The organism is Chitinophaga sp. (assembly GCF_035761305.1).
Taxonomy (GTDB): Bacteria; Bacteroidota; Bacteroidia; order Chitinophagales; family Chitinophagaceae; genus Chitinophaga.
In genome coordinates this window covers 1-57,671 of sequence record NZ_DASTRI010000170.1, presented here as the reverse complement: position 1 = coordinate 57,671, position 57,671 = coordinate 1, and the positions used below count along the sequence as shown (strand labels likewise).

Sequence of the window (57,671 nt, the reverse complement as noted above, 5' to 3'; positions counted from 1 at the left end):
TGGCCGCATCTGTTATAGCGCCGCCATTGAGCTGCAGCGCAGCGCCCAGCGCAATGCCGTCCAGGTCACTTTCTCCATTCTGCACGGTATAGCTGAACGTTAGCGCGCTGCTGCCGGTTCCGCCGGTATACGTTGCCTCTACGGCAGCGCTGCCGATGGTAAGCGGCAATAAAGGCGTGCCGGTCACGGTTACGTTCTCATTAAAGTTAACGGTAAAGCTCAGCACATCACCCGCCTTGTAAGTACCGTTGGCTGGCACATTTACAGTGGCGATGGCCGGACCGGTGGCGTCATGCGTATAAGTGATCGTATTGGAAGCAGCGTTGCCATTGCCGGCAACGTTAGTGGCAACGTTAGCGGGTACACTGAGTGATACCGCTCCATCTGCATTGCCTGTTACCTGCACGGTGTAAGTAGTGTTATCCGAAGTGCTGAAGGCACTGAGTGTTGCATTGGTAGCTGCTATATCTGCCAAGGTAAAGCCGGTAACCTCTTCTTCGAAAGTAATGGTCATGGTCCAGGAGCCATTTAGCACCGGCGTACCGGATAAGGTTACGGTGGGCGAATGGGTATTTACGAACACATTGTTGGTAGGATCAACGTTATTCAGTGCAAGCACCGCGTTGTTGCCTACTCCATCCATGATGGTACCTGCGTTGAGCGCAATATTGCCGCTCACCGAGATACCATCCATATCCATATCTCCGGGCTGCACCGTGTAGGTGAAGCGCAGGCCGGTGGTACCGGAACCGCTGACATAATCCGCCGCTACCACGGTTGAGCCGATGGTAACGGGGATAGACGGTACGGCGGAAGGCGTAACGTTTTCACTGAAATGCACTGTAAAGTCGAGCTGCTGGCCGCCTTTGTAATAGCCGTCAGCAGGAACGGACACGGAAGTAACCACCGGCGCAACGGCATCTACTATCACGCCGCTGGTGCTGCTTACATTATTCAGTGTAAGTACGGCGTTGTTGGTAGCCGCATCTTTGATAGTACCACCGTTAAGGGCGATAGCGGCGCCAACGGTAATGCCGTCGGCATCCAGGTCACCGTTTTGCACGGTGTAGCGGAATAGCAGCGATCCTGTGCCTGACCCGGAAACATAGGTTGCCTGCAAGGTAGTGGTACCGATGGTTACCGGAACGGAAGGGGTACCGGTAACGGTTACATTCTCGTCGAAGTTAACTGTGAAGTTAAGCTCGTCGCCGGCCTTGTAGCCGCCCGAAGCAGGCGCATTCACGGAGGTTATGGACGGCGCTGTACCGTCGTGCGTATAAGTAAGCGTATTGGAAGCGGTGTTGCCGTTGCCGCCAACGTTAATGGCTGCATCAGCAGGTACACTGAGTGATACCGCTCCATCTGCACCACCCGTTACCTGCACAGTGTAGGCAATATTATCTGAAGTGCTGAGGGCGCTGAGTGTTGCATTGGTAGCGGTAATATCTGTTAGTACAAAGCCGGTTACCTTTTCGCTGAAGGTGATGGTCATGGTCCAGGCGCCGTTGGGCACCGGCGTACCGGATAAGGTTACGGTAGGTATTACCGTGTTTACAAACACATTATCGGTGTTGGCCACACTGTTGAGGGTGAGCACCATATCGTTACCGGCTGCATCCTGCAGGGCGCCGCCATTGAGCTGGAGAACGTCCAGGGCAATGCCGTCATCATCGTTATCTCCCGCCACTACGGTATAAGTGAAAACCAGGGCGGTGGATCCGCTGCCGCCGGCAAAAGCCGCCTGCCTAATTGCGCCGCCGATGTTCACACCAAGTGTGGGGGCCCCTGTTACCGTAATATTTTCGCTGGTATGCACCGTGAAGCTTAGTGTTTGACCGGCTTTGTAGTAGCCGTTGGCCGGCACATCCACGGAGGTAACTGTGGGCGCTACACCATCTACCAGTATACCACTATAATGGCTGGCTACGGCGATGGGCGCATTGTTACCGGCCAGGTCACTGATAGTGCCGCCGTTCAATGCGATACTGGCGCCCAGGTCAATACCATCGGCGTCCTCATCACCGGTAGCTACGGTGTAGTTAAATACCAGGGTACGGGCATCGCCGCCGGCGCTGTAAGTAGCCTGGCGGGTTGCAGCACCTATAACAATGGGGAGTGTAGGCGCGCCCGTTACTACAACATCTTCATCGTAGCTGATGGTAAAGCTGATTACCTCCCCTGCCTTATAGTATTTATCGGCGGGCGGGGTGACAGTGATCACCGGCGCTTTGGTATCCCATGTATAACTATACGTATTGGAAGCCATGTTCAGATTGCCGACCGTGTTATGAACCTGGTTGGCCAGTACGGTTACGGAGCCGTTACCGGTCTGCTGACCGGCCGGCGGTGTAATGAGGGCTGTAAAGGTGTTGGCGCCGGTCCTTGTCACACTGCTCAGGGTGGCTCCCAGGGAAACGAAGTGGCTGGCAAGCAGGTTGTCACTGATATCATCATCAAAGGTGATGGTGATGACAAACGGCCCTGTAACGGGTGAAGGCGTAGCAGATGTGATCGTTGGAACAGGCTGTTTGGTGTTCACCAGTACGGCGCTTGTATTACCAATGCTGTTCAGGGTGAGTGTGGCATTATTGTCCACGCCATCTTTGAGCGTACCGCCGTTAAGCGCAATGGCGCTGCCTGCTGCAATACCATCGTTATCGTTATCGCCGGCCTGCACGGTATAACGGAAAAGCAGGGCGTCTGAGCCTGAGCCGGAAACATAGTCAGCTGCTACGGTGCTGCTGCCGATGGTAACGGGGAAGGAAGGCGCGCCGGTTACTGTTACATTCTCATCAAAGTTGACAATGAAGTTCAGCTGATTTCCGATGATATAAGTGCCGGCGGCAGGTACATCCACGGAAGTTACAACGGGTCCAACCGCATCAACTTTCACCAGGCTGGTATTACCGATATTATTAAGTGTGAGGTTAGCGTTGTTGCCGGCCTGGTCTTTTATAGTACCGCCATTCAGCACAACAGGGCTGTTAACGGTAATACCGTCCGGGTCAAGATCACCGGCTGCTACGGTATACCGGAAAAGCACATCGGCGCCGGTGGCCGATACATAGCTTGCTTGAACACTTGTGCTGCCAATGGTAACGTTCAGGTACGGAGTGCCACCGCTGTTGTTTACAGCTATATTTTCGTTATATGTAACGGTAAAGTCCAGCTGCTGGCCGGCGCTGTAGGTGGCGTTAGCCGGCACTGTTACGGAAGCAACAAGCGGCGCGGTCTGGTCAATCACCCAGGTATAGGATTCCGGTGTAAGATCCCGGTTACCGGCCAGGTCTACTGCGCGTACATTGATGGTATGCGATCCTTCAACAAGGCCTGAGAGAGTGACCGGGCTGCCAACGGGCGTATAAGTACTTGGCGGATCCAGCTCCATTTCAAAGGTGGCGGCAGGATCATCGGACGTGAATTGAAAAGAAGCATTACTGCTATTGGTAAGAGCGGGCGGACTTGCTGCGATACCAGTTTGAGGCGCAGTCATGTCTAGTATAATATCGTCGGAATAAGTAGTTATGTTTCCGGCGGCATCTCTCAGCTGCATTGAAACGGATTTCGTTCCATCGGGGCCACTAAGGGTGACTGCCTTCGTAGCAGCGAATGCCTCAAAAGGACTATAGGCGCCGCCCTGCACAGAAAACGCCATTTCCAGCCCGCCACTGCCGCCGGCATCGGTGCCGGTAAGATTCAGGGTAACACCGTAAACATTGGTATAGGTAGCGCCGTTACTGATGGAAACGGAGCCGGTGGGCGCTGTTTTATCAATGAGAATGGTTTGCCCGGCAGTAAAGGGCATGGCGGTAGCCACTGTAGGCGTAATACCTGTGGTGTTCACCATATCCAGCCGGATAACGCCATTACCGCTGCCTGTGTTAACGGTTACCGTGTAGGTGCTGCCCGATCCTGTAACAGCGTCTATACTCATTCCGGTAACGCTGCCGCTGGCAACGGTGACTGCAAAGTTGGAGGCGCTTACACCGGTAGCCGCACCATCGAAGGTAACGAGGAACTGTACGGAGTTAGCATTGGTGGGCGTAGTGGTGACACGGTTAATGCTAGTGAGATGAATGTTGGGAGGCGTAAGCTTGAGCACCTGCCCGCCGCAGGTTCCACCGTTTATATCAGTAAGCGCGCTTCCGTCGTTTACATATAAATTCCCGTTCATCTCCACAATGCCCCATGGGAAACCCGCGACTCCATCTGAAACAAGCCCACTGTAAATTTCTGTTCCTGTGCCGGATGCATTCGGGAATTTTGTTACTTTATAAGTAAGCCCCGACTTGAGCTCAACACCATACAGCGTATTATCGGCGCCGATGGTAAGGCCGGTAAAAAATCTGCCGGTCAGCAAGTCCGTTCTGCCAAAAGTGGGTGTAGACGGGGTTAACTTGATAATTCCCCCTACGCCGCCGTTATAGAAGTTGGTTACATAAATATTGCCGTCGGCATCGGTGTCAATACCCCAGGGATATGTTCCATCGCCGGGATCAACAATGCCATTATACAATACCTGGCCGCCGCCGCTGCCGTCTGCCGCATACCGCGTTACCTGGTAGGTGCTGCCCGGCCCCGCGCTTTGCTCCACGGCCAGGAGGTTATTGTTGTTATCCAGGCAAATCGCCGAATACCTTTTACCCTGTTGTACCATGGTAGCGGTACCTGCTCCCCCCACATGCCTGAGTATCTGGTAACCAATGCCAGCATCGGCGCTTATTACGAATACATCGTTGTTGGTTGAGTTTACCGCAATTCCCCACGGGTCATCCCCGAATTGGGACGCCAGCAAAGTAAGCGGAACAGCGGTGGCGGGGTTGCCGCCAGTCCATTTAAACAACTGATAGCTGCTGCCATTGTATTTGGCAATATAGAGGTTACCGCTATTGTCTTTTGCAAGCGCAGTATAGTAACCGGTGTTTTGAGTCGGGTCCGACTCAACCAGTGTGGGGGTGTACAGCTGCGCCATGGTTTGTACTGCGCTAAATAAACAGCACAGGGGCAACAACAGGGTTCTCACAATTTTAAGAAGCGTAAAAGTGTACTTCATAATCAGGTATTAAATGCAGAGTAAGGGGTTTTGCCAGCCCGATACGCTCTCCTGGTGGATGGCCTCCAGCTCTTTTGCATCGAACCGCATTCCCATACCCTGGTCAAGGATGATTTTATGTATCTTATTTGCGGATGTTGTGATCTTTAGAATATTGGCAGCCGGCAATGCAAAGCCGGAGGATGGGTAGAAATTCCTTTCTCCACGGGGGCCGTTAATGATGCCTTCGCGCAGCCGTTGTTTTACTGCATCCCAGTCGTTTGTACGCGCATAGGGCAGCAGCTCTCTCCACACCAGGCCGGCTTCATATCCCATCAGGGAATAAATATTGGCGGGCTGCTTCGCGATGTTCTCAAATGATTTTACAAACAATTGGTTGGTCTTATTCTCATCTTCCCGCATCCATAGCTGCGCGGAGTATATTTCGAGGTTTACGTTCTTTATATCTTCCAGGATGTCGTCATAGGCCATGGTTTCAAATACCAATAGCGGTATCTTCTTATGGAAGCCGCTCTGCACCCATTGTTCGAGGAAACGGGTGCCCATGTTGCCGCAAAGGATAACATGCACATAGGGGGGCGGCGCTTGGGCAAGCTGCGCAAAGAAGCTGTTCAGCTCCATCCTGTGCGGATCGTTATGATCAAAAGGCAATATCGTTAATTGCAGCTCGCTTCCGCCCGCGTTGAAAACGCCCTGCTGAAAACTGTTGTTCAGGTGATAGCCTGCTTCGTATACGGCGGTGAGAATGTGGCCACCGGCGCCCCATTTACCCTGCGCCCAACGTCCAAGGGCATACTGGGATTGCCATACCTGCTGGGAGGCATAGAATACGTCAGGACTGAGATAAGGGAAGTAAGGCACATACTCTCCCATATCAAAAAAGAAGGCGGGGCGTTTATCGCTCTCTATGAGCGGAACCATACCCGGTACCGCTTTGTAGCTTACCAGCCCGGAAAGAATATCAACGCGGTTAAAAAACAGCAGCTTACGGGCTGCTGTTTCACAGGCGTTTAAACTTCCCATATGCGTGTATTCCTGCACAAATTCGATTGTATTCTGCCGCATGGGATCAAGGCCCATGCCCAGCAACCACCCGGTGAACAGGTGTTGCGAGTAGTAAGGATAGATACCCGAATAAGGTGTCAGGAATCCGATTTTCAGGGAGGTTTTCATTCTCTTATGTTGTTCCTCAACTATATTTTAGTTCCTGGAAGGGAAAATGCCTTCCGTTGCAATCAGCCAGGTCATGGCCAGGTAAGGGTTCTGGATGCTGAAAGGCTGAGAGCCGCCGGCAACGCTGATGGAAACGCCGCCGGTAGTGGTTACGCCACCCAGGGGAGTAGTATTGGCAGCGTCCGGTGCTGCATAGATTTTTACCGGCTGGGCGTTAGGTCCAACGCCAATGTTGGGCGGAGCAGCCAGGCCCACGCCGGAACCGGGTGTGGCGGTGGTGCCGGCGGTAGTGTTCACTGCCACTGCAGCCGCAATAGTGCTGGTTGCGATGTGGTTGTGCGCAGGCATGTTGTTGATCGTAAGCGTAGTGGAAATAGTACCAGCAAGCTGCCCGAGATCGTAGTTGCCTAAACCGGGGGCGTTACCGGTACCAATGGGCGCACGGCCCCTCAGATCGGGCAATGCAAAAGTAGTTTGTCCGTTACCGCCATAAACGGTTCCCAGCAGGGAGAATAACGCGGAATTCTGCGAGATAGACAAGAGCTGCCCATAGCACATCTGGAAACCTCTGATGGCGAAATTGCCGCCGAACAGTAAAAGGGACGCTAAATAAGGATCCATAAGCTTTAAATTGTTTAAGTGATAAGGAGTGGTTTATTGTATTGGACTTGTGAAAACAGTTTGCAGGCGATAAACACCGTAAGGCCGGGCATTACATGACAGTCACTACGGCAATGACAAATAGCCGGTGAGGGTAACGGCATTCCCCATACGAGGGTTATACAGGGCACGTTCATAGAATTCTTTAGGTGCTTCTCTATTTGGTTTACATTAAAGCATTAGTAACTAATGCCAGGTTCTCAAAACAAAAAGGACAAAAGAGGTAATTAAGGTCTTCTCAATAATAGGGCTAAAATTGTGGAACACGGATTTCTACTTACGGCCAAAGATAATTTTTAATATTCAAATATCCTAATGCACTTAATACAAGTACCATCATCGTGTAACACCGGAAAGGCTATACGCAGCGTAGCGCTACGCAATGCCCTATCGCCGCCATGCATAAGCAGCATCAAAATAAGGCTGGAAAACGGACCTGCCGGCCGCGTAGCGGTGGCTGGAGGATAAAAGAAGCGTGTCGTTTTAACAATTCTTTTACCGGATTATGTAGTAACTTTATGATTCATCAAAAAAAAGGAGGTATTCATGCAATCTACAGGATATTCATGGAAACCTTCGGTTAGTATCGCCTAACCGGGTTGCTCCATATAAGAAGACTGTTAAGGCGCCAAGGCTGGCGCCGGAAAGCCACCGGTAAACCGGTGGCTTTTTTTTGCCGGCTGAAAGCGGCCATATGCCGCATCCGGCCGCATATGGAACAGCTGTAACGCAGGCGTGGCGCTCTTAATTACTGCTGATGTTCAGCGCCCGGCAGTACTTTTTGCGGTAATCCTGCGGGGTAAGGCCGGTGATGCGCTTAAACACCTTGCGGAAGGTTTTCAGGTCGTTATACCCCACATTGTTCATAAGGGCGGTGATGTTCTCCCCGCTCCTTTCCAGCGCTTTCTTGGCCGACTCTATTTTTACCCGCTGCAGGTACTCCAGCGGGGTGCTTTGCGTGGCGTGCTTAAAGCGGCGTATGAAATTGCGTTTGCTCATATTGGTGCGCTCCGCAATTTCCTCAATGGATATTTGCAGGTGATAGTGTTCTTCGATATAGGCCTGGGCCTTGCGGATTTCCTCATCCTCATGCTGGTGCTGGCCCATGAACATGGAAAAGTGCGACTGGTTCACGCGGTCCATGTCAATAGAGAACATTTTACTGGCCACAATGCCTACTTCACGGCCGCAGAACTTCTCTACCAGGTACAGCACCAGGTTAAGCGATGAAAAAGCGCCGCCACTGGTATAAATACCTTCTTCATCGGTCACTACCCTGTCGGGCAGGATGGAGATGTTGGGATAGCGGCGCCGCATATCGTCTACCGCTGTCCAGTGGGTAGTGCAGGAGCGGCCGGCCAGCAGGCCTGCTTCGGCCAGGAAATAGCTGCCCAGGCACAGGCTGGCTACTTCTGCGCCGCGGCGGTGCATGGCAATGATCCAGTTCACCAGCCCCCGGTTTTTGTCCAGCGCCGCCTGCGCATCCCCGTAAAAAGCCGGGGCTATTACCAGGTCGGTGCTGTTTACTTCCGATAATGTTCTGTTGCTGATGTATTGCCCGGGAATGTGCATGGAAAGGTTATTGCCCTTGTCGCTCACCAGTGTTACCCTGAATGCCGGCGGGGCGCCTGCCTCCTGTAATATGCGGTTGGTGCCGGAAAAGAGGTCCAGTACGCCGGCAATGGACGACAGCACGGTGTCCTCATATACGAGCAGCGCTATTTCCTTCATGTTTTTCCTTGTTATACGTGGTGTTTACAAATGTAGGTATTTAAACCTTATTGCACACTTATCTTAATAACGGCCTTTTTTACCGGCAACGGGCCACCGGCCTGGATATTAGGCATATGCAGGTCGGTAGGAAAGAACACGGCAAACTGCCCCTGCTGCAGCTTTGAGAAAAAGGCGGGCGGGTTGGCTACCAGCAGGTAGTCGGCATTTTCATCATAGGCTTTGGAAACGGTTTGCTGCTGCAGGTAATCGTGGCCCACCAGCTCTGTGCCGCTGATCATGTACTGTACATCAATGTACCGGCGGTGGGCTTCCATCTGCTCCCCTTCCGCGGGCACGGTATCGTACTCGTTGATCATCACAAAAACATCCGTACCGTCAATCTCGTATTTCCCTTTAGGCAGGGCGGCCAGGCTGGTTTGGGCCAGGTATTCAAAGGCCTTTACAAATTTCGGCCCCAGGCCGTAGTACTGCTGCGCATTTGCAAGTGTGTCTAATATCATATGGTTATTGACTGTTATGCCGGCGCAAAATACTACTTGTGGGGGAAAAGATGTGGGGGTTTATGTAGGGGGGAGTAGTTGCGCAGCAATGGCGCAGCAATAGCCCCCTAGGGAAAACCCCGTTTTTCCGCAGTTGGGGTGCAATGGCGCAGCCATAAAACAGCCTTTAAAAGATGTACGGGGCTATGCGGGAGCATAACAGGAAAATAGCGCCCAGGGCTTTGCCCGGCGTAAACGGTAACTTGTTGGCATAAAAATAGTACGGTATGCCATATTATTATTTTATTAAAAGTTGAATGCAAGTTATTTACTAAATTGACAGCACCTTAAACCCTCTTATGAATACGAATGTTCCGGTTATCCCTGAGTTCCTGGCAGGTGGCGGCGAAATGGGCGCCCGGATCCGTGCATTTGACTGGGCAGCTACGCCGCTGGGCCCTGTAGAAAAATGGCCACAAAGCCTCCGGACCTGCATACGCATTATGCTCACCTCCCGGCAGCCCATATGGATAGGCTGGGGCAAAGAGCTGATAAAATTCTATAACGATCCCTATAAGGCAATTGCAGGGGGCAAGCATCCCCGTGCGCTGGGCAGCCCCGCAGCTGTTGTATGGAAAGACATCTGGAAAGATATTGCGCCCATGCTGCAGCAGGTAATGGAAAAAAACGAAGGCATCTATGCCGAGTCGCAGCTGCTGATCATGGAGCGGAACGGGTATGCAGAAGAAACCTATTACACCTTTTCCTACACGCCCATACCGGGCGATAACGGCGGTACCGCCGGCATGATCTGCTATAACGTGGATGTTACAGACCGTGTTATCAGCGAACGGCAGCTGCGCACCCTTACGCAGCTGGGTAAACGGTTAACCGGCCTGCAATCCGGCCATGCCGTGATACAGCAGCTCATTTGCACGCTGCAGGAGAACCCGCATGATTTTCCATTTGCCCTGTTTTATACCGTTAAGGATAACAAAGCCACCCTGGCGCATACTACAACGCTGGGGGAAAGCGCCGGCATTGTGCCCCGTGAAATAAGCCTGGAGGCGAACAGCGACCTTGGCGCGCTGCTGCAAAAAGCCGCTGTTACCCGGCAGCTGCAGGTGCTGGAAAACCTGCAGGAGCGCATGGGCGCCATGCCTAAAGGCGCCTGGAAAATTGCGCCCGGCAAAGCCATTATACTGCCGGTGGTGCCGGCAACCGCCAAAGAGCCGTACGGTTTCCTGGTAGCGGGCTTTAACCCCTACCGGCTGCTGGATGATAAATACATGAGCTTCTGCAACCTCATTGCCGACCAGGTAGTGTCCAGCTTTGCAGATGTGCATGTACTGGAAGAGGAAAGGAAAAGAGCCGCGGCGCTGGCAGAGCTGGACCGGGTTAAAACCGCCTTTTTCTCCAACATCAGCCACGAGTTCCGTACCCCGCTTACCCTGCTGCTGGGCCCTATAGAGGAAAACCTGAAAAACCCGGGTATTGACGCCGCGTATAAAGCGCAGCTGGATATTGCCTACCGCAATGCCCTGCGCATGCAAAAGCTGGTAAACACGCTGCTGGATTTTTCACGCATAGAGGCGGAACGGATAGAAGGGCACTTCTGCAAGGTGGATATATGCACGCTCACCGCCGACCTGGCCGGCACCTTCCGCCCGGCGATTGAAAAAGCAGGCCTGCAGCTGAACGTTTACTGCGACGAAGTACCGGCAGAAGTGTACGTGGATGTGGACATGTGGGAGAAGATAGTATTAAACCTGGTATCTAACGCTTTCAAATATACGAATAAAGGGCGGATAGATGTGCGGCTGCATATGGAAGACCACCACGTGCTGCTGTCGGTATCAGATACCGGCATTGGCATTGCAGCCGACCAGCTGAACCGGATATTCGACCGCTTTCACCGTATAGAGAACATGCAGGGCCGCAGCCAGGAAGGCACCGGCATAGGCCTGGCCATGGTAAAGGAGCTGGTGAAGCTGCACCAGGGCAATATTACAGTAACCAGCCGGCAGGGCGCGGGATCTACCTTTACCGTGCGCATACCTACCGGCAAGGCCCATCTTGACGCCAGCCGCATTACCGGCCATTCCCCGGACGCCGCCCCATCCATACAAACCAATGCCTTTTTACAGGAGGCGCTGAAATGGGTGCCCGGGCTGGTGGAAATACCTGCCGGCAACAGCCATGAAGAACAGCCTTCAGAACAGCCCGCTTATACCGTGCTGCTGGCAGATGACAATGCCGATATGCGGGAGTATGTGCAACGGCTGCTTGCCGGGCAGTTTCGCGTAGTTACCGCTGTTAACGGAGAAGAAGCTTTTGACAAAATGCGGCAGTATAAGCCGGATCTTTTGCTGTCGGACATTATGATGCCGAAGCTCGACGGCTTTGCGCTGCTACGGCAGGTGCGCAGCCACCCCGACCTGCAGCATACGCCGGTGATTTTTTTATCGGCCCGCGCAGGGGAAGAGTCAAGGGTAGACGGGCTGGAAGCCGGCGCAGACGACTACCTGGTAAAACCTTTTTCATCGCGCGAGCTGCTGGCGCGCGTGGAAGCCAATATCAGGATCGCCAAAAGCCGCATTGCTTCCGAACAAAACCTGCGCAGCGTAATTATGCAGTCGCCCATACCCACCGTGCTGCTGCGGGGCAATACCTTTAACATTGAAATTGTAAATGAGCGCGGGCTGGAGCTGTGGGGCCGCCCCCATGAAGCCGTGATCAACCGCCCCCTGCTGGAAGCGATGCCGGAAATAGCAGAGCAGGGCTTTGGCAAAATACTGCGGCGGGTATATACCACAGGCGTTCCTTACCGCGGCAACGAAGTGCCGGTTAACCTGCTGCGCCACGGCAGGCCGGAACAGGTATACCTGAACTTTATATATGCGCCCCTGCGCGACGGGCATGGGGCCATTACCGGTATTATAGCCGTAGCTACCGATGTATCTGAACAGGTGGTGGCGCGGCATGGTATTGAACAAAGCGAGCAGGAGCTGCGGGAAATGGCCAATGCTATGCCGCAGCTGGTGTGGGTAGCCAATGCCGGTGGAAAGATAATGTATATTAACAGCCGCTTCTCAGAGTTCGGGGACGAAACCGTGCAACAGCAAAACAGGCGCTGGAGCTGGAAAGCGCTGATACATCCCGAAGACCTGGCGGCAACGGAAAAAGCATGGGCAACCGCTATTGCAACAGGCGCCATATTCCAGCTGGAACACCGCCTGCTGATGAAAGACGGCAGCTACCGCTGGCACCTGAGCCGCAGCATTCCGCAGAAAGACGACAACGGCATTACCAGCAAATGGTTTGGCACCACCACCGACATCCATACCGCGCGGGAATATGCTGCGGTGCTGGAAGAAGAAGTTAAAAAACGCACCCGCGAGCTGGAAGCGCTGAATGTTACCCTGCAGCAATCCAACAACGACCTGCAGCAGTTTGCCCATGTAGCCAGCCATGACCTGAAAGAGCCGGTGCGCAAGATCAAAACCTTTACCAACCGCGTGCTGGATGAATACGGCGACCAGCTGCCGGAACGGGGCAAATTATTTATGGCTAAAGTGCAGCATGCAACAGAAAGGATCTTTTCCATGATAGAAGGCGTGCTTAACTACTCTACCCTTAACGGCGCCGAACAATCCATTGAAAAAGTAGACCTGAATAAAACGCTGGCCAGCATTGAAGAAGACCTGGAAGTAAGCATACAGCAAAAAGGCGCCCGTATTGTACGGGAGCAGCTGCCCACCATAGAGGGAGCCTCCATTCTCATTTACCAGCTATTTTATAATCTTATTAACAATTCGCTGAAGTTTGCGCAAACAAACGCTTTGCCGGTGATCAGCATCACCTGTTCAATACAAAAAGAGCCTAACGGCGACTATGCGGAGATTGTGCTTACCGATAACGGCATAGGATTTGAACAGGAATATGCACGACGGATTTTTGATACCTTTACCCGGCTCAATGCCAAGGATAAATATGAAGGCACAGGCCTTGGACTAGCCCTATGCAAAAAAATAGTTGAACGGCACCATGGGAATATAACTGCCACCGGTGTAAGAAATGAAGGCGCCGTATTTACTATTGTGTTACCCCTTATACAAACCATGCAACATATCTGACGCAAAGGACCATATACGATATTTTAAAACCTACGAGCAATGAAAGCAGCGAGAACCTTTCTGTTAATTGACGACGACAGTGACGACCGGGAATTATTTACCGAGGCGCTGGCGGCTGTAAACCCGGTTGTTGATTGCGACCTGGCCATGGATGGTGAAGAAGCTTTCCTGCAGCTGGCATCCAGGCGCATTAAGGAGCCGGATGTTATTTTCCTGGATATTAACCTGCCGGTAATGAACGGATGGCAGTTCCTGCAAAAGCTTAAAACCTACGACGGCTTAAAACACATACCGGTGATCATGTACTCTACCTCCTCGGAGCAAAGCGACCGGGAAACCGCCAACAGCCTAGGCGCATCATGCTTTTTAACCAAGCCGCACACCTACGGGCATTTAAAGCGCCTGCTGCAACAGATTGCAGTGGCAGCCCAGCAAACCAATCCCGCTACCGCCATTTGCAAAGTGATTGCCAGCTACAGGTCCGAAACCTGGTAGCAGCTGCGGTAAGGTTTCATCCTCTACCCTATGTTTTAATATTTACTCCTGTAGCATTTATTTTCCTGTGTTACCTGTAAACCGTGGGTGGTGAACCAGCTTACAAAATTTTTCCATTGCTGTGGGTTGCTCATGCGCCAGTCTTCAAACTCCTGCTGGTTGCCGTTACCGAGCACCCAGTAGTTATAGGCTTCAAAGTGGCCGGCAGCGCGTACCTGCTGCTGGTAATCGAACAGCACTACCGGTTCTTTCTGCTGGTGGCCCAGCTGTGTGTATGCATCCAGGAACTTTGTGCGTATGTTATGCAGGCTGGCCAGGTTCACTATCTTCTCTCCCGCCACTGCCACCGCTAACGTTGGCTCATATACGCCGGTGCCGTAAGGCAGCTTCAGGGCGTTTTCAAGCTGCGCCGCCAGGGAGGCCGGGCCTTTCTTGGGATCGTAGAAAATGTTAACAGCCGTCTGCTTGCTGAAGCTAACGGTTACGCTGGTATCATCCTTAAACTTAATTTCCGATTTATAGGTGTAATACAGCAGCTTGCTGATCTCCTCCGTGCGTTTGGTGTTGCGTTCCAGGTTGATGAATATCTCCCCATATATCATGGCCCAAACCTCCTCATCCGAGTCAAAGAACAGGCGGGCGGCCCAGTAATAGTTGGATGGAAATTGCGGGTCGGCCTGTATGCCGGCTTCAAAAAAGGCCAGGGCTTTGTTATACTGCTTGAGCCCCAGCTCCATTACTCCCCTTTCGAGATAAAGGGTGCCGGCATTGGGGAACAGCTTCAGGCCTTTTTCGTAGGTGGCAATGGCCTTGCTGCTTTTGCCGGTGAGGTCGTAGCTGTTGCCCAGCATCTGGTACACCCGGTCTGTTGCATCTTTCCGTTTAACCAGCCTTTTAAGTATGGCAATAGCGCTTTCATAATCCTTTTGCTGGTAGTGGGCGTAGGCCATTTCATAGGCAATATCCGGGTCGTCCGGTGCCAGTTTTTGCGCAGTGTCAAGCACCAGCAGGGCTGCTGCAGGACGGCCTTCATCCATCAGGGCGATAGCGGCTTCGCGCTTTTTATTGGCCAGTGCCGTATCTGTTTGGGCGCGGGCGGCAAAGCCGTAAGCAATACAGAAAAAACAAACGAGTATACGCATAGGTACAGGTATTATATTCCGGTTGCAGGTGTGGCGGTTGCGGTAATGTGTGACACGGCTGCAGGTAGCGGTGTTTGTGTAAATGTAATATTTTATGGGTTTTTGATAAGGTTTTGCAGCGCCCGGGGATGCTCCCTCCGCATAACCAGCTGCGCCGCATTGCTGCGTACAAAACTTTCCAGCACCTCAGTAGGCCCGGTTGCGTGGCGCAGCTGCTGCTTATGCTTTATGTTGCCTGCAATGGCTCCCACCGTGCGGATAATGCCAAAGGGAATGCCCCACCAGCCCAGGAGCAGTGTTCGTATCTGCGCGCGCTGTATGGCCTTATCCAGGCAGCCGGGGCAGCCGATGACCACCTGCCTGCGCAGGTGCGTAAGGAAAATAAAGCTCATTACTTCAGCTACCAGCGTGGCGTTTAACGGGCTGTTTACGCTGCCGCAGTGCGGGCAGGGAAGACTGCGTACATCTATTCCTGTACTCATAGGAGATGGTGGTTGTAGGTGTATAGTGATTGTCCCATGCAAATATACAATAAATGAAATATGATACGCCTGGGGTAAATGTCTGATTTGCCCCCTTTATTGTCGCATTACTACCTCATGTACTTTTATCCGGCATTGTAAGTTTGCAATATCATCCTAAAACAATAGCATTATGATCAACAACCAGGCAATTTACCAGGAGTATATGAACACTTACAGGGAGCTGCTGCAGCTGCTGTCTGCCTTTTCACAGGAACAGCTGAACACCCCGCCCGCCGCCGGCAGCTGGACCGCCGCACAGGTAGGCCGGCATTTGCAGAAAGGCGCTATCGCCGATGCGATTGAAGCGCCGGGCGCCCCTACCCTGCGTGCGCCGGATGAAAAGGAAGCCGCTATTAAAAGCGTGTTCCTCGACTTCAGCACCAAATTACAGTCGCCCGATTTTGTTATACCTGAACCGGGCGAATATAACAAACAGCAGCTGCTGCAGGAGATGGAAGCCATGGTGCACCGCACGGGAAAGGCCATCCAGGCACAGGACCTTTCTATGACCTATACCGGGTTTGATTTTCCGCAAATGGGGCAGCTGACAAAGCTGGAATGGGTATGCTTTGCAGTGTCGCATGCGAAGCGGCACATCCGGCAGGTGAAAAGGATTTATGAGGTGGTGGTGAGGAATTAATAATTAAGAATGAAGAATTAATAATTATGGGGAGATGTGTTTTTGAAATTGGTTTATCTCTATTTGCAACAAGGGCAAAACGATAAAAAAGAAATTGCTTTGTCGTTTGCCAAATGGGCGAACAAATTTTACTTTAGGACGAAGATGAAACCCACAGAATTTTTGACTGTTGGCATTTTGACACCATCAACCCATTTGACAAGCGATTTAACAGCAACTTTATTGAAACACTTAAACTTCCGGAGCTTGTTAAGAAGATGTATGTTACTGGTAATTAGGCATTTTAAGCCAAATCAGAACGAGCGTAAATTTTACTCTTATCATACGAACGAGCGTAAAATTTCCGTATTTTCACCCTTATAATAAAAACAAACATAGAACTTACCTCAAACTCCCAGGTTTACTTGATACACCTGCAATTTACCTGAGTGAATATATCATCAAAAACAAAGCAGCTTATTACAAGTGTTTGTGTGGCGTAACCGAAAGCAATGATTGGGAAACCGGTAAAAGTTGGAAAGGAAAAATTGTATCTTAACCAACGATTACTGAGAATATTAGAAGAAGAATAACAGCAGATAACAAGGCTTTCGTAATGGCGGATAAAGTGGTTCGACAATAAACGTTTATCATGCTAGTCTGTTCAGACCGAATCCTAAATGCCACCACATTGCCCATGCTTTAACGTTAGTAGCCATTTTAATCAACCGTACAACAATGACCGTTCAAGCACAGGAAATTCTGACATATAGAAATGAAACCTTTTCGCTGAATGAAGCGCCTTTAAATCCATTCCTGGAAAAGAATAAAGACATCAGGTTTGAGATGTTTACAACTGCTCATTGGAGAGGCTATCAAGGTCATTGGCTTTTGAAAGGCGACCATTTGTATATAACAAATCTTGAAAGTTCAAACTATACTTTTAAAGACCTTTTTAACAGCACAGCACCTGTTTTAGCAGATTGGTATTCAGGAATTCTTAAATTTGGCTTTGGCGATTACCATTACGACCATTGGTGTGGATATTATGATAGCTATGTTTGGCTAAAATTTGAAAACGGGAAAGTTGTTGACAAGAAGATTACAAAGAATTTCAATAGTGAATATCCAATTTCCTTCGGGAAGTACAAAGGAAAGAAATTGGACGATATTCTTCGCGGCAAAATTAAAAGAAACACTTACACAACTATAAGAGATCTTTTCGACTGTGTATTATCATTTATTTCACAAAAAGATTATGCTTATAAAGTTCAAACCGGGCATTTTGAAATTACTCCGGAAGATATAGAATTAGTAAAAGAAACAAGAGAATACGGAATAGCGTATTTTCTCACTCAAAATTTTATTGCCACAAGTACAAAAGTATTTTGGGAGAACTCAAATGATGACGATCGGGCGGAAAAATTATCCGTATTATTAGAAAAAGTTTTCCAATCTGATTTTACAATTCCCTTCACTCTAACAAAACAAACATTTAGCAAAGAAACGGAAATTGCGGAAAATTCGCTCTTACTAAATCCAGATGTCAATTATTTGAATTGGGCCTTAAAGAACGTTGGTTTTTTCACAATAAACCCGTTATTCCTAAACGAAACTTTTAAATTAAAACGCTTAAAGTCATTCAAGACAAACAGGCTTAACAAAACAATTTTTGAATACGAACCTATTATAGAGAACGTTGATTATAAATTTCCGCACGAAACACTAAGATTAAACCAACAAAAATTTGAAAAAGCAAATAGTGTTTTGGTTGACTTTGAAAACAAGCTGCTAATACCCGATTTGACAAGTGAAGAAATGATGTTGCAATATGGGTATTATTTAGATGAAACATACGAACCGCCAATTGCTTATAACAATAATTATGGCAATAGGGATTATTACTATCATTCACGCGATTGGCTAATTGATGCAGCAGGAACAGATGACCCGGAAACTATGAATGATGCTTATTGGAACCTTGACTAAAATCGCCAGCACAGCAGGTATTGACTAACAATATAACAGAAACGATATGACAAAAAACAACTTACCGGAATTGAACAACGTTGGTATCGTTGTAGAAAACCTTGATAACGCAATATCATTTTTCACAGAAATAGGGCTAAAACTTGAAGGACGATCAATGGTTGAAGGCGAATGGTCCGGGCGGGTAACAGGACTTAAAAATCAATCCGTAGAAATTGCGATGATGGTTACACCCGACGGGCATAGCCGGCTTGAACTTTCAAGATTTATAACACCGGCAACTGTTTCAGATCATAGAACAGCGCCCGTTAATTCTTTAGGATACTTAAGAGTTATGTTCAAAGTTGACAATATTGATGAGCTGGTATCCAGGCTTACCAAACAAGGCGCTGAACTTGTTGACGAAATTGTTAACTATCAAGGCATATACCGGCTATGTTACATTCGTGGGGTTGAAGGACTACTAATCGGACTTGCAGAACAGATAAATAACAAATAAGCAGTAAAGCACAGCGCAGTGGCATAAAGATGAAAACGTTAGCTAACAACTGTTTGCAAAAGTTGGGCCGACGTAATAAATTTAAACATTGAAGAAAGTGGTACATTCCACTCCTGATAACCAAATTAAGACGGCAAATAAGCGTAGTTGGCCGCAAAAAGTATTCGGTTCAAAATAAACTCACCAATAAAGTATCGCTGCAAATGGGACTGTACGCTACCGGAAGCTGTTTAAAACCGCGTTGCAGGATAAACCTGGCCGGTAGCGCTTTGATTTTGCCGGGTGTAATAATCCCATACGGCCCTGCCTATATCGGCGATAATGCGGTAATTGACCGCTTCATTTTCCAGGGAGTTGGATATGAATACGGCAACGGCTATATGCTTTCCGCTAGGCAGGGTAATAATGCCTATATCGTTGAATGCCGCGGTAAGGTGCTGTGCGTTGGTACCGGAGGTGCCGGCTTTATGGGCTACCTCCGCCCCTTGCGGCAGCCGGCTTCCCAGGCGGTTGGTTTTACCGGACACCCGCATATATCGTAACAGCAGCTCCTTGCTGCCGGCGGACAAAACGGGCTGCATATAGCACTTTTGCAGCAGCTGCGTGGCGGCTGTGGGGGTTGTCCAGTTACGGTACTGTACATCCCAGGCAGCATGCATCTGCGCTTCATTGGCCGCAATGTTCACCTCCTTTATGCCCAGTGCATGAATGTACCTGTTCACCGCTCCAGGGCCGCCTACCATATTGAACAGCAGGTCGCAGCCGTTATTATCGCTTTCCGATACCGTGTACCTTAATATCTCTTTCAAGGACAGATCAAATTCCGGGGCCGTATGCGCTTCGCGCAGGGGGCTCCAGGTATCTTTCTGCAGGTTTTGCTGCTTAATATGCACCGGTTTATCCAGCTGCAGCGTTCCTTCATCCACCTTATGCAGCACCAGCAGGGCCAGGTGAAACTTGAACACGCTTTGCATGGGATAATGGGCAGCGGCATTAATAGAAAGGGTGTCATTATCCTCCACTGCCCTAACGGAAACACCTATATGCGATTTTTTACCGGCAATAATGGCTTGCAGCTGCTGCCGGAGGGTTGGTTGCTGGGCATGAGCGGCGGTAGTGAGTGTAAGGAGGAGCAGGAGTGGCAGAAGGCGGAGCGGCATGGTGGTGGAGGATGGTGGTTTATAAGCCTATAGCAGTTTTATGGACAAATTTCTTTTCCTTATCTCTTAAAGTCTGATCGGTTTTAATTTTATGCTCCTTTTGCTTTTCAATAAGCTTAAACCAGTAATCGGCCGGGATAATATTATTGGAGTGCAACTCAAGCCTGATGGATATGTAATCTGGAGGCGTTCTGTGCATATTGATCAATTGGCTGAGCATGGTTTCATCAATACTAATATCTTCTGCAAAGGCCTTTCTTTTCAGCTCCAGTATTTCAATGTATTGTTTCAGAAAGTAGCCGAAGTGTTTTTCAATGTCATATTTTTTACTTTCAATATAATCCTGAACCTGGAATTTCAGCTGTAAAAGCTGCAGGGCCAACTTATTTTTATCGTTCATTTTCTCCTGCGCTTTTTTCCGGGCAGCAGCTAGCTGGCTGGCTGCTTCCTTTTTTTGCGCAGGCGTAAGCGTTACCGGATATACCAACGCTTCAGCCAATTCTCCGGAAGTATGTTTTTTAGTATTTGCTTTCATTAATGTATGCTTCATTCAATATATTCTCTCATTAGCAGAAATAATGCATGCCCTTCAAGGAATAGCTGCCGGCCGGCATTCAGCATATGATATTTTTGCATATAGTGCTTAATCAACTGGGTTTTAGGCACCAGTGATATACAGGCATCCATTCCATAATTGGTAATTGCAATACGGCATGCATAAGCAATTAAGCAGCCGGCAACCCTGTCATACACCTTATTGCTGCCAATATTTTCAATTGAGGTAGCAAGCAGCTTAATTTCTACTCTTTTTTCAGCGGGTATATCTACAATTCCCATTACCCCTAAAATATCGTTCTCTTTCTCGATCCGTAATTTATATACCGTTGTTGTTTTTTTAAATGATTTCCAGTTAAAGGAATAGCGCTTTTCACTAAGCACCTTAAAATCTTCATCCTCTGCTATATTAACAATAACCGGTCTTTGCCTTCTGGTGGCCATCTCGATTATTCTCATAGCCAAAGATACAAATCTTTACAATATTTGTAAACTCCCCCCGCAATTATTTGTCTATCATTTTGTTACAATCCCCCGCAACCGGGGCATTTTTATGACCTTATTAAATCATCATTATTGCTCCTCCCCCAACCGCCTTACCGGGATTATACTCCACAGATTGTACAATGCATACCTCCCATAGGCTTGCATGAATGGTTGATTACCAATAAATTTACCTGATCAGCGTGGTTTTGAACCTACTACCCTTCTGGAATGTTGTTTGTTTTAATTATCGTAATATGCATGTGACCAGCGGAAGGGCAAGTGAGAAAGGTCAAATTATTAATAGATAAACACCAGCTATGGGATCTACCGAAAGATCAGAACGTCCGGTTATTACCAAAGGCATCGACAATTTTTTCCTGGATTTTTATAATGTGCTCAAGTTCGTCCTCCGCTTTTTCCGGGAGGTGTTCCGCCCACCATTTGAAGCCAGGGAATTTGTGCGCCAATGCTATTATATAGGGAATAAATCACTGTTGCTGATCACGCTTACGGGATTTATTACCGGGCTGGTATTTACAAAACAATCGCGCCCGTCGCTGGCAGAGTTCGGCGCTACGTCGTGGTTGCCGTCGCTTATTTCCATTGCGGTGATACGTGCGCTGGCCCCCCTGGTAACGGCCCTCATATGTGCAGGTAAGGTAGGTTCCAGCATCGGGGCCGAGCTGGCTTCCATGAAGGTAACCGAGCAGATTGATGCAATGGAGGTGTCGGCCATCAACCCTTTCAAATACCTGGTGGTAACACGCATCATGGCGTCTACCGTATGTGTGCCGCTGCTGATGTGCTATAACGGTATTATAGCCATGATCGGCTCTTATATAGATATTCACCTGAATGAGCAAACCAGCATCACCACCTTTTTCCAGAATGCTTTCCAGAACATTTCGTTCCTGGATTACTGGTCGTCGCTGATAAAAGCGCTGGTGTACGGGTTTACCATCAGCGTGGTGGCGTGCTACCAGGGGTATCATGCCACCCAGGGAACACAGGGTGTGGGCAAGGCCGCCAATGTAAGCGTGGTAATATCCATGTTCCTGATATTTATTGAGGAGATCATTATTGTTCAAGTAATTAACATGCTGCGCTAAATATATGAAGTCATTTACTCCGGATATTCACTGGAATGAAACGGTGATCGCTATACGGGACCTGTATAAATCCTTTGGCGACAACCACGTGCTGCGGGGCGTAAACCTGGACCTGCACCGGGGCGAGAACATTGTAGTGCTGGGCCGCTCAGGCACAGGAAAATCGGTGCTGATAAAGATCATTTCCGGTTTGCTTTACCCCGACTCCGGTACCGTGAATGTGCTAGGCCAGGAGGTGGAGAAGCTGGACCCCGTAGCGCTGCGCGACCTGCGCCTGAAAGTGGGCTTTTGCTTCCAGAACGGGGCTTTGTATGATAGCATGACGGTGGGCGAAAACCTTTCGTTCCCCCTGCGCCGTAACATGCCGCATATGCCTAAAAAAGAACGCGACCGGCGGGTGGCGGTGGTGCTCGAAGCCGTGGGCCTTTCCCACACCATTAACCAGATGCCGGCGGAGCTGTCGGGCGGGCAGCGCAAGCGTATCGGCGTGGGGCGCACCCTGATACTGCGGCCCGAAATCATGCTGTACGACGAGCCCACAGCTGGCCTGGACCCTATTACGTGCACCGACATCAATAACCTCATTAACGAAGTGCAGCAGCGCTTTCATACCAGCGCTATCATTATTACCCACGACCTGGCGTGCGCCAAAGCCACCGGCGACAAGATTGCCGTAATGAAGGAAGGCCGGTTCATTAAACAGGGCAACTTTGATGAAGTTTTCAGCGATAACGATGAATTGATACGGGAGTTCTATGATTATAATTTTATACAATAAAGCTTATGAAACGCCGGCTCCTGCCGGGCTGTTAAAAAGATAAAAAAATAACAGATGAAAGAAACTAGCAGATCAAGAGCCGTTAAGGTAGGTATATTCAGCTTCCTGGGGCTGGTGATTTTTGCCGTGGCTGTGCTTGCGCTGGGCGGACAACGGAAAACATTCATGTCGTCGGTACAGGTGAAAGCCATTTTCAAGGATGTAGGCGGCCTCTCCAAAGGCAACAATGTTTGGTATGCGGGCGTAAAGGTAGGCATGATCAAAAGCATCACCTTCATCCGGCATAACCAGATAGAGGTGCTGATGAATATCGACAAAAGCTCCCGCGAGTTCATTCATAAAGATGTAAAAGCCCGCGTAAGCACAGACGGGCTGGTGGGCAACAAAATTATTGCGCTGAGCGGCGGCACCGGCCGCACCCCGGTTATTGAAGACGGCGACATGATACAGGTGGAAACCAGCATCAGCACGGACGAAATACTGGACACCCTGCAGGTGAACAACAAGAACCTGGTACAAATAACAGGCACCCTGGCAAAGCTGGCGCAACAGATCTCTGAAGGCCATGGCACCATAGGCAAGCTGGTGACCGACAGCACCATATATGTGAACCTGACCAATACCATGTCGAGGCTGGGCAGCAGCGCAGCCAATGCACAGCGCCTCACCAATAATCTGGCCGCCTATACGGCCAAGCTGCAGAACGAAGGCACCCTGGCTAACGAGCTGGTAACGGACACGGTTATATTCCAGCGCCTGCGCAATACCGCCACCGGGTTAGATACCATAGCCCGCCGGGCCAATGACGTAGTGGCCAACCTGCAGCAGGCCAGCAACGACATCAGCGACAAGCTAAACAGCAGCGGCTCGCCGGCAGGCGTATTGCTGAACGACACCAGCGCCGCCCGCGACCTGCAGCTCACCCTCCGCAACCTGGCCGCCAGCACCGGCAAGCTCGATACCAATATGGTAGCCGTGCGCCATAACTTTTTGCTGCGCGGGTTCTTCCGCAGGCAGGAGAAACAGCAGAAAAAAGAGCAGAAAGAGCGCGAGAAACAGCTGGAAAAGGCCCGGAAAGATAGCTTGAAGGCGCTGCAACAGTAGTAATTAATAATGAAGAATGAATAATTAATAGTGAAGGGCAATACTATCATCAATGTATACACGCTGTATGCGCAGCTCAATGCTTACGATCTTTCCTTTCTGTAAAGGTTCATCTTCCCCCACCCCATGTACCGCTGCTACGGCAGCTTCCATATGCACAGGGCATTCCTGTACCCGCGGCGGCGCCACGGTTGCAGCAGGCAGGGGCGTTAACCCCGCGGTTTCAGACTTGGCAGGTTCATAGCGGTAGCCTTTTTGCCGCTTGCCTTCCGGCACAGGATTGCTGCCCGTGGTGCGGGCCAGCCGGTTTACAGCAGCGGCCTGCTGTACAGAAGGCAGGTTAAGCACACACTGCCCGGTACGGATCATGTTTTGCGTGGTTTTGGAGGATGCAGCCAGACCCAGTATACAACGCCATCCCAGCCAAAAGGCAGATGACATGGGCGCCAGGTTGGCGCTGCCGTTTTCATTGAGGGTGCTGATCAAAACTACCGGCGTGCCGAAATACAGGATAGCCGGTTCGCTGCTGATGTGCATAGCGGAACAATTTGTTGATGCTGCAAAACTACCAGCACACCGGCAGGGAGAAAACCCGTTTCTTGCGGAGATATGCTTATCAGAACGGCGGCACTTCTATTTCCTGCAACAGCTGCTCCAGCTGCTGCAGGGATGCCTGCAGATCGCGCGCTACCCGGGCCTTCGCGGTAAGCCCGAACAGGAGTTTGCTGAACAGGCTTTTATGGATGTAATAAGACAGCGTAAAGTGAGTGGTATCAGCAGCTGTAGCCTTCATAACAAAATGCAGGGAGCTTTTCTGCTTTTCCTCCATTTCAACCAGCATAATGCTGTTTTCGGGATTGTAGGTGAAGCTGCTTACATACACTACCTGCGGGCCGGTGGTAAGCTCGTAGCGGTAGCGGTTGCCGATACCGGGAAGGCGGTGATCCAGGTCGTGCGCAGACAGCACATTCTTTTGCCAGCGGTGGCGGAACTCAGGATGGCAGGCAGTATAGAACAGCTGCTTGATATTAACAGGATAGGTTCTGCTCACAGACAGCACCTTTACCTGCTGCTCCAGTTCAGGACAGGCGGGATATTCCGGCGGCAGCTCCTCCTTCAGGCGGCTAAGCTGCGTGTAGTGAAAAGGAATGCTGCCATGCTCCGTTTGCTTGGCGCTGTGGTTCCACTGCATCCAGGCGGCAAAGCCCGCCGGGGGCGCCTGCGGCAGCATGCTGTCTGTAACCAGCCAGTATTCATGCTGCTCAATATCGTTTTTCAGCAGCTGGTGGGCTACAATAATATCCTTGCCTATCAGCTTGCTGAAGTTCTTTACATTATAGCTGGTAAACTCCCCGTAATGGGTAATTACTTTAAGGGACAGGTTAATGGCTGATATGCAGGCTTTGCACTGGCACAGGCGGCGGTATTCATAGGCAACCAGGTGGCGGTGAAAGGCGCAGAACATTTTCTCCACCTGTTTGTACAGGGCTTCCAGCTGCATGGGCGCACCGAACTTATAGAACAGGATGGCATCTCCTTCTATCTCTGAAATTTCGAGTCCTGTTTCATTGGCATTAATCAATATCTCCAGCAGGTCCTGGATAATATAGCGGCTATGTTCAATTTCCGTTTCCGTAACAAACCGGGTAAAGCCGCTGATATCCGGAATAAATAGCAGCCCTTTATTTTCCATTTTTCTTTTAAAGTTAGTATAAATAGAATGCCCGGAAAAGCGGTTTGAAAATACATGTGACCTGATAAAAAAGTAGTGTCTTGAAATGCTGCAACTATTGTTTCACATTTGCAAGGCTGTCAAGTGAAGACTGGATATCTATCAACCGGGCATAAACGGCTCCAAGTTGCAACTGTTCCGCCTTTGCTTTGTCGTTAAGGCCTTTGTACATATAGCCGGCTACCCTTTCGCTTATATTATTCGCGCTATCCTTAAGTAATTTTTGTTCACTTAAAAGTTTTGTCTGCACGTTAATGCTACTGCATCCGCAAGCGAATATTACGAGAAGGCATAAGGTGGTTGAAAATTTCATTTGATGGTTTTTGAAAGTGGGGAAAATCAGCATTTATATTTAATCAAATATAATGCATAAATGCCATCAATTTTTAAACGGAGAACTTTTTTTGTATTTTGGTGCAACAGCATTCATTCCATGCCACACACCAAAAAATCCGGACCTATCATCATTTACAACACCCTGTACGACCAGTACGTTGCGCAGGGATTACCGCTTGATAACCTGAACGAGCATACGCAATTTACCATCCATAGCCTCCGGAACATCCTTGGCCAACGGCTGCCTTTCCGGTCGGAAGTATATAAGCCCAACTTCTTTTCCTTTGTATTTGTAAAAGATGCCCAGGGCCGCTATACTACCGACGAGCTGGAATTTAATACAGTGCCCAACATGATCTACTTCACCAATCCCGGTCACTATAAATCGCACTATTGGGAGCGGCTTGAGGAAGTGTACCTGGTAACGCTGAGCGAAAGCTTCCTCAAAGAGAATGTGCACCCGCGCATTTTTGAGGAGTTCCCCTTTCTGCTGTCGGAAACCGTGCAGCCGCGGGTATTGCGGCCGGAGGTGTATGCGGAGTTTGAGCAGCTGTATTTACAGATAGAGCAGGCTTTCCTGTCCGGCTCTCCCTACAAAAACAGGATCATCGGCAGCCTGTTTGTGGTGATACTGCTGAAAGTAAAGGAATATTTCTGGGAAGATTATAACCCCATTTATGAAGGCAACCGCAGCTCGCAAATTGTAAAAACCTTTAAACGGATGCTGGAACAGCATTACCGCGACCTGCGCAGCGGAAGGGCGGAAAACGTGTTCCGCGTACAGGACTATGCGGCAGCCCAGCACCTGCACCCGAATTACCTGGGCAATGTTATTAAAACCAAAACCGGCAAATCCATCAGTACCTGGATCACGGAGAAAACCATTGCAGAAGCCAAATCACTGCTGCAGCATTCCGACACCCCTATTAAAGAAATAGCCTACCAGCTTGGCTTTGCCGAAAGCACGCATTTCAGTAATTACTTCAAGAAATACACCGCCCTTTCCCCGGTGCTGTACCGGAAGAATGTAAAAGCAGCACCTTAGATATTTGTATCTAATCGTGTAATATTTGCATCTTTCCGGCGTGCGCTTATATGACCTTTGTATTGTGAACAACACAATTGTAAACAATAAAAACAAAGTAATATGAGCACGCTAACCAACAAAATTGCATTAGTAACCGGCGCTTCAAGAGGCATTGGCGCTACCGTTGCCCGCCACCTGGCTGCCGCAGGCGCTAAAGTAGTCATTAACTATGCCGGCGGTAAAGACGCCGCCGACCAGGTGGTGAACAGCATTAAAGCCGCCGGCGGCGACGCCATTGCCGTGCAGGCGGATGTAAGCAACACTGCTGAAGTAAAAAACCTGTTTGATACCGCCATTGCCCATTACGGCCGGCTTGACATACTGGTGAACAACGCGGGCATTATGATCACCAAACTGGTAAAAGACACTACGGATGAAGATTTCAGCCGGCAGTTCGACATTAATGTAAAAGGCGTATTCAACACCCTGCGCGAAGCCGCCACCCGCCTGGCCGACAACGGCAGCATTATTAACTTCTCCTCTACCACCACCCGGGTAATGATGCCTACCTACGCTACCTATGTAGGCACCAAAGCCGCCGTAGAGCAGTTTACCCGCATATTTGCCAAGGAAGTGGGCAGCCGCGGTATTAATGTGAACACCATATCTCCCGGCCCTACCAACACCGAACTTTTTACCAAAGGAAAACCACAGGAATTAATTGACCGGCTGGCCGGCCTGGCTGCCTTTAACCGCATTGGCGAACCGGAAGACATTGCCAAAGTAGTCACCTTCCTGGCCAGCGACGACGCCAAATGGATCAATGCGCAGAACATAGGCGCCAATGGAGGAATGGCGTGAACTAATTAAGAATTAATAATGAAGCATTAATAATTAAAACCGGACTATTATGAACAGCTTAAAAAATAAAGTGGCCTTGATTACAGGATCTGTAAGAGGACTGGGAAAAGCCATCGCAGAAAGATATGCAGCCCTGGGCGCTGACATTGTTATCAATTACTCAAAAGACAAAGCATCTGCCGACGAAGTGCTCAGCAACATTACCGCTATGGGCGTTAAAGTAATAGCCATACAGGCCGATGTAAGCAAGGTGGCCGACCTGGAACGCCTGTTTGCCGAAGCTAAAAAAGCTTTCGGGAAGATAGATATTGTAGTAGCCAATGCCGGTATTGAAATGGTGGAAGTGCCGGTAACGGAATTTACCGAAGAACAGTTCGACAAAGTATTTTCCATCAACACCAAAGGCGCCTACTTTACGCTGCAGCAGGCCGCCCGCAACGTGGAAGACAATGGCCGCATTATTTACATTGCTTCCAGCACCACGGCTTTCCCCGTGCCCGGCATGGCCGTATACGGCGGCAGTAAAACCACCCCCCGTTACCTGGTGGATATTCTTTCCAAAGAGATCGGGCACCGCGGCGTAACAGTAAACTCCATCATTCCCTTTGCAGTAGACCATTCCGGCATTTTCACGGAGCCCGGCAGCTACCCTGCCCTGCGCAAACAGCTGCTGGACAGCTGCCCTATGGGACGGCTGGCGGAAGTGGAAGACGTGGCCAATGTTGCAGAGTTCTTTGCCAGTGACCTGTCGTCTTTTGTAAACGGGCAGCATTTGCTGGTGAATGGCGGCGCTACGAATTAATTACGGCTCCGTAATAAACGGCAGGCGGGCATGCTGGTAGCGGGGCTTCTTTAGCTGCTCCTTGAGCTTTTTAAAGGTTTCGGCAGGCCCCCTGGTGGCAAACAGGTTCACCAGCCAGGGTGGTAAGGAGCCACCGGGGTCTGTTTCCAGCGTATAATCTATGAGCACCGTACCTGGCCTGGCGCCGGGAGTGAGGATCCACTTACCATAGGAGCGGTGCACACGCACAATGTTCTTTTTTTCCGGTACATAGTTGGCCACTGTAGGGCCGTTAATCGTAACTACTTTGGTTTGCGGGTCCTGGGTGGCAATAAGGTGGGCTACAAAATCGCGGTTACTAACGGGCCAGGGCAGGCTTACTTCTGAATAATAATACAGCTCTGACGGACTTACCTGCTTTAGCAGGGTGCTGGATTTGGTGCTGTATACCCACTCCACGCCGGTGTTCACATCCAGTATAACGGTTACCAGCTGGGCCAGGGTAGCCGGCACCGCACAACGTACCCTGATGGCTTTAAAGGGAGAGTTTTCTACATTTTTGGTATAGATTTCAATATCGCTCTCACGGGCTTTCAGGGTCCAGCTGGACTGCCCTTTTACCAGGAGGGATGATAACATTGCCACGCACAGTATCAAGGTTCTTTTGTTCATATGCATAAAGCCAGGTTGATGTAACTATTGCCTTTCGGGGAGTGAAGGTACGGAGTTTTCAGGTCGAAAAAAATTGGGCCAGCCAGGAATAGCCGGCCCTTTTTTCACGCTATTGAACAATGAAAAGCGCATGGGTCGTTGCGCTCAGAGTAAACTCAACGATGGGTGAAGGGTTGGGCAAACTATGCGGATGATGCTTAAAACCAGGTTTATGCATTACCGTGATCTGCCCGTGCAACGCCTTTACCTTCCGCTCAAACAGCAGGGTATTCTCTGCCGGCGGCACTGCTTCATCTGCATCTGCACACAATATGAGTATCGGGTACTTACCCTTCACAATGTCCTTTACCTTATTTACCGGGCTGCCTTTGAACTGCTGCAGCTGCGCAGCGGTAGTAATATGATAATCTGCTTTCATTTGCGGCAGCACGTTGGGATCGGGCTTGTTCTTCCCCAGGCCGCCGGGCCAGCTTTTGAGGTCCAGCACGGGATTATCCACGTACACGCAGGCTACCTTGTCCGGGTTTTCCGCTGCCCAGTTAAACACGTACACGCCTCCCCTGCTCATGCCTTCCATAGCGGCTTTATGCGCCAGGCCGGCCTTGTTTACGAGATGGTAAAAACGGTTCCAGGTTTGTATGGCTTCGCGGTTGCCCAGCAGCTCCGCCACATCGCAGTACACCACGTGAAAGCCACGTTCCAGCAGCGCAATGTCTGTTTGCGGCTCATGGCCCCAGAAGCGGGCGCGCCATATCCAGGGATGGCCTTTGGCGGCATAGCGGGGCTTTACCACCTTGCAGGCATGATCATCCAGCTTAAAATCCGCACAGGCGTAACCGTTAAATGCGCTGATGGTTTTGGGTACGGTAAGCCGGTTGAAAATATCAAAGGCACGATCCTGCCGCACCTGCAGCTGATCGTATAATCTTTTGGCCATAATGCCCAGGCCTTCTGCATTGAGATGTATCTTATCGGGGAACAGCTCCGGCCTGTTCACCAGCAGCGGGTGCATGTCCAGCATTTCCAGCCCTTCCTGCAGGGCTACGTTTTGCATGTGCGGTATCACCTGCTTTACAATTACCGCATCCCAGATACCGGTGGTATCTGTTACAAAAGACACTACAGGGCCCAGCATAATAATGCGCGGGTGCGAGGGCAGCTGCGCAAAGGAGCGTACCAGCGCATGATAATCCGCTTCGTATTCATTCATATGCACACGGTTTACCAGCTTGGCGTCGTTTCCGCCCAGGTCAATGAACACAATATCCGGGTTGCTTTGCAATGCCTGCTTGTACTCCCTGGCGCCGGTGTAGGGATGATTGCCCTTGCTTAACAGGGTGGCGCCGCTTACACCGTAGTTGGTAACAACATATTTGCTGCCCAGCAGTGTTTGCAGCTGCGCCGGAAAAGAATTGCGCTCCCGGTCAGGCACAGTGGCGCCGTAAGTAATGCTGGCGCCGATGCAGGCCACCTTTATTTGGGCAGTGGCGGCTGTGGAAAAGATGCATAAAAGGATGATCAGTGGCTTCATTATCAATAGCGTTGAGGGGCTGCGCCCGCCTTTTACATTTTAAACGTATACGTTTTCCCCGGTTGCGTTTCAAAATCATATAACAGCGTTGGCTTCAGCACCGGCGCCGGCAGCGTTGCCTGTGCCGCCACAAGCGGGCGTGGTGTGGTTTCCGGCTGGTAAAACCCATTGCTGTTATTGCCGGTGGCCGGCTTCAGCATACCATTTGCCTGCAATGCATTGGGCACGCGCAAACGGCAGTTGCCGCCCAACGTGGAGCGTATGGTCACGCTGGTAAGCTGCCCGTTCTTCCACTGCAGGTCTGTTATTTCAAAACCGCCTCTTGCACGGAGGCCGCCTACACGGCCGTTCTTCCAGTCGTCAGGCAGGGCGGGCAGCAGATCTATGGCGCCATCGTGGCTTTGCAGCAGCATTTCAGTAATGCCCGCGGTGCAGCCGAAGTTGCCGTCTATCTGGAAAGGCGGATGCGCGTCGAACAGGTTGGGATAAGTGCCGCCGCCGCTGTTCTCCCTCCCCTGGTTTCTGCCTGCAGGGGTAAGCTGGTTCTTTATCAGCTTCCATGCATGGTTGCCGTCCAGCAGGCGCGCCCACAGGTTCACCTTCCAGCCCATAGACCAGCCGGTGGAAATATCGCCGCGCTGTATCAACGATGTGCGGGCGGCGTCAAACAGCTCCGGCGTGCGGTAAGGCGATACCTGGTTGGCCGGGTACAGGCCAAACAGGTGCGATACATGGCGGTGCTTATCATCGGGATTGTCAAGGTCCTGCAGCCACTCCTGCAGCTGCCCGTACTGCCCTACCTGCATTGGCGGCAGCTTGCCGCGGGCAGCTTTGAGGCGGGCCACCAGCGCGGCATCTGTATGCAACGCGGCGGCGGCGTTGATAGTGTTCGTAAACAGGTCAAACACCAGCTGGTTATCCATGGTAGCGCCCGCGCAGATGGAAATGCCAGGATGCGCTTTGGGCGCGTTTTCCGGCGACATGGAAGGCGTTACCACCAGCCATTGATGCGTGGGCTCAGGCACCAGGAAATCGAGATAAAACTGCGCAGCGCCTCTCAGTGCGGGGTACACGCTTTGCAGGTATTTTTTATCGCCGTTGTACAGGTACTTCTCCCACAGGTGGCGGCTTAGCCAGGCGCCGCCCATGGGCCACATAGCGGAATAAATGCCGTCTACGGGGCCGGTTATACGCCACAGGTCAGTATTATGATGCGCTACCCAGCCGCCGGCGCCGTACATTACGCGGGCGGTTTCCTGCCCGGTTACCGACAGCTCCTTTACCATTTGCACCAGGGGCATATGCATTTCCGGTAGGTTGGTTTCCTCTGCCGGCCAGTAGTTCATTTCCGTATTAATGTTAATGGTGTACTTGCTGCCCCAGGGCGGGTCCATCCTGTTATTCCAGAGGCCCTGCAGGGTGGCGGGCTGGCCGCCGGGCTGCGATGCGCTTATTAACAGGTACCGCCCGAACTGGAAGTACAGGGTTACCAGCTGCGGATCATTGGCCTGTGCAAAATCGCGCAGGCGTACATCCGTAGGGTTCTTTACGGAGTCGGTAGCGCCCAGGTCAAGATGCACGCGATTAAAATATTTTTGATAGGCTGCTACATGCGCGGCACGCAGCGCGCCATAGCGCTTCTGCAATGCTTTGGCCAGGTAATCGCCGGCGCGTTTGGCTTCATTGGCGCTGATGTTGTGGTAGTTCACATAGTTGGTGGCTATGGAAATAAAAAGGGTAACGGCATTGGCGCCGGTAACACGCAGTGTATTATTATCCGCTGCGATAGTGCCGCCTTCATTTTTCAGCTTTACCAGGGAGCGGAATTTTACCTTGCCGGGCACTCCTTCCTTATCGCTGGTTATGCCCGACAGCTGCAGCTCATTGCTGCCTGTTACGGTCACCCCCGATTTATGCTCACTATGCAGCGCAGCCTGGAACGTAATGCTGCCGGGCTTATCGGCCTGCAGGCGCATCACGATCACCTGGTCCGGCACAGTGGCAAATACTTCCCGGGTATAGGTAACGCCGTTTACTTTATAGGTGGTTTTGGCAACAGCGGTTTCCAGGTTCAGCTCGCGGTAATAATCCGTGTACCGGTCATGCCCCGGAAAGGTGAGCTGCAGGTCCCCCACTGTCTGGTACTTCATGCCGTTGTTCTTTTTGGACTGTATGTTTTCGGCTGCCATTTTACTGGCTTCCTTAAACTGCCCGTTGAAAATAAGACGGCGTATTTCCGGCAGGGCGGCAAGCGCAGCGGGGTTGTCGTTGCGGTTAGGGCTGCCGCTCCACACAGTGGACTCATTCAGCTGCAGGGTTTCCACAGCGGGATTGCCGTACACCATGGCAGCCAGCCGCCCATTGCCTACGGGCAGCGCGGCCTCCCACACCTTGCCTGCGGGTGCATTGTACCACAGCCTGAGCGTATTGTTTTGCGCAAAAGCCTGCACAGCCGGCAGGCAGGCTATTACGCAAACGGTTATACTTTTTTTGAGTTTCAAGATCATATACGTGGTTTACTTTTTTAAAGACGATGGAATAGCGGGGCTGTTAACCGCTTTCCCACGTAAAATTTCCGCGGTGGCGCCTGCCAGCTGCAGGTACCAGTCGGCCGGCAGCTGCTCCCCGTCCTGGTTAAGCGACACAAACCTGCCGTCCACCGGCTTTTGCGCGGCTGCCGGTGCTATCTTGAACATGGCGGTGCCTTCATCCACCTCATCGTACATGGCGATATACACCATGCGCACACCGGCTTTGAGCACGTTATACGACTGATGCCAGAAAAAGCGGCCGCCGTTGCGCGGTATCTGGTTAAAAGGCGAGCGGCCGTTACGCAGGTTGTACCAGGAAAACCCGGGAAATATCACCGGCATGTAGTCTATCTTTTGCCGGTCGCAGTAAGCTTTGTCGGGAACCACGGCGGTATCGCAGAATTTGTTGGCCCCCTGCTCGTCCCGGTAGCGGCCTACGGCCCAGGGGCTGATAACATCCAGGCGTTTAAACACGCTTTTCCAGGGTTCGGGCTGGCCCATCCAGGTATTGTTTACGCCGCCCATAATGGTGGCCCGGTATTTTGCGGGCGCTGTTGCATGAAACCATTGCAGCAGGGTATCGGTAGCCGCAGCTGTTGCAAAGGCGGTATGGTCAAAGCCCAGGCCCCAGATGGCTAACAGCGGCCTGCCCTTGTGGTGCAGGTACGATTTGCCGGTGGTAACATGCAGCGAGTCTACCAGGTATTGCCAGTCTTTCATGATCATCTCCTTCCAGCGCGGGCCTGCCCCGGAAATATCGTACATGATACAGTACACGCGCCCGTACTTTTCACTGGCCTGCTGAATGTTGCGCACTACCTGGTTAAAATGCCGGCGGCCGCGCGCGCCGCTTATTTCGCCTACAAAGCGCTGTGCAAATACGCCATCGAGGTTGTGCTGCTGCATCCATTTAAAGTGCAGGTCAACCACCGGGTATTTGTAGGCAGAATACAGCTTTGCGGGCTGCCCGTTTGCATAGTGCATGGTGGTGGCTTCCTGTACGTCGGCAGGGTATTCCCGCATATCGGGCCAGCAATCGAAGGTAGCGTGCGCTGAGTCGGGCTGGTTGTTGCGGAACCAGTGTTTCCAGGCGCCGTTGCCCGAGCCGTCGTTTGGCGTGCCAAACCAGCCCTGGTAACCAAACATCACTTTTTTATCCAGGGTAGTGGCATCTACTGCGCCGGCTGTTACCAGCGGGTACGGGCGTGCCTGCGGGCTGCCGCTAAAAGCTGTATATACCGTAGCAGCCACTATTGCTGTTAATACAAATACTTTCATGTGCTTCCATATTTTTAACCGGGCAACGCTGCTTATTGCGGGCGCTGCGCGGGTGATGCGCCAAAGTTGTAATTGGGTTTGCTGCCCATCCAGTACTGCAGGGTACCGCCCCGTACAATATCGCTGTGCAGCAAATAGCTTTTCGTGTACTCCTTACCGTTTAGCGTAATACGTTGTATGTAAATATTCTCCGGGCTGTTATTTACCGCAATAATGGTAAAGGGCTTGCCGGAGGGCGTTTGTATTACGGCTTTATCTACCGCGGGGCTGCCGATCACATAAGCGCCGGAAGCGGGAAATACCGGGTAGAAGCCCAGGGAGGAGAATACGTTCCAGGCCGACATTTGCCCGCAATCCTCATTACCGATGGTGCCATCGGGCTGGTCGCGGTACATTTCACGCATTATGTAGCGCACCTTTTCAGCAGTTTTCCACTGCTGGCCGGCGTAGGCGTACAGGTAGCTGATATGGTGGCCGGGCTCATTGCCATGGGCATACTGCCCTATAAGGCCGGTAAGATCCTGCAGGGTGCTGCTGCTTTGAATGTCCAGCGTAAAAAAGCTGTCGAGCCGGGCGGCGAACATCTTTTCTCCGCCCAGGAGCTTTATAAGTCCGGGCACATCGCCGGGCACCAGCCAAAGGTATTGCCAGGCATTGCCTTCGGTATAGTCGCGGCTGGGCGCTTTCATGGCGTCAAAATCCGGGCGGCGGCTGCCGTTCTGCAATACGGCGCGGAAAAAGCCGGTACCGGCGTCGTAATATTGATGGTAGTTTTGCGCGCGCTTGCTGAAATACGTGTAGTCGTCCTGTTTATGCATGGCTTTGGCCATGAGGGCGGTGCTGGCATCGCTTATGTCATATTCCAGCGCGCGTGCTACAGAACCGCGGAAACGGTCGCCGGGTATGGGTTTAAAGTTCTTCACGTACATCAGGCCCAGGCTGTCGCCCATGGCAGTGCCTTTTATTGCGTTGTACGCGCGGTTTGCATCAAATCCCTTAATGCCTTTCAGGTAAGCTTCTGCCACTATCTGCATGCTGCTGATGCCTACCATGGTGCCGGTTTCGTTGGCGTTCAGGTGCCAGATGGGCAGCTTACCCTGCTGGTCATAAATAGCCAGCATAGAGTTGATCATGTCTGCCGTGCGTTCCGGCTCAATAATAGTGTACAGCGGGTGAGCGGCACGGTAGGTGTCCCACATGGAAAAGATGGAATAGTTCGTAAAGGCCGTGCTGTTATGCGGTTGCTTGTCGGCCCCGCGGTAGTCGCCGTTATGGTCATTGAAAATAGCCGGGTCTATCATGGTATGATAGAGGGATGTATAAAAAATGCGCTTTTCTTTGTTGTCTTTAGCGGTTACCTGTATTTTGGAAAGCTCCTTATTCCATTTTTCATCTGCATTGCGGGCTACCTGCTGAAAGTTCCAGCCGGGTATTTCCGCATCTATGTTTGCCAGGGCATTATCGGCGCTTACCGGTGAAATGCCTACTTTCATCTGCAGGGTAAAAGGGCTTTCATCAAAGCTCATAATGCCTTTAATGGCATTGCCTTCTCCCCTGCTGCCGGGCTGCAGCCTGTCTTTATCGTATACGCTGAACTGCTTAACGGGCACGGACGTACGGATAGCGAAGTACACGCGCTGGTCTTTTGCCCAGCCCTTTGAATAGCGGTAGCCTTTAAAGGTTTGCGCATCTACCTGCTCAATAAAGGTTGCGGTGGCTTTGTCCTGCGTACCTTCTTCCAGGTCTATTATTACGCGGGCAGTGGCGCTGCCGGGAAAATTATACTGGTGAAAGCCTACGCGCTCCGATGCAGTAAGCGCTGCGGTTACATTATAATCATCCAGCTTTACGAAGTAATAGCCGGGCTTTACCTTTTCTGTTGCATGGGAGTACAGGGAGGCGTAGCCTGCGCGGTGGTTTGCTTCTGTGCCTTTATCGGTTTTGATCTCGCCGGTGTAGGGCATAATGAGTATATCTCCCAGGTCGCCAATGCCCGTGCCGTTCAGGTGCAGGTGCGAAAAGCCAATGAGAATGCTGTCCCCGTAGTTGTACCCCGAGTCCCAGTCCCACCCTTTGAATATATTAGTGGGCCCCACCTGCACAGCGCCAAAGGGCACGCTGGCGCCTACAAACACATGCCCATGGCCGCCGGAGCCAATGTACGGGTTCACGTATTGCGTGAGGGACTGCGACTGCGATTGTGACGGTAAAAGCGGCTGGGACTGTACACGCGATTGCCCATGTGCCGCCCCGGCCATGGCCAGGCAGCAGGCAGCGGTATATAATAAGTGCTTCATCTTTATTCTTTTCGGCATTATCCATCAATATTTACATGCAGCTATATATTAACCTGATCACCTGTTTTAAATCTTTATTGACAATATTGTTTCATTGAAAAGAACCTTCACAAAACAATACCAATCCTTTCCGACGTTTATATAAACGGTTATTTTTCCTCCAGCTCTTCCAGCGTCCAGAACCGGCCGCGGTTGGCGGTTTCGGCGCGCACCTTCTTCACCTTATCCACCGATACCACCGGTGAATAATTACGGTTACGCTCACGGTGCTGCCCAAATGTGTAGCGTATGTAGCTGAGTACGGAGGCTACCCATTCATCATTATTGGAAGCGCCAAAGGGCGCCATAATATCTGCATAGGTTTTGCCGTCAATAGGCCCGGTAAGGCCGTTGAGCAATATCTTCATAAGCTTTACATCGTCGCCGTTCACGCGCCCGGAGCCTACAAAGGGCGGCGCAGCGGTAGCGCCGCTGTTGCCTACTGCAATGCCTTTACCATCCGGCCCATGGCAGGTGGAGCAGAGCTGTTTGTAAATAGTGGCGCCATGCAAAATAAGGTTACGGCTGGCAGCAGGCATGCTGCCCAGGCGGCGGCCGAATAGCTTAGTATTAATATTCACCTCAATGCTGCGGGCAACGCCGTGCATAAACTCCTTATCGGCGCCGTTGCTTACAATAGCGGCTGCCAGGCTTTTTGCTTCGTCCGACTTAGCGGTGGAAAGGGTGTTTACCAGCTGCACCTGCACATCTGCCGAAGGGTCGTGCTGCAGCGCTGCCAGGTGGCTGATCATGTCTGCATCATTTTGCTTTACGTACTGCTCGCTGATCCAAACCGCGGTTTTACGCACCGCTGCGGCGGTGTCGCGCATGGCTTTATATAAAATATCCTTGCCGGCGGCGTTTAAACCTTCCAGCGTCCACAGGGCGTGTATACGTGCCAGTGCGCCGGTGTTTTTGCCAATGGCTGATTGTCCCAGCGCTATCTGCTGCAGGGCGGGTATAAGGGAGCGGTCGTTGCGCACAATGATCTCTCTTTGCGCATTATCGCGCCACCAGCCGTTGGGATGATCGAGCCAGGCAAGCAGCTGCTGGCCGCTATCGTCCAGCATATGCGGTTTGGGACCCGGTTGGTAGCCATCATGCACCACGCGGTAAATGCGGCCGCGGCCAATATGCTTATCCAACCCCTTGTTCAAAATGCGGGGGCGCAGGAAGCTGCCTTCCTTTGTCCAGTTGCTTTCCTGTATAATGCCGTGGTACATATCTACTATGTACAGGCAGCCATCCGGCCCGGTAACGGTGTTCACCGGGCGGAAATTCATATCTGTAGATGCAATAAACTCCTGCTGGTTGTAGGCGTTTACCAGGCTTATTTTGCCGTTGGTATTTATTACTTTGGCGCGGCGTATTAAACGGCCTACCGGCTCGCAAACAAGCAGGTCGCCTTCCAGGTCGGCCGGCAGGGCATTGCCGCGGAAAACAGACTGGCCGCAGCTGGCGGTAAAATGATTGAGCGTGGTATCGGGGCGCAGGCGGCTCATACCGCCCTGCACATCGGGCGTGGCAATGATAGGCCATACTGCCTGAAATGCATCGCTGAACTGATCGCGCGGATTCAGGATGCCGTAAGACGGGTTGATCTGGAAGCCCAGCGCCGGTATTTCCGCACCTGCGCTGGAAAAGAACAGGCGGCCGTAATCATCGTTGCCCACACCCCACTGCCCGCCGGGCGAGTTGGCCAGGGAGTCGGCTACCAGCCGGCCGTCTTTGTACTTATAACGCACAGGGTCGCAGCTTACATAGATCCAGTTATCCAGGTTCCACAGCAGGCCGCTTTTCTGGTGCTCCAGGTTGCGGGTGTCCGGCGTGTCGTTCTTATATACCTGTACCTTTTCATCGGCCTTGCCGTCGCCGTTGGTATCGGCATAGCTGTAAATATTGTATGTGTAGGTTTCGTTTACCAGCAGCTTATGGCCTACGCACAGCAGCATGCGGGGCAGCACCAGGCTGTCGATGAACACGGAGCTTTTATCCATACGCCCGTCACCGTTAGTATCTTCCAGCAACGATACCCGGCATACCGGTTTGTTCTCATCAGTGCCGTTGATGTCCATCATGTAGGTAAGCATTTCTGCTACGTACATGCACGCATTGCCATCCCAGGCAATGGCTACGGGCTCCTGCACCATCGGCTCGCTGGCTACCAGCTGCAGGTGATAGCCGGGCTGCAGGTAAATAGACCGCATGGCGTCTTTTACGGATTTATAGGAAGGATCGGGATGCGGGTTTACAATCACCTTGCCGGTTGCATCATGCTTTAATGCGGGTTGTGACGACCGGCACTGGTAAATAAGCAGGCTGCCCAGCAACAGGCCTGCCGTTATACGCCACTTGTTATGTAATTTGCTCATCTGCGCCTGTTATTTTGCATTAAGGGATAGGATGTACTGCACCATTTTCTTTGCATCGGCCGCCGGCAGCGTGGGGTGCGGCGCCATGGCCACCTGGCCCCATACGCCGGAGCCGCCGTTAAGCACCTTTGTTGACAGCTGCGTTACACTGGCGGCTGTATTAGGATATTTTTTGGCAACATCCATATAGGCCGGGCCTACCAACTTCTGATCTACCTTATGGCAGGCCAGGCAATCTGATTTGGACAGCAGGGCTTTGCCTTCTTCAATGTCCTGCGCGCTGGCTACGGGTTTGGCTGCCGGCTTTGCGGCAGGTTTGGCCTTTGCGGCTTTGGCGGGCGCCTTTTTCGCAGGGCCCTGTTTGGCCCCGGTTTGCTTTGTTTGTTCAACATGGCAATGTGCGCCGCTTACCGCGCGCACCTGGTTTCCTTTACAAACGGCCCAACAAAGCAACCCGGCCAGTAATAAGCATTTAGTCATTGAATATGCAGTTTAATATTTTCTGTTTTTAAAGTCCATGAACTAAATTCCTTAGTTCATGGACTTTTCTACTATACGCCCGGTATGCTTACCAGCTTAGGCTCATTGTAGTTGTAGCGTTTATTTACGTTATCGGCCGTGCGCGCGCCAACCCGCACATAGTAAGTGCGGCTGGCGCCCAGCGTGCCTTTAGTAGTGATGCTTACGGTTTGCCCCAGCAGCGCATTGCCGGCCGTACCGCTATACTTTACCTGGTTGGAGTAGCGGTTATCGTAGCTGGCGTTGCTTACGAACGGCGTGGTAGACACATACAGGAACACATCCGTTACATTGAACTGGTAGGCGGGATTGGCGGTGCCTCTTGTAAAGCGGCATTGCACGGTTACGGTTTTATCCGCGTTCACCACGGGCTCTCCCACCCACTCTACTTTCAGGAACGGATCTACGTTAAACTCTACGCTGGTTACGCCGGAAACATCAACGGTTTTGCTGTTATCCACAATAGGATCGCTGGTAGTTACCAGCGGCACAAAGGCGCCATCCATAGGGTATACCTTATAGGTGCCTTTAAACAGGCGGCTGTTGTTAAAAGTACCATCCGGTTTTACGTTAAAGTATTGCGGTATTACACCTGTACCGTTATTCCAGGTCTGCTCTTCGAGGCGCATGCGTATGCCGGCCGATTCTGTTTGTATGGGCTGGCCGGTGCTGTTATCGATGATACGGCCGGTAAGGGTTTCCGACGGCTCCTCATAATTATCGTTCTTGGCGCAGGCGCTTAGCAGTACTATTGCCAGGCCTGTTATAAAGGTATGTATGGAAAATCGTTTCATGGTTTATTATTTTATGGATGGATGGTAACGCATCACTGGTTCTGCACAAGTTTCGGGTTCTTGGTGATTTCGCCGTTGGGTATCTGCTCATAATACCACATAGGCTGGAAAGTGAACTGCTGGTTACCTTCATACCTTCTTTTATCGAAAATATATTTGCCGTTGGCGGCTACATAAATGGGATTGAGCACCAGCCAAACACGGTTCTGTATTTCAGTGTCGGCTGTACGCCAGCGCTTGATGTCCCACCAGATCTTATTCTCAAAACCCAGTTCCTTGCGCCTTTCATTGCGGATGATGTTAACATCGTTCAGGTCTGCGGGGCTGGCCAGCAGGTTTGCGCCCGCGCGGTCGCGGATGTCGTTGATGCACATAAAGGCATCCTGGCGGTAGTCAACATCATTCTGTCCTGCGCTCAGCAGCTCATAGGCGGCTTCTGCACGGTTCAGCAATACTTCGGCATAGCGTATTTCCATCCAGGGCTGGAACGATTTGTTCACAATCACATCTGCCACGGGCTTGCGCTCATCCAGGTACTTGCGCTGGAAGAAACCGGAAATGGTCACTGAGCCGCCGGTAGTGCCGTAGGTGCCGCTTAAGCCGCCTGCATTCATTTTCTGGCCGTTGGGCAGGTCTACGATGGGCGATGGCAGGTTGCTGCTGTTCACCGCGGGCACTATGTTGGGATTGTTGGCGTAAGGATTAGTGGTGTTGGGAAAAGGGCTTTCACTGCCGGGGAACGGGCTGATGCCGCCGCTGATGTCGCCTTTATAAATGCCCCTGCGCACATCTATCACCTGGCCTTTAAAGGTGGCGCCAGGCATGAGCACAGTGGCCAGCAGGCGCGGTTCCGCATTCTGGAAAAAGCTGTACAGGTTATCGTAGTAAGCGTACTTGCCGGTGGCGGCATCAATGGTTTTAAGGCTGCCGTCCGGGTTGCGGGGCAGGCCGTCAAACAGCTCCACGTAGTCCAGCGTAGGGTTCATGTAAGAGCTGTAGCCATCCTTGCCTTTCATCTGGTTAGGAATGGCAAACAGGTCAAAGCTATGCACCGCATTCAGATCGCTGTACTCTTTCATAAAAATGGCTTCCTTATTGGCGCTGCTTACATCAAAGAACATGTTGTAATAATTCTCCTCTTTGTTGGCAGATGCGCGGTACAATGCATAACCGCCGGTTTCCACCAGCTTTGCCGCATCGTAGCTTTCTTTAAAATAGCGTACTGCTTCTGTGGAAGGAATGCCCTGCACCTGCTTGCCGGTGGCAGGGTCTGAAATGTTCTTGGTATTGTATTTTGCAATAGAGCCTGCAAACAGCATTACCCTTGATTTCAACGCGGCAGCTATGAACTTATTGGCGCGGCCGCGCTGCTCGCTGGTGGCGTTCATGAGCATAATGGCGGTGTCGAGGTCCTTGCCGATGTAATCATATACTTCCTGCTCGGAGCTGCGCGGCACCTGCAGCTCTTCGAGCCCTTGCTGCGGATAATACTGCACACCGGGCGTAATGGGCACGCCGCCATAACGTTTGGCCAGCTCAAAGTAGGTGAAGCTGCGGATAAAGCGGGCTTCGCCCAGCCAATGATCTACCTGCGCCTGGTCAAAGTTAAAAGCATAGGCAGGCATGGTTTGCAGGAAATAGTTGGCGTTGCGGATCACCACATAGGCATCGCTCCAGTAGCCGGTTTGCGCATTGCTTTCGCTGCCTACGTTCCTGGACATCAGCTCACCGGTAAGCGTATTAATATTGGTGATAAAATTGAACTGGTTATAACCGGCCGACATATTATACTTGAAATCCTCTATGGGCAGGCGGTTGTACAGGCCCGCAAAATATGCGGTTACCCCTCCCGGGCTGGCAAAGGCATCTTTATCCTGCACAATATTATCGGGCAGTATGCCCAGTTTATTGCAGGCAGTGGTTATACACAGCAGTATCAGTAACGGATATATGAATTTTTTCATTTGTGGAATGCTTTAATTGGATCATTAAAAATCTACACTCAGCCCAACGTTATACGTTTTGTTCAGCGGGTACACATAGCCATACAGGTCCGACGGGTGTTCGGGATCCACATAGCGTACGCCCGTTACCGTAAACATGTTGTACGCGTTCACATACAGCCTGGCCTGCTTTAAGCTGGCCTTGCGGGTAACGGATGGCGGAAACACGTAGGTGTAGCCCAGCTCCAGGCTTTTAAGCCTGGCATAGGAGGCATTTTTTACCGCAAAGGACGAGTTGCCATCGAACCCGGTGCCTGTCATGGCAAAGTGGCCCGGCACATACTGCGTGTTCGGATCATACGGGTCGGCCGCAGGATCTGCAGGGTGCCAGCGGTCCATGTACTGCTCCAGCGCATTACCGTTAAAGTTCAGCGGCGTGGCCAGCGCTTCCGGGTAGGCGATCCATTTCATGGCAGCGCCCTGTATAAGCGCGCTCAGGTCAAAACCCTTATAGCTTACGCCTATGCTTATCCCAAAATTGATAAGGGGCGGGTTGGGCGTGCTGGTGCCCCTGTCGGTATTGCCGTTGTACGTAGATGCAATAGGATGACGATCCAGGTCATCGATATAACCGTCGTTATTCCAGTCTTCATATTTATAATCACCCGGTACGGTGGCGCGGTTACCGCCGCCGTTATCTATGGTATAGTTGTAAATATCCTGGAACGACTCAAACCGGCCGGCGCCGCTGTAGCCCCACCATACATCGTTGTAGCGGTCGTTTACGTTGTTGCGCCAGTTATCGTAGGAGTTGCCGGCAACAGCGCGTTCATAATGACGCCATTTGGTACGGGTGTAAGATATATTGCCGCTTACATTGTAATTCACCTGGCCAATGCGGTTGCGGTGCGTGAGCAGCAGCTCCACGCCGTTGCTTTGGTCGCTGTTCAGGTTCTCCTGCGGAAGGGCGGCGCCCAGGGAACCGGGAAGCGACAGCAGGCGGTTAGCCAGCAGCCCATCGCGGTTGCGGCGGAACCAGTCGAACTGAAAGCCGAACAATCCATTCCAGAAATCAGCATCCAAACCAAAGTTCAGCGACTTTGATTTGAACCAGGTAATATCCGGGTTAGGCAGCACGCGGAAACCCAGGGCATTGGTAAAGTTGCCGTCAAACACAGACCCGGCGGGCAGCGTTTGCAGGTTGCCGGAAGCGGGATAGTCGTAACCGGTAAGGTACTGGAAACGCAGGCCGCTGGCATCGCCCATTACGCCGTAAGATGCACGGATCTTGATATTATCAATGAAGGTGAGCTTCGGATTATCTTTTATAAATGCTTCTTCTGAAACGCGGTAGCCGGCAGATACGGCCGGGAAAAAGCCCCACTGGCCGGTAGGCGCAAAACGGGAAGAACCATCGTAACGGCCGCTGAGGTCCAGCAGGTATTTGGAGTTATAATCGTAATGCACCTTGCCTACAAAACTTTTGGTGGCATAGTTGGTAAGGCCGTTCAGGTCCTGCGTGCCTACCTGGTTGGCGGTGGTGCCGGTGCCCAGCTGGTCCAGCGTGCCCAGTACCAGGTAACGGCTGGCGCTGAAGTTGTCCGACTTTTGCGTGCGCTCCTCATACACGCCCAGCACATCTATATTATGCGCCTGGGCAAAGGTATGCGCGTAGCTAAGCGAAAACTGCAGCATGGTATTGGGCGATGCGCCATAGTATCTGTTTACATTAGACGGTGTTTGCAACGGCTTGGGATTATATACGATGCTGTCGCCCGCATTCACGGCCTGGTACACATTAAAGGAACGGGAAAAATTTTTGTTGTCCGATGTTGAATAATCGTAGCTGTACAGCGCTTTGGCATTCAGCCCTTCTAAAAAGGGTACGGCATAGTTCAGCGAAAACGTACCCTGGAAGGTGTTGGACACGGACTTTTTATACCCGTCAATATCTGCATTGGTAAGGGCCAGCACATTGGTGCCGTTATCATCCAGGTAGTTGATGTAGTCCGGGTTGTTGTTGGCGTACAGCGAATAGGTAGGCGGATGCCGCCACAACGCCTTAAAAATGCTCCAGGAGTCTTCATACGGCTGGTTGCGGGTGTCTGAAATGCCGCTCAGCTGCAGTTCTGCGGTAAGACTGTTGGAAATTTTTGCCGTAAGGTTGGAGCGTACGTTGTACTTTTTGTAATTCAGGTCGCCTGATTTCCAGAAGCCCTGCTGGCTTAAATAGCCCAGGCTTACGAAGTAGGTCATTTTTTCCGATCCGCCGCTGGCAGTGAGGCTGTGCTCTGTTTGCGGAGCGGTGCTGCGTATTACCGCGCCATACCAGTCGGTGCTGGTTTTTGCGCCGCTTGCATAGGCGTCGAAATCGGCCTGGTTGTATACCGGCGAGCCGCCGTTCACATTGTGCAATGCTCTTTCATTGAACAATGTCATCCAGTCGATAGCGCCTAACACCTTGGGCAGGCCGGAGGGCTTTTGCAGCCCTACCGTTACGGTGTAGTTGAGCTGTGTGGTGCCGGCCTTGCCTTTTTTGGTGGTAACCAGGATTACCCCGTTGGCGGCCTGCACACCGTAAACGGCAGCGGCGGCGTCTTTCAGCACGGAAATGCTTTCAATATCATTGGGGTCCAGGCGGTTCAGGTTGCCGCGGGGTACCCCATCGATGATAATGAGCGGCGCACCCAGGCCGCGGATGTCGAAGCTGTTGCTGAAAGAGCCCGGCTCGGCGCTGTTCTGCACTACGCGTACGCCCGGCAGGCGGCCGCTGAGCATGTTCAGCACATTTTCGTTACGGGTGGTTTTAATTTCATCGCCTTTTACGGTGGCAATGGAACCGGTAAGGGTAGCCTGGCGCTGCTGACCATAGCCTACCACTACTACTTCGCCCAGGCTGCTGTTGTTGCGTGCCAGGGAAATGCGCATTTCCTGCGCGGATGCGGGTACTTCTTTTGCTACGTACCCTACATAAGAGATCACTAAAAGGGTGTTGTTGGGAACTTCCAGCGAAAAGCGGCCTTCTGTATTGGTAACGGCGCCCTTGTTACCATTTTTTACTTTTACCGCCGCGCCAATGAGCGGTTCCCCGCTCTCGTCGGTAACCCTGCCCCTGACGGCTATGTTTTGCGCATAGCCCTGTAAGACCATACAACATGCCAGTACCATAAATAGCATTTTTTTCATACCGTGGTGTTTAAAATGTGGATTTACAATTTGGTTGAAACGGCGACAAGTTAAACGGGCACCGCTTAACAAATGCTTAATTACAGATTAACCGGCTGCTGCTGCCCTTAACAAACGCTATAATTAGCGTATTAACTGGCAAAAAATCGCCGGCCAGGCGCACTTTTGTTATCACATTTATTTTCACACGCGGTTAGTTTATTTATAATAATGTATGCCTATATAGATTGCATGGTTGCCGGCGCCCGTGTAAACCGGCGGTGCATTGCCTGCTTTGCCGGGTTGGCAGGAGCGGCCATAATGACCGCTCCTGTTACACTCCCCGTATAACCATGGTTTCCTGTTGGTCTTATAGATGGAAATAGAAAATAACGTGGAACTTCCGGCGTGAATGCCGCTGTATCTTTAACGGTGCTGTAAATAAAATTAACCGGCGGGCATTAATAAAGCACTAATAAAGGACTAATAGGGCCGGCGGTAGTGTTAATTAGTGTTAGCGTTATCATTGAGCGGTTGTAATTGCGGATGAGCGGAGGGGTGCATCGCAGGTTTCTGTGTTCTTCTTTTGAGGTGGGTCGCATCGCAGGTCCGGCTACGAACTGCGCCCGCCTGTTTTGAATATCTATTAAGCGCAGCAGGTTGTATGAGCAATCGCAATTCATGAAGCTTCATCAAGCACGTCACGCCGGCCAAGGTTCTTCGCCCGGACCTGCCGAAGCGTACCCTATGGAAAGCAGTGAAGTATTGACGGCAGTGACGGGAAGTATAAGCCCGAACCAGTGCCGGAACCAGAACCAGCGCCAGCCCATATGCTGACAGCCGTGAATATTTGCGCCCGCCTGCTTTGAATATCCATTAAGCGCAGCAGGTTGTATGAGCAATCGCAATTCATGGAGCTTCATCAAGCATGTCACGCCGGCCAAGGTTCTTCGCCCGGACCTGCCGAAGCGTACCCTATGGAAAGCAGTGAAGTATTGACGGCAGTGACGGGAAGTATAAGCCCGAACCAGTGCCGGAACCAGAACCACCGCCAGCCCATATGCTGACAGCCGTAATAAATTACCGGCCTTCAACGCGGCAGCCCACTGCCCTATTTCACTGCCTCTATCCCACACTGCGGTTCCGGAGGTGCGGCAAATGGGCCTTTGCCCGGCGCGACACGATTGATAAAGCCCCCTAGTAAAAAGATGCTGACACGATAACTACCGCTGCAGCAGACCTTCAAACAGGCGGGTGCAGCCCATTTGCCGTACCTCCGGAAAAGCAGAACTGAAGAATTAATGATGCAGCAGACTTTCAAGCAGGTACAGCCCATTCGCCGTACCGCCGGAAAAGCAGAACTGAAGAATTAATGATGCAGCAGACTTTCAAACAGGCTGGTACAGCCCATTTGCCGCCCCCCGCGGGAAAACAGCAGGCAATATTTGCGGGTAGCTCACGAACAGGTTATAATACAGTTACGGAAAATCACTGCCCCTGCCCTACTCCAGTATCTCCTGGAAATTCTTTTCAAAATCCTCTCCGTACAGGCGCTTATACTCCTTGCCGAAATGTTCAAAGGTATCACGGGCCAGGGAGTGCTTGCCCAGGTAAGCCAGGGATTTGCACTTGATGCTCATGGTATCTTCGTTCACAGGGTCGAAGTAATAAACGTAGTTTGCGAGCTTGATCAGGAAATCCGGGTCTTCGCGCAGGTCAACAGAAGAGGCGAAGTGCATATAGGTATCAATGATCTCGTTGGAAATTTCCGATTTAAAAACATCCAGCCATTCATGCTCGTCATTGGTAAGAAAGCTGCCCCGCTGTATAATATCTGCCAGGCCGGCCATAAGGGTTTTGTTCAGCTGGCCCTTATCGCGCATAATGGCAAGGTAACGGCTGTAGTCAATATCCACCTTATCGTAGTCAATATCTATCTTCCAGTAACCGGTGTCTTTGGAAATACGGATATGACCGATCCTTTCCAGGATGTTCTTTAGCTTGGCGATGTTTACAGAGCGGTTATTACGCGCGCTGGCGGCGGATTTATCAGACCACAATATTTCCTTGAGCTTTTCAGAGCTGATGCCCCGCTCCCACCGGATGCTGTACAATAAAATAACCAGGAACAGCTCCCGTATCAGCGGCGTGAATAGCCGGGTAACTTCCTCCCCGCCTGCGTCGCGTACCTGGAAATCACCAAACAGGTGAATGGTTACCTTTTCAGCAGGTGCTGTAGCCGCAGGCGGTATGGCTGCAACGGGAGCAGCAGGCGGGTTAGGCGCAGAAGGCGCAGCCACCGGCAGATTAACAGCGGCATCATGATGCGCACCGTTGACAGCTGCCTGCACCGGTGGCGGAACCATAGCCGGTGGTGTAACAGGTACAGGCGGCGCGGCGGCAACCGTGGTTTGTAACCTGCGGCGCCTGCGTATGATAAACAATAATAACAACAGTAAAACAACAGCAGCGCACAGCACAATAACGCGGGTGTAATGGTGCGCAGGCACGGGAGCCGGTAACAGCGCCGGTAGCGGCGGCCCGTATAGCGTATAAATATTAATGGTGGTGCGGTTGTTTTCCTCATCATAGAACAGCGTGGGCACTACAAAGCGTTTGGCGGTGCTGTCGTAAAACACATCTGCATAAGAGCGGATGTCGTGGAACCGGTAAGGGATCTTATCTCCCACTGCCTCAAACACAGGCTGGGTAAGAGAACCTTTTATGAGCTGCAGCTCTGAATCAAATTTATGCTTGGGAAATATAAGCCCGTAATAGCTGTTCGCTGGTTCGTCCACCACCAGTGAGTTGCCGAATACAAATTCATCGGTGTCGGTCTTCAGGTCGTAAACCTTTTTAATGGTATGGGTGCGCACATCAAAATAATCCAGGTCGTACAGGTTGCGGGGGTTCAGCACCTGCCGCCCCGAGGCGCTGCCGTAACCGCCCATGATATAAGCGCCGTGCGCGCCCGCGCCTAATGCGGCCAGGTAGCGCGGCGTCATGCTGGTCTTTGACGAATCTACCAGCTGCAGGTTGCCGTCGGGAACATGATACCGGTAAATATTGCTTTTATACAGGAAGAAACCGTAGCCGTTAAACGTATACAGCGAGCTATCGGACGGTGAATAGTATTTGTTGAAGTGGCAGTAGTTTACTCCATCTGTAAATACCGGCAGCTGCCGGTCCCAGGCCAGTGTGGCAGGATCCAGGACGGCCATGTCCTGCATGGTGATGGTAAGCAGATAGATCTTTTTATCAGCGGGGTTGTAAAACGATTGGTACTTGGCGGAAACTGCCTGCGGGCCGGTACTGTAGGCAGCTGCTTTTATTTTATTCATGGGAATAAAATAGCGGAACAGGGAGTCGCGGCCTACAATATACAGGGCTTCCTCTTCCTGGCTGAACGCTACGCTGGCGGCGCCGTCTATCGTAAATGAATCGTGCTGCTGCCAGTTGCTGCGCATACGTGTTACCCACTGCGCATTGGTAACCATGCCGTTATTGCCGCCCAGCGAATCGGCCGCCAGGCTGCCCGCTGCTTCGTTCAGCGGCCAGTAATGCTGCAGGCGGTTGTTTTCCAGGATGCGGATGTTGCGCAGCATCATGGGTGGAACATCGGAATTTTTGAAATGCAGGTAATCGTTGGCGCCAAAGAACAATTTAAAACAACGGCTGCGCAGCAACAACGGCTGCTCAAATACCTGGTTATCGGCCAGCAGGCGCATCGTTCCCTTATTACGGTTAAACTGAAGGCGGAAGGTATGCCACCGGTCTTCTGTGCCAATACCGGGCAGGTCAAACACAATACCGGAAAAAGTATCGCCTATTACAACCCTGAAATGGCGGATGGGCGGACTTTTATCATAATCATATATAAGATCTATGTTCCGCCCGTCGTCTGTAATCACCCGCACCAGGTAGCCGAAATAATTCTTCTGATTGGGAATAAAAGATACTTCAAAGGCAAGCTCCATATTACCGGCTGCGCAAAGGGAATGGTCCAGGCCCAGGGCCAGGCCGGTGCGGTTATCCTGGAATACTTCATGGCTGCGGAAATCAAGTCCGTAGGTTTGACCCAATACCCTGCAGCAGACAATTAACAAGATAAATAGGATGGTAATGGATTTGTGGAATCGCTGTATAAACACCTTGTTCAATAATAAAACTACCGTTTACGGTCCGAATTTAGCAAGATTTTGGAATATTCCGTTTACCATTCATGGACTACACTGCCCCGCAGCTGCTGCAGCAGGGAAAAAATAAACGGCTCCTGCACATAAATGCGAGCCGCTGCCTGCCTGGTATGTATTATGCGCGGCTGCGCCGGATCGCGCTAGGGAAGAATTTAGGGGCGAGATTGATATGCTGAAAAACGCCATCGTCCTGTGGCCGGAGGGAGAAACGGTTGCCCTATGCGTTGGCTGATGCTGCTGAAATACCTGTATATGCTGTTGATGATGTTGTGCCTGACCGTATTTTGGGGACCTGGCCAGCAGGTTCTGAAAGCGGCCGGCCGCCTATTGAATGGCAGACGCCGGCCGCGGGGTGAGTACTTACAAGCGCATCCCCCTTTATTCATCAATCAGTAGGTAATGCCCGGAAATGCGGCGCGTGCCTGGTTGAACTGCGTTTCATACTGGGCAGTCCAGCCAAAGGCTATAGTAGCCTGGGCCTTCAGGTTTTTTCCTACGGCGCCGCTCCAGAAATGCACAAACTCGCCCATGTTCATATCACGGGCATAGTTTTGGCCGTTCTTTGGAAAATACTGCGCCAGCAGCGTAAAATATTTGTTTAATCCTGCAGTGCCCTTCAACTGGTAAATGGGGTAAAACCAGTTCCTGAACCACTGCGTGCCTGCGCGGGGATAGCCATCGGTATTATTGATCACCAGGTTATACCAGCGCGTAGCATCGGCTGTTCGCCCCAAACCTTTATACACATCGTAGATAAAGATCTCCGCCCATTTGCTATCGCCCCATATGCCAAAAGCCGGGGAGTTATGATAGCCTTTGGAGGCGCCTTCCACAATATGCGCTACCTCATGCGTAACAATATCCAGGTCGTTACCGGCGCCTGAAAGCCAGGCGCTGGTGCTGCCCGAGCCTACGTCTATCACGTTGCGGTAGTCGTGGCTGGCGTCAAAGTAGGTAGATGGATGGCCGCCGCTGTATTTGCCGGTATGAAAAACGGCAAACAAACGCGGATCTGATCCAAAGGCGCCGTAAACACTTTTGGTATAGCGCCACACATCGCCCATGTAAGTATAGGGCCAGGTAACGCTGCGGCTTACATCATTATCATAATACACAGCTACATCATTGTCGTAAAACATACGGCTCAGCAGCTGGTTATGCTCAAACCAATGCTCCTGCCAGGTGGCAGGCGGCGCGGCCAGTGCTGCTTTTACAGCAGCGGTGTTTGTTCCGGGCGGCAGCGGAATAACGCTATCCTTGCCGCAGGAGATAGCCAGGCACAATAGTAAAACGGGTATGCTGCGCGGGATGCAGCTTTTAAGCGGTGGAATTTTCATACGGTTTAGTTTAAATAATGAAAATAAACAGTACCTGCGGCAGCCGGGTTACGGCGCCGTATATACGCATACGTGGAGATAGCGCTGCTGAAAAGGATCGGCTGTTCATCGCTCCCGGGGTGAGAGAATAGTAACAGCAACGCTACGGTACTGTGTTCACTTTAATTGCTCAATAGCGTGTTATTTTATAATGCAGGGTTTTGTGAATAATCGGCCCACAGCTGGTCTACGGATTTGCCTGTGAGCTGGCTCCAGGTGCTGCCGGTATATGTTTTGGTACGCAGCGCGGTGTTCAGGTCATTTACAATGCTGCTGCGCACATGCAGCTCCAGCCATACCAGGAAGCGGGCTGTTACGCGGTAAGCATCTGTGTAGTTTTGCGAAGCGTTCCAGGCCGGTAATGACCAGCCGGCGGGACCGTTATTTACGCCGTATTTGTACCGGGCATAATCGGCAATGCCTTCTGTAAGCCAGCCCGGTGCGCCGCCGGTGTAGGCCTGTACAATGTGCATTACCTCATGGGTTACCACGTCAATGTCTTCCGGGTGGTTATGAAACCAGGCAGCGCTAAGGGTGGTGACAGCACCGGACGTATAGGCCACGCCGTTATAGGTGGGATCTATAACGAACTTCACCTTTTTGGTAGCGCCGGTATAAAAACGATTTAACAATTTCGGGTAAACGGTAAAGAATGTGTTCACCAGCCGCTGACGTTCGGCATCGTCAAAAGTAGCGTCGTTATTGGTTAAAGTAAGCGTGTAACCATTGCTCGTGTATATGACCGTGCCTACGGGCGTGGTGGATTGGGCCTTTACTTCGCTGCTGGTTACAGGTGTTTTAGTGCTGCTATCGGGTATATCGGGTGTAACAAGCAATGATTTGCTACAGGCGGAAAATAAAAATAAGCCCACTACACCGGGGATAATGGCATGTTTAAGAGGACGTTTCATTTGAATTCGGGTTTTTCATTCGGGAGTTGGATGAGTAACAGCGATCGTACTGAAGATAAGGCAATCCTTCTTATTTTCATAAGGGGAATATAAATAGTGACAGTTTTTTTAAACAAGCTTTATAAAAAAACCGGTGGGTTGTCATTCAGCTGTCAGCCAGCTGAACCCTGGTACTATAACGATTTTGCAACATTTACAGGATTAGTTATTCAAATTAGCTTTTGCAGTAAAAGCAAAAGTAAAAAGTAAAAAAGTAAAAAGGGCGCAGGATTGATGATGTAGAATGATGATGTAGAATGAATAATGTAGCATGAATGATACAGGATATAGGATATAGGATATAGGATACGGGATAGGGGATACAGGATATAAGATCTGCATCTGAAATAAAATAGGCAGGTTATTTGGTGAAAGTAAATGCAGACATTGCATGTAAAACACATCGCATACCTATATAAGACTATAGACGGCAGCCCCTCTCATCTTTTTACTTTTTTACTTTTTACTTTTACCTTTTCACCCCTTGTTTGAAATTTGCAATCTTTTGTTTGAATGGTTTAATTGCCGGGAACCTGCCGCGGCGTAATTTTGAAGTGCTAAATAAATTTCGTTATGCAATACAGAAAACTGGGAACCACGCAGGAGCAGCTGTCTGCCATTGGATTAGGATGTATGGGAATGAGCGCCTTTTACGGCGACCGCGATGATACAGAGAGCATTGCTACCTTAAACCGGGCATTAGACCTGGGCATTAACTTCTGGGACACCTCCGACATGTACGGCAACGGGGATAATGAAAAGCTGATCTCCAACGTACTGGTGCCTAACCGCAGCAAAATTTTTATTGCTACCAAATTCGGCATCCGCTTTAAAGACGGCATAGCCGGCACCAGCGCCAGCCCCGGTACCTATGCCGATGGATCGCCGGAGTGGGTAAAAACCGCTGCAGACGCCAGCCTGAAAAGACTGAAGATCGATACAATTGATCTATACTACCTGCACCGTGTAGACAAGAACGTGCCTATTGAAGAAACCGTAGGCGCAATGGCCGACCTGGTTAAAGCCGGCAAGGTGCGCTACCTGGGCCTGAGCGAAGCCAGCGCCGCTACCATCCGCAGGGCTCATGCGGTACACCCCATTGCAGCGCTGCAAACAGAATATTCTTTAATGACACGTGATGTGGAAGCTGAAATACTGCCCACGCTGCGCGCGCTTGGCATATCACTGGTGCCCTACTCTCCCCTGGGCCGGGGCTTTATTACCAGCATGGATATGAGCAAGCTGCCGGATAATGATTTCCGCAAAAACCTGCCCCGTTTTTCAGGCGATAACCTGGACAATAACCGTGCGCTTACAAACGAGCTGACAGCTATTGCAGCCGGCAAACAATGCACGCTGGCACAGCTGGCCCTGGCCTGGGTGCTCGCCCAGGGGCAGGACATTATTCCCATTCCCGGCACCAAACGCCGCAAATACCTGGAGGATAATGCCGGCGCTGTTGATGCGCGCCTTACTCCCGCAGATCTTGCCGCTATCAATGAACTGCTGGATCGCTACCCGGTACAGGGCAGCCGCTACGCTGAAGCCAGCATGAAAATGCTGGATAAATAGAGGAATGTAAAATATTAAATGTAGAATACTAAATGTAAAAGTCAGGTACAAGTGTTGCGCCTTCATTAAGGTAACGCACTGCCCTGCTTTTACATTTAGTATTTTACATTTTACATTTCCCCCTGCTGCAGGTCAATGGTCATAAACCCTATCAGGCCTGCTTCTGTCAGCTGCTCCATGGTATATTCCACCACCTGCTCGCGCGGCCCGGCAGGGTCCATCAGGCGCACCCGCGTAATGCGGGAACGGCTGCCATCCGTTACATAATCCGCGCCCACACAAATACGGCCGTGCTTTTTGGTGGCCATTACCAGGGGAATATCTTTTTTCAGATGGTCAATGATCACGTCCGGGTCATTAAAACGGCCATAGGAAATATATACCCGCACATTTACCGTTTCTCCCTGCTCATTCTCATAACGGCCGCCCAGCGGCATACGCGCCAGCTCATAATTTGTGCCGGCGCCACGGTTCACCAGTTGTCCGTACAGCTTTACCACCTGGTTCTCCTGGGTTTCGGGGATGCCTACTGCATTCAGCATCATTTGGTTACAGGCTGCCCAGCACCATTCCGGTTGTTTTTGCATGGTATAAAAAGACCGGGGCGCTGTAATATCTACAGAAAATGCCTGCGTTTGTGCATATACGGCAGCAGCACTTTGCAGGAGCAGCATCGTACATAATACAATACGTTTCATAGTGTACTACGGGATTTAATATTACTGAACTGGGTACAACTATTCTGTAAATGCATCCGGATAATAGGAAAAGAAAGTGAGAATCAGGTTAATAGAAGTGGTGTTCGGGGTATGTATAAGAATAGAATAACAATTCGATAATTAAGATACGGTTTTTTTTGAATTTCAGCAATTATCGGGCGGCAAGTTCGCAAAATATCCCTGCCCGCTACTTTCGCCGGGGCACCATCTTATTATACGCCAGCGCCTGCCGCATCCAGTAGCTGAAATCAGCCTCTTTTTGTATACCCTCCGGGCCAACCAGCACAAACCCTTTCAGCACCCTGCCGCCCAAAGCCATTTCATGGCAGCCCTTCCGCTGCAGGGCGGCTGCATATACATCCGGGTTAATGCGGCACATCAGCTCATCTTTCATAATCCCCACACACATTTTTTCATCTACCATAAAGGTAAGTCCGCCCATCATTTTCTTTTCCGCTACAGCAGGGAGCCCGGCCAGCGCCTGGCGTACCCGCGCGGCCAGTTGTTCGTTATAAGGCATGGAAATTATTTTGCGGTAAGTTATATTATTATTTGCTGTCCTGCCAGCAGAAAGGAACAATGTATAAAAAAACAGCCGCCGTCCGTGACGGAATCTCCCCCTGTATTAGTCGCTATTTACCCTCCCGGCTTATAAAAAAGAGTTGCAACTTTGCTACGTACCATTTAACCTGTATTTACAATTATTGATTACTTAAAACCATCAACAATGGAAAAACAAGTATTCAGCATTACAGTGAACGCACCCCGCGAAAAAGTTTGGAGCACCCTCTGGAACGACGACACCTACCGGCAATGGACGGCCGTGTTCAGCCCGGGCTCGCGTGCAGAAACCGACTGGAAAAAAGGCAGCAAGGTATTGTTCCTGGGTGACACGAATGAAGGCATGGTATCTACCATCGCGGAAAGCATCCCTAACGAATACATGTCGATAGAGCACCTGGGCATTGTAAAGAACGGCGTGGAAGACCTGGAAAGCCCTGCCGGCAGGGAATGGGCGGGCGCGCATGAAAACTATACCCTGAAAACAGTGAACGGGCAAACAGAAGTAACGGTAGATATAGACATTGCAGACGCCTTCAGGGAATACTTCCTGCAAACCTGGCCCCAGGCCCTGGAAAAGCTAAAGGCCCTGGCGGAAAGTAATTAAGCCGCGCAGTGTTGGGCCGGCAGCAAGCGGGCCTGTATACCCTGCGGTTTGTGATCAATAAAGGCGTGGTTACTGCACCCCTTCCGGGAACTTATCTGCCACCAGGTTCAGTTGTATGCCATGCTCCAAATAGGCTTTGGCGCCCGCCAGCACCAGCGTAAACCCTTCCGTGCTGCCGCGCACTGCGGCCAGCACTTCGCCGGCATTACCCTTAAAGCCATCATTTACCACTGTTACATAGGTGCCTTTGCCCTCCAGGGTTTTGAAGGTCCAGGTGACCTGTGTAACATCTTTACCGTTTCCCCACTCCATCACAATCTCCTGGTGTGGTGTAACGGTTTTTACTGTAACCGGCACCGAAAGGTTGAACATGCCCCAGGTCCATGTTACCTGCTGCCCTGCTGCCAGCGGGCCGCTGCTGTGCGTGAACCAGAATTTAGTGATCACATCAGGATTTACAATGGCGTCGAACACGGCTGCTACTGGTTTACGGATAAGCATAGACGCTTTTGCAAATGGCTTGTTTTCGTTTTCCGTCATTGTGCAAGGTTTTATGATACAACAAATAGGTGGCGTTAACAGCAGGGGAAGCCGGCGCCTGCTGCTAATAGTAACCAAACGGTTACAAATATAACGGTTCATTGGTAAACGGCAAACAGCAGACAGCGGCAAATAATGATCAGCTGCCAGGGTGTATGCCGGCGCAGGGCTACACGGCATTATGCCGGCAGCCTTCCTGTTATTTGATGCCGTTAATACATCTAATCCGCTGCTGATTTTATATTTACATAGCTTTACTGCTTCTTATGCAACATTTAACTTTGAACAATACCGTTATTGTAACCGTGCTGCTGCTGGTAGTTATTGTACTGTGCATACGTACCCGCAAACTAACAGTAACGGCTGCACTCACAGCGGGCATAGTGGGTTTTGTGGTGTTTGCAGGCGCGGGGTATAATGGTTTGCTGCTGCTGGCCGTTTTTTTTACGCTGGGCGTGCTGGCAACCGCTCACCGGAAAGATGTAAAGGCTGCACTGCACCCCAACGGCTTTCATCCCCAGGCCAGGAATGCGTGGCAGGTGCTGGCCAACGGCGGCACAGCGGCGCTGATGGCGCTGGCCACGCTGGCAGATCCTGTGCATGCAGCGCTGTATCACGGCATGCTGGCCGGCAGCCTGGCTGCCGCCGCGTCAGATACATTGTCTTCGGAGCTTGGCATGGTGTACGGCCGTAACCATTACAACATACTTACCTTTAAAAAAGATGTGCGCGGGCTGGATGGTGTGGTAAGCCTGGAAGGTACGCTGGCAGGCATTGCCGGCGCTTTTATTATTGCTTTTATGTATGCGCTGGCCGCTGGTTTTGGCAGGCAGTTCTTTTTCACCGGACTGGCAGGCGTACTGGGTAATGTGGCAGATTCCGTACTGGGCGCTGCGTTTGAGCGTAAGCGTTATATGGGCAACGACCTGGTGAATTTTCTCAATACCCTGTTTGCGGCTGTATGTGTATGGCTGTTTACTGCAGTAATGTAGGTATTACCCTGGTGCGGTTACTTTTACATTTAAGATTTTACATTTTGCATTTGATATTTTTGATGCTTTTCCCTCCTGCGTTTCCGCAGCAAGTGCCCTTTCCACATCCATAGCCCGCTGAGCACCACCACCGGCAGAAATACCCAACGCACGGCATTGGCCGCAGGAGGGTTACCGGCCACCGGCCCGTAAATATATCCCAGTATGGGAATGCTGAGCACAATATGTAGCCAGCGGATGATCTTACGTTCTGTAGCTGCTTTCATAAAAAAAGGCTTTGCCGTTATTAATACAGCAAAGCTATTCTCCCGGAAGCGTGCCATAGCGGCAAAGTATACATGACGGGCAAATGTGCCGACGAAAACTTATCCTTTTGGCATTTTGCTGAAGTCCATGTACACGGGGTTCCAGCGGTGGCCGTCAATATCGGTAAACACGCCGCCGTATATCCATCCTTCCATGTCATGCGGGGTATGGTCGGTTTTACCGCCGGCAGCCCGTACTTTTTCCGCCAGCGCATCAACCTCCTCCTTGCTGGCCATGTCAAATGACAACAGCACTTCCGTACCCTGCTGCGTATCTGCA

44 protein-coding genes (1 of these 44 running past the window's edge) are annotated in these 57,671 nt (G+C 51.1%); 14 read left to right on the top strand and 30 right to left on the bottom strand.

The genetic code is table 11. The features are described from left to right. From VFS25_RS14655 to VFS25_RS14635, 5 genes are all read right to left on the bottom strand, one after another. The coding region annotated (locus VFS25_RS14655; protein WP_326462908.1) for an Ig-like domain-containing protein crosses the window boundary (this coding region is incomplete at its 3' end): on the bottom strand, positions 1 to 5,053 show 5,053 of its 6,068 nt. 1,015 nt of the annotated region lie to the left of the window's left edge. A 9-nt stretch (positions 5,054 to 5,062) separates the two neighbouring features. After that, positions 5,063 to 6,226, bottom strand: coding sequence for an ABC transporter substrate-binding protein (locus tag VFS25_RS14650; RefSeq protein WP_326462907.1), 1,164 nt, complete (start codon positions 6,224 to 6,226; stop codon positions 5,063 to 5,065). A 27-nt stretch (positions 6,227 to 6,253) separates the two neighbouring features. Continuing rightward, positions 6,254 to 6,847: a phage tail protein gene (locus VFS25_RS14645; RefSeq protein WP_326462906.1), complete on the bottom strand. Its 594-nt coding sequence runs from the start codon at positions 6,845 to 6,847 to the stop codon at positions 6,254 to 6,256. A 783-nt stretch (positions 6,848 to 7,630) separates the two neighbouring features. Beyond that, a complete protein-coding gene (locus VFS25_RS14640) occupies positions 7,631 to 8,617 on the bottom strand; it encodes a GlxA family transcriptional regulator (protein ID WP_326462905.1) in 987 nt (328 codons plus the stop codon). 47 nt (positions 8,618 to 8,664) lie between these two features. Beyond that, positions 8,665 to 9,120, bottom strand: a complete 456-nt coding sequence (locus VFS25_RS14635) for a YhcH/YjgK/YiaL family protein (protein WP_326462904.1) — start codon at positions 9,118 to 9,120, stop codon at positions 8,665 to 8,667. A 338-nt stretch (positions 9,121 to 9,458) separates the two neighbouring features. On the opposite strand from VFS25_RS14635, the gene VFS25_RS14630 reads away from it, so the two are divergent. Both VFS25_RS14630 and VFS25_RS14625 read left to right on the top strand, forming a co-directional pair. Next, complete coding sequence (locus VFS25_RS14630; RefSeq protein ID WP_326462903.1) at positions 9,459 to 13,235, top strand: ATP-binding protein; 3,777 nt, start codon at positions 9,459 to 9,461, stop codon at positions 13,233 to 13,235. Positions 13,236 to 13,274: 39 nt separating this feature from the next. Then, positions 13,275 to 13,730 (top strand): response regulator, encoded by a 456-nt coding sequence (locus VFS25_RS14625; RefSeq protein WP_326462902.1) that lies wholly within the window; start codon positions 13,275 to 13,277, stop codon positions 13,728 to 13,730. 35 nt (positions 13,731 to 13,765) lie between these two features. Here the strand turns inward: VFS25_RS14625 and VFS25_RS14620 are convergent, their stop codons facing one another. After that, a complete protein-coding gene (locus tag VFS25_RS14620) occupies positions 13,766 to 14,872 on the bottom strand; it encodes a tetratricopeptide repeat protein (RefSeq protein ID WP_326462901.1) in 1,107 nt (368 codons plus the stop codon). A gap of 92 nt (positions 14,873 to 14,964) precedes the next feature. Next, complete coding sequence (locus VFS25_RS14615; protein ID WP_326462900.1) at positions 14,965 to 15,354, bottom strand: hypothetical protein; 390 nt, start codon at positions 15,352 to 15,354, stop codon at positions 14,965 to 14,967. A 172-nt stretch (positions 15,355 to 15,526) separates the two neighbouring features. Between VFS25_RS14615 and VFS25_RS14610 the strand changes: the two genes are divergently transcribed. From VFS25_RS14610 to VFS25_RS14600, 3 genes are all read left to right on the top strand, one after another. Then, positions 15,527 to 16,036 (top strand): DinB family protein, encoded by a 510-nt coding sequence (locus VFS25_RS14610; RefSeq protein WP_326462899.1) that lies wholly within the window; start codon positions 15,527 to 15,529, stop codon positions 16,034 to 16,036. A 717-nt stretch (positions 16,037 to 16,753) separates the two neighbouring features. Next, entirely contained in the window at positions 16,754 to 18,004 is a 1,251-nt protein-coding gene (locus tag VFS25_RS14605; RefSeq protein WP_326462898.1) for a hypothetical protein, read from the top strand. Between the two features lie 46 nt (positions 18,005 to 18,050). Next, positions 18,051 to 18,503 (top strand): VOC family protein, encoded by a 453-nt coding sequence (locus VFS25_RS14600; protein WP_326462897.1) that lies wholly within the window; start codon positions 18,051 to 18,053, stop codon positions 18,501 to 18,503. 230 nt (positions 18,504 to 18,733) lie between these two features. On the opposite strand, the gene bla is transcribed toward VFS25_RS14600, so the two are convergent. Genes bla through VFS25_RS14585 form a run of 3 tightly spaced genes read right to left on the bottom strand, consistent with a single transcriptional unit; the run spans position 18,734 to position 20,677 of the window. Continuing rightward, positions 18,734 to 19,663, bottom strand: a complete 930-nt coding sequence (bla, locus tag VFS25_RS14595; protein WP_326462896.1) for a class A beta-lactamase, subclass A2 — start codon at positions 19,661 to 19,663, stop codon at positions 18,734 to 18,736. Positions 19,664 to 19,682: 19 nt separating this feature from the next. Beyond that, the gene (locus VFS25_RS14590) at positions 19,683 to 20,162 is read right to left on the bottom strand and encodes a hypothetical protein (RefSeq protein WP_326462895.1); all 480 of its coding nucleotides are present in this window, start codon (positions 20,160 to 20,162) and stop codon (positions 19,683 to 19,685) included. A 47-nt stretch (positions 20,163 to 20,209) separates the two neighbouring features. Continuing rightward, positions 20,210 to 20,677: a hypothetical protein gene (locus VFS25_RS14585; RefSeq protein ID WP_326462894.1), complete on the bottom strand. Its 468-nt coding sequence runs from the start codon at positions 20,675 to 20,677 to the stop codon at positions 20,210 to 20,212. 344 nt (positions 20,678 to 21,021) lie between these two features. Between VFS25_RS14585 and VFS25_RS14580 the strand changes: the two genes are divergently transcribed. The 3 genes from VFS25_RS14580 to VFS25_RS14570 are packed head-to-tail and all read left to right on the top strand — an operon-like array spanning position 21,022 to position 23,695. Continuing rightward, on the top strand, positions 21,022 to 21,813 hold the full coding sequence (locus VFS25_RS14580) for an ABC transporter permease (RefSeq protein ID WP_326462893.1): 792 nt from the start codon (positions 21,022 to 21,024) through the stop codon (positions 21,811 to 21,813). A 4-nt stretch (positions 21,814 to 21,817) separates the two neighbouring features. After that, the gene (locus VFS25_RS14575; protein WP_326462892.1) at positions 21,818 to 22,591 is read left to right on the top strand and encodes an ABC transporter ATP-binding protein; all 774 of its coding nucleotides are present in this window, start codon (positions 21,818 to 21,820) and stop codon (positions 22,589 to 22,591) included. 54 nt (positions 22,592 to 22,645) lie between these two features. Further along, the gene (locus VFS25_RS14570) at positions 22,646 to 23,695 is read left to right on the top strand and encodes an MlaD family protein (RefSeq protein WP_326462891.1); all 1,050 of its coding nucleotides are present in this window, start codon (positions 22,646 to 22,648) and stop codon (positions 23,693 to 23,695) included. A gap of 24 nt (positions 23,696 to 23,719) precedes the next feature. On the opposite strand, the gene VFS25_RS14565 is transcribed toward VFS25_RS14570, so the two are convergent. Together VFS25_RS14565 and VFS25_RS14560 are read right to left on the bottom strand one after the other, a co-directional pair. Further along, a complete protein-coding gene (locus VFS25_RS14565) occupies positions 23,720 to 24,232 on the bottom strand; it encodes a flavin reductase family protein (protein WP_326462890.1) in 513 nt (170 codons plus the stop codon). 79 nt (positions 24,233 to 24,311) lie between these two features. Further along, positions 24,312 to 25,388, bottom strand: a complete 1,077-nt coding sequence (locus tag VFS25_RS14560) for a DUF2652 domain-containing protein (RefSeq protein ID WP_326462889.1) — start codon at positions 25,386 to 25,388, stop codon at positions 24,312 to 24,314. A gap of 472 nt (positions 25,389 to 25,860) precedes the next feature. Here VFS25_RS14560 and VFS25_RS14555 point away from each other — a divergent pair, with 472 nt between their 5' ends. The 3 genes from VFS25_RS14555 (at position 25,861) to VFS25_RS14545 (ending at position 28,453) form a co-directional block, all read left to right on the top strand. After that, the gene (locus tag VFS25_RS14555) at positions 25,861 to 26,808 is read left to right on the top strand and encodes an AraC family transcriptional regulator (protein WP_326462888.1); all 948 of its coding nucleotides are present in this window, start codon (positions 25,861 to 25,863) and stop codon (positions 26,806 to 26,808) included. A gap of 102 nt (positions 26,809 to 26,910) precedes the next feature. Further along, on the top strand, positions 26,911 to 27,651 hold the full coding sequence (locus VFS25_RS14550) for an SDR family oxidoreductase (RefSeq protein WP_326462887.1): 741 nt from the start codon (positions 26,911 to 26,913) through the stop codon (positions 27,649 to 27,651). 49 nt (positions 27,652 to 27,700) lie between these two features. Then, entirely contained in the window at positions 27,701 to 28,453 is a 753-nt protein-coding gene (locus VFS25_RS14545) for an SDR family oxidoreductase (RefSeq protein ID WP_326462886.1), read from the top strand. Here VFS25_RS14545 and VFS25_RS14540 read toward each other — a convergent pair whose 3' ends face one another. The 13 genes from VFS25_RS14540 to VFS25_RS14480 all read right to left on the bottom strand — a co-directional run bounded on the left by VFS25_RS14540 (position 28,454) and on the right by VFS25_RS14480 (position 52,056). Further along, entirely contained in the window at positions 28,454 to 29,104 is a 651-nt protein-coding gene (locus tag VFS25_RS14540) for an START domain-containing protein (RefSeq protein ID WP_326462885.1), read from the bottom strand. Positions 29,105 to 29,213: 109 nt separating this feature from the next. Beyond that, complete coding sequence (locus VFS25_RS14535) at positions 29,214 to 30,635, bottom strand: GDSL-type esterase/lipase family protein (RefSeq protein WP_326462884.1); 1,422 nt, start codon at positions 30,633 to 30,635, stop codon at positions 29,214 to 29,216. 32 nt (positions 30,636 to 30,667) lie between these two features. Next, a complete protein-coding gene (locus VFS25_RS14530) occupies positions 30,668 to 33,142 on the bottom strand; it encodes a glycoside hydrolase family 95 protein (protein ID WP_326462883.1) in 2,475 nt (824 codons plus the stop codon). A 9-nt stretch (positions 33,143 to 33,151) separates the two neighbouring features. After that, entirely contained in the window at positions 33,152 to 34,444 is a 1,293-nt protein-coding gene (locus VFS25_RS14525; protein WP_326462882.1) for a glycoside hydrolase family 71/99-like protein, read from the bottom strand. Between the two features lie 32 nt (positions 34,445 to 34,476). Then, positions 34,477 to 36,741, bottom strand: coding sequence for a GH92 family glycosyl hydrolase (locus tag VFS25_RS14520; RefSeq protein ID WP_326462881.1), 2,265 nt, complete (start codon positions 36,739 to 36,741; stop codon positions 34,477 to 34,479). Positions 36,742 to 36,890: 149 nt separating this feature from the next. Then, positions 36,891 to 39,152 (bottom strand): DUF7133 domain-containing protein, encoded by a 2,262-nt coding sequence (locus VFS25_RS14515; protein ID WP_326462880.1) that lies wholly within the window; start codon positions 39,150 to 39,152, stop codon positions 36,891 to 36,893. 9 nt (positions 39,153 to 39,161) lie between these two features. After that, on the bottom strand, positions 39,162 to 39,632 hold the full coding sequence (locus VFS25_RS14510; RefSeq protein ID WP_326462879.1) for a c-type cytochrome: 471 nt from the start codon (positions 39,630 to 39,632) through the stop codon (positions 39,162 to 39,164). 71 nt (positions 39,633 to 39,703) lie between these two features. After that, positions 39,704 to 40,465, bottom strand: a complete 762-nt coding sequence (locus tag VFS25_RS14505; protein ID WP_326462878.1) for a DUF3823 domain-containing protein — start codon at positions 40,463 to 40,465, stop codon at positions 39,704 to 39,706. Between the two features lie 32 nt (positions 40,466 to 40,497). Then, positions 40,498 to 42,429 carry a RagB/SusD family nutrient uptake outer membrane protein gene (locus VFS25_RS14500; protein WP_326462877.1) on the bottom strand — a complete coding sequence of 644 codons (1,932 nt, stop codon included), beginning with the start codon at positions 42,427 to 42,429 and terminating at the stop codon, positions 40,498 to 40,500. Positions 42,430 to 42,453: 24 nt separating this feature from the next. Next, a complete protein-coding gene (locus VFS25_RS14495) occupies positions 42,454 to 45,594 on the bottom strand; it encodes a TonB-dependent receptor (RefSeq protein ID WP_326462876.1) in 3,141 nt (1,046 codons plus the stop codon). Between the two features lie 1,481 nt (positions 45,595 to 47,075). Next, entirely contained in the window at positions 47,076 to 49,655 is a 2,580-nt protein-coding gene (locus VFS25_RS14490; RefSeq protein ID WP_326462875.1) for a hypothetical protein, read from the bottom strand. Positions 49,656 to 50,158: 503 nt separating this feature from the next. Further along, positions 50,159 to 51,106, bottom strand: coding sequence for a hypothetical protein (locus VFS25_RS14485; protein ID WP_326462874.1), 948 nt, complete (start codon positions 51,104 to 51,106; stop codon positions 50,159 to 50,161). A gap of 185 nt (positions 51,107 to 51,291) precedes the next feature. Further along, a complete protein-coding gene (locus VFS25_RS14480) occupies positions 51,292 to 52,056 on the bottom strand; it encodes a basic secretory protein-like protein (RefSeq protein WP_326462873.1) in 765 nt (254 codons plus the stop codon). 612 nt (positions 52,057 to 52,668) lie between these two features. Between VFS25_RS14480 and VFS25_RS14475 the strand changes: the two genes are divergently transcribed. Continuing rightward, positions 52,669 to 53,667: an aldo/keto reductase gene (locus VFS25_RS14475; protein ID WP_326462872.1), complete on the top strand. Its 999-nt coding sequence runs from the start codon at positions 52,669 to 52,671 to the stop codon at positions 53,665 to 53,667. A 110-nt stretch (positions 53,668 to 53,777) separates the two neighbouring features. Here the strand turns inward: VFS25_RS14475 and VFS25_RS14470 are convergent, their stop codons facing one another. Both VFS25_RS14470 and VFS25_RS14465 read right to left on the bottom strand, forming a co-directional pair. Next, positions 53,778 to 54,365 (bottom strand): papain-like cysteine protease family protein, encoded by a 588-nt coding sequence (locus VFS25_RS14470; RefSeq protein ID WP_326462871.1) that lies wholly within the window; start codon positions 54,363 to 54,365, stop codon positions 53,778 to 53,780. Between the two features lie 208 nt (positions 54,366 to 54,573). Then, complete coding sequence (locus tag VFS25_RS14465) at positions 54,574 to 54,906, bottom strand: TfoX/Sxy family protein (RefSeq protein WP_326462870.1); 333 nt, start codon at positions 54,904 to 54,906, stop codon at positions 54,574 to 54,576. 207 nt (positions 54,907 to 55,113) lie between these two features. Here VFS25_RS14465 and VFS25_RS14460 point away from each other — a divergent pair, with 207 nt between their 5' ends. After that, the gene (locus tag VFS25_RS14460) at positions 55,114 to 55,554 is read left to right on the top strand and encodes an SRPBCC domain-containing protein (protein ID WP_326462869.1); all 441 of its coding nucleotides are present in this window, start codon (positions 55,114 to 55,116) and stop codon (positions 55,552 to 55,554) included. 69 nt (positions 55,555 to 55,623) lie between these two features. On the opposite strand, the gene VFS25_RS14455 is transcribed toward VFS25_RS14460, so the two are convergent. Beyond that, positions 55,624 to 56,094, bottom strand: coding sequence for an SRPBCC family protein (locus VFS25_RS14455; RefSeq protein WP_326462868.1), 471 nt, complete (start codon positions 56,092 to 56,094; stop codon positions 55,624 to 55,626). Between the two features lie 266 nt (positions 56,095 to 56,360). On the opposite strand from VFS25_RS14455, the gene VFS25_RS14450 reads away from it, so the two are divergent. Continuing rightward, the gene (locus VFS25_RS14450; protein ID WP_326462867.1) at positions 56,361 to 57,086 is read left to right on the top strand and encodes a DUF92 domain-containing protein; all 726 of its coding nucleotides are present in this window, start codon (positions 56,361 to 56,363) and stop codon (positions 57,084 to 57,086) included. A gap of 29 nt (positions 57,087 to 57,115) precedes the next feature. Here the strand turns inward: VFS25_RS14450 and VFS25_RS14445 are convergent, their stop codons facing one another. Then, entirely contained in the window at positions 57,116 to 57,352 is a 237-nt protein-coding gene (locus VFS25_RS14445) for a hypothetical protein (protein WP_326462866.1), read from the bottom strand. Positions 57,353 to 57,451: 99 nt separating this feature from the next. After that, positions 57,452 to 57,671 (bottom strand): VOC family protein (locus tag VFS25_RS14440; RefSeq protein WP_326462865.1); only part of this gene is annotated, 220 nt, incomplete at its 5' end.

What these genes read in the sequence shown, in the direction of transcription:
- VFS25_RS14465 (WP_326462870.1), bottom strand. Translation starts at nt 54,906, where the DNA reads ATGCCTTATAACGAACAACTGGCCGCGCGGGTACGCCAGGCGCTGGCC.
- VFS25_RS14570 (WP_326462891.1), top strand. Translation starts at nt 22,646, where the DNA reads ATGAAAGAAACTAGCAGATCAAGAGCCGTTAAGGTAGGTATATTCAGC.
- VFS25_RS14455 (WP_326462868.1), bottom strand. Translation starts at nt 56,094, where the DNA reads ATGACGGAAAACGAAAACAAGCCATTTGCAAAAGCGTCTATGCTTATC.
- VFS25_RS14575 (WP_326462892.1), top strand. Translation starts at nt 21,818, where the DNA reads ATGAAGTCATTTACTCCGGATATTCACTGGAATGAAACGGTGATCGCT.
- VFS25_RS14485 (WP_326462874.1), bottom strand. Translation starts at nt 51,106, where the DNA reads ATGAAAATTCCACCGCTTAAAAGCTGCATCCCGCGCAGCATACCCGTT.
- VFS25_RS14530 (WP_326462883.1), bottom strand. Translation starts at nt 33,142, where the DNA reads ATGATCTTGAAACTCAAAAAAAGTATAACCGTTTGCGTAATAGCCTGC.
- VFS25_RS14605 (WP_326462898.1), top strand. Translation starts at nt 16,754, where the DNA reads ATGACCGTTCAAGCACAGGAAATTCTGACATATAGAAATGAAACCTTT.
- bla (WP_326462896.1), bottom strand. Translation starts at nt 19,663, where the DNA reads ATGCCGCTCCGCCTTCTGCCACTCCTGCTCCTCCTTACACTCACTACC.
- VFS25_RS14535 (WP_326462884.1), bottom strand. Translation starts at nt 30,635, where the DNA reads ATGAAGCCACTGATCATCCTTTTATGCATCTTTTCCACAGCCGCCACT.
- VFS25_RS14500 (WP_326462877.1), bottom strand. Translation starts at nt 42,429, where the DNA reads ATGAAAAAATTCATATATCCGTTACTGATACTGCTGTGTATAACCACT.
- VFS25_RS14525 (WP_326462882.1), bottom strand. Translation starts at nt 34,444, where the DNA reads ATGAAAGTATTTGTATTAACAGCAATAGTGGCTGCTACGGTATATACA.
- VFS25_RS14515 (WP_326462880.1), bottom strand. Translation starts at nt 39,152, where the DNA reads ATGAGCAAATTACATAACAAGTGGCGTATAACGGCAGGCCTGTTGCTG.
- VFS25_RS14625 (WP_326462902.1), top strand. Translation starts at nt 13,275, where the DNA reads ATGAAAGCAGCGAGAACCTTTCTGTTAATTGACGACGACAGTGACGAC.
- VFS25_RS14615 (WP_326462900.1), bottom strand. Translation starts at nt 15,354, where the DNA reads ATGAGTACAGGAATAGATGTACGCAGTCTTCCCTGCCCGCACTGCGGC.
- VFS25_RS14470 (WP_326462871.1), bottom strand. Translation starts at nt 54,365, where the DNA reads ATGAAACGTATTGTATTATGTACGATGCTGCTCCTGCAAAGTGCTGCT.
- VFS25_RS14550 (WP_326462887.1), top strand. Translation starts at nt 26,911, where the DNA reads ATGAGCACGCTAACCAACAAAATTGCATTAGTAACCGGCGCTTCAAGA.
- VFS25_RS14480 (WP_326462873.1), bottom strand. Translation starts at nt 52,056, where the DNA reads ATGAAACGTCCTCTTAAACATGCCATTATCCCCGGTGTAGTGGGCTTA.
- VFS25_RS14510 (WP_326462879.1), bottom strand. Translation starts at nt 39,632, where the DNA reads ATGACTAAATGCTTATTACTGGCCGGGTTGCTTTGTTGGGCCGTTTGT.
- VFS25_RS14580 (WP_326462893.1), top strand. Translation starts at nt 21,022, where the DNA reads ATGGGATCTACCGAAAGATCAGAACGTCCGGTTATTACCAAAGGCATC.
- VFS25_RS14555 (WP_326462888.1), top strand. Translation starts at nt 25,861, where the DNA reads ATGCCACACACCAAAAAATCCGGACCTATCATCATTTACAACACCCTG.
- VFS25_RS14630 (WP_326462903.1), top strand. Translation starts at nt 9,459, where the DNA reads ATGAATACGAATGTTCCGGTTATCCCTGAGTTCCTGGCAGGTGGCGGC.
- VFS25_RS14640 (WP_326462905.1), bottom strand. Translation starts at nt 8,617, where the DNA reads ATGAAGGAAATAGCGCTGCTCGTATATGAGGACACCGTGCTGTCGTCC.
- VFS25_RS14560 (WP_326462889.1), bottom strand. Translation starts at nt 25,388, where the DNA reads ATGGAAAATAAAGGGCTGCTATTTATTCCGGATATCAGCGGCTTTACC.
- VFS25_RS14610 (WP_326462899.1), top strand. Translation starts at nt 15,527, where the DNA reads ATGATCAACAACCAGGCAATTTACCAGGAGTATATGAACACTTACAGG.
- VFS25_RS14445 (WP_326462866.1), bottom strand. Translation starts at nt 57,352, where the DNA reads ATGAAAGCAGCTACAGAACGTAAGATCATCCGCTGGCTACATATTGTG.
- VFS25_RS14450 (WP_326462867.1), top strand. Translation starts at nt 56,361, where the DNA reads ATGCAACATTTAACTTTGAACAATACCGTTATTGTAACCGTGCTGCTG.
- VFS25_RS14645 (WP_326462906.1), bottom strand. Translation starts at nt 6,847, where the DNA reads ATGGATCCTTATTTAGCGTCCCTTTTACTGTTCGGCGGCAATTTCGCC.
- VFS25_RS14520 (WP_326462881.1), bottom strand. Translation starts at nt 36,741, where the DNA reads ATGAAGCACTTATTATATACCGCTGCCTGCTGCCTGGCCATGGCCGGG.
- VFS25_RS14650 (WP_326462907.1), bottom strand. Translation starts at nt 6,226, where the DNA reads ATGAAAACCTCCCTGAAAATCGGATTCCTGACACCTTATTCGGGTATC.
- VFS25_RS14585 (WP_326462894.1), bottom strand. Translation starts at nt 20,677, where the DNA reads ATGAGAATAATCGAGATGGCCACCAGAAGGCAAAGACCGGTTATTGTT.
- VFS25_RS14505 (WP_326462878.1), bottom strand. Translation starts at nt 40,465, where the DNA reads ATGAAACGATTTTCCATACATACCTTTATAACAGGCCTGGCAATAGTA.
- VFS25_RS14540 (WP_326462885.1), bottom strand. Translation starts at nt 29,104, where the DNA reads ATGAACAAAAGAACCTTGATACTGTGCGTGGCAATGTTATCATCCCTC.
- VFS25_RS14600 (WP_326462897.1), top strand. Translation starts at nt 18,051, where the DNA reads ATGACAAAAAACAACTTACCGGAATTGAACAACGTTGGTATCGTTGTA.
- VFS25_RS14565 (WP_326462890.1), bottom strand. Translation starts at nt 24,232, where the DNA reads ATGCACATCAGCAGCGAACCGGCTATCCTGTATTTCGGCACGCCGGTA.
- VFS25_RS14460 (WP_326462869.1), top strand. Translation starts at nt 55,114, where the DNA reads ATGGAAAAACAAGTATTCAGCATTACAGTGAACGCACCCCGCGAAAAA.
- VFS25_RS14475 (WP_326462872.1), top strand. Translation starts at nt 52,669, where the DNA reads ATGCAATACAGAAAACTGGGAACCACGCAGGAGCAGCTGTCTGCCATT.
- VFS25_RS14495 (WP_326462876.1), bottom strand. Translation starts at nt 45,594, where the DNA reads ATGAAAAAAATGCTATTTATGGTACTGGCATGTTGTATGGTCTTACAG.
- VFS25_RS14635 (WP_326462904.1), bottom strand. Translation starts at nt 9,120, where the DNA reads ATGATATTAGACACACTTGCAAATGCGCAGCAGTACTACGGCCTGGGG.
- VFS25_RS14545 (WP_326462886.1), top strand. Translation starts at nt 27,701, where the DNA reads ATGAACAGCTTAAAAAATAAAGTGGCCTTGATTACAGGATCTGTAAGA.
- VFS25_RS14620 (WP_326462901.1), bottom strand. Translation starts at nt 14,872, where the DNA reads ATGCGTATACTCGTTTGTTTTTTCTGTATTGCTTACGGCTTTGCCGCC.